Annotated in this window: 35 protein-coding genes and 5 pseudogenes (1 of these 40 running past the window's edge); 26 read left to right on the top strand and 14 right to left on the bottom strand. The window is 57.8% G+C overall.

The window, feature by feature from the left end; all coding sequences use genetic code 11:
* The 3 genes from darG to socB form a co-directional block, all read left to right on the top strand.
* Nucleotides 1–42, top strand: part of the annotated coding region (darG, locus tag J6525_RS35210) for a type II toxin-antitoxin system antitoxin DNA ADP-ribosyl glycohydrolase DarG (protein ID WP_225648089.1) (this coding region is incomplete at its 5' end). The annotated region extends 1067 nt beyond the left edge of the window; 42 of its 1109 annotated nt are in view.
* Nucleotides 43–77: 35 nt separating this feature from the next.
* Entirely contained in the window at nt 78–626 is a 549-nt protein-coding gene (gene socA / locus J6525_RS35205; RefSeq protein ID WP_225648088.1) for a type VI toxin-antitoxin system SocA family antitoxin, read from the top strand.
* Nucleotides 604–1320 carry a type VI toxin-antitoxin system SocB family DNA replication inhibitor toxin gene (gene socB / locus J6525_RS35200; RefSeq protein ID WP_225648087.1) on the top strand — a complete coding sequence of 239 codons (717 nt, stop codon included), beginning with the start codon at nt 604–606 and terminating at the stop codon, nt 1318–1320. Before socA ends, socB begins: the two co-directional genes overlap by 23 nt.
* A gap of 143 nt (nt 1321–1463) precedes the next feature.
* Here the strand turns inward: socB and J6525_RS35195 are convergent, their stop codons facing one another.
* Nucleotides 1464–1916, bottom strand: coding sequence for a hypothetical protein (locus tag J6525_RS35195; protein ID WP_069276406.1), 453 nt, complete (start codon nt 1914–1916; stop codon nt 1464–1466).
* 402 nt (nt 1917–2318) lie between these two features.
* Here J6525_RS35195 and J6525_RS35190 point away from each other — a divergent pair, with 402 nt between their 5' ends.
* Entirely contained in the window at nt 2319–3434 is a 1116-nt protein-coding gene (locus tag J6525_RS35190) for a hypothetical protein (RefSeq protein WP_225648086.1), read from the top strand.
* A 170-nt stretch (nt 3435–3604) separates the two neighbouring features.
* Here the strand turns inward: J6525_RS35190 and J6525_RS35185 are convergent, their stop codons facing one another.
* Nucleotides 3605–3772: a YlcI/YnfO family protein gene (locus J6525_RS35185; RefSeq protein WP_512699762.1), complete on the bottom strand. Its 168-nt coding sequence runs from the start codon at nt 3770–3772 to the stop codon at nt 3605–3607.
* 45 nt (nt 3773–3817) lie between these two features.
* On the opposite strand from J6525_RS35185, the gene J6525_RS35180 reads away from it, so the two are divergent.
* Together J6525_RS35180 and J6525_RS35175 are read left to right on the top strand one after the other, a co-directional pair.
* Entirely contained in the window at nt 3818–4078 is a 261-nt protein-coding gene (locus J6525_RS35180) for a hypothetical protein (protein WP_225648085.1), read from the top strand.
* Between the two features lie 74 nt (nt 4079–4152).
* Nucleotides 4153–4419, top strand: a complete 267-nt coding sequence (locus J6525_RS35175) for a pyocin activator PrtN family protein (RefSeq protein WP_069276410.1) — start codon at nt 4153–4155, stop codon at nt 4417–4419.
* Between the two features lie 563 nt (nt 4420–4982).
* On the opposite strand, the gene J6525_RS35170 is transcribed toward J6525_RS35175, so the two are convergent.
* The 4 genes from J6525_RS35170 to J6525_RS35155 form a co-directional block, all read right to left on the bottom strand.
* A complete protein-coding gene (locus J6525_RS35170; RefSeq protein ID WP_069276411.1) occupies nt 4983–5306 on the bottom strand; it encodes a hypothetical protein in 324 nt (107 codons plus the stop codon).
* 1167 nt (nt 5307–6473) lie between these two features.
* On the bottom strand, nt 6474–7058 hold the full coding sequence (locus J6525_RS35165; protein ID WP_225648084.1) for an anthranilate synthase component II: 585 nt from the start codon (nt 7056–7058) through the stop codon (nt 6474–6476).
* Nucleotides 7055–8449, bottom strand: a complete 1395-nt coding sequence (gene pabB, locus J6525_RS35160; RefSeq protein ID WP_225648083.1) for an aminodeoxychorismate synthase component I — start codon at nt 8447–8449, stop codon at nt 7055–7057. The genes J6525_RS35165 and pabB overlap by 4 nt, the downstream gene beginning before the upstream one ends.
* A 109-nt stretch (nt 8450–8558) precedes the next feature.
* Nucleotides 8559–8918 carry a Dabb family protein gene (locus J6525_RS35155; protein WP_225648092.1) on the bottom strand — a complete coding sequence of 120 codons (360 nt, stop codon included), beginning with the start codon at nt 8916–8918 and terminating at the stop codon, nt 8559–8561.
* Between the two features lie 932 nt (nt 8919–9850).
* On the opposite strand from J6525_RS35155, the gene J6525_RS35150 reads away from it, so the two are divergent.
* The 7 genes and pseudogenes from J6525_RS35150 to J6525_RS35120 all read left to right on the top strand — a co-directional run bounded on the left by J6525_RS35150 (nt 9851) and on the right by J6525_RS35120 (nt 25705).
* Complete coding sequence (locus J6525_RS35150) at nt 9851–10519, top strand: dethiobiotin synthase (protein WP_225648082.1); 669 nt, start codon at nt 9851–9853, stop codon at nt 10517–10519.
* 612 nt (nt 10520–11131) lie between these two features.
* Nucleotides 11132–11722 carry a hypothetical protein gene (locus J6525_RS35145; RefSeq protein ID WP_092090635.1) on the top strand — a complete coding sequence of 197 codons (591 nt, stop codon included), beginning with the start codon at nt 11132–11134 and terminating at the stop codon, nt 11720–11722.
* 1538 nt (nt 11723–13260) lie between these two features.
* A pseudogene (locus tag J6525_RS47585) lies at nt 13261–13416 on the top strand (IS3 family transposase); the annotation flags it as partial.
* Between the two features lie 1295 nt (nt 13417–14711).
* Nucleotides 14712–17909, top strand: a complete 3198-nt coding sequence (locus J6525_RS35140) for a hypothetical protein (RefSeq protein ID WP_225648081.1) — start codon at nt 14712–14714, stop codon at nt 17907–17909.
* A 106-nt stretch (nt 17910–18015) separates the two neighbouring features.
* On the top strand, nt 18016–19386 hold the full coding sequence (locus J6525_RS35135) for a hypothetical protein (protein WP_225648080.1): 1371 nt from the start codon (nt 18016–18018) through the stop codon (nt 19384–19386).
* Nucleotides 19387–19513: 127 nt separating this feature from the next.
* On the top strand, nt 19514–21718 hold the full coding sequence (locus J6525_RS35130; protein WP_225648079.1) for a di-heme-cytochrome C peroxidase: 2205 nt from the start codon (nt 19514–19516) through the stop codon (nt 21716–21718).
* A 3126-nt stretch (nt 21719–24844) separates the two neighbouring features.
* Complete coding sequence (locus J6525_RS35120; protein WP_225648078.1) at nt 24845–25705, top strand: TauD/TfdA dioxygenase family protein; 861 nt, start codon at nt 24845–24847, stop codon at nt 25703–25705.
* A 190-nt stretch (nt 25706–25895) separates the two neighbouring features.
* Here the strand turns inward: J6525_RS35120 and tnpC are convergent.
* Both tnpC and J6525_RS35110 read right to left on the bottom strand, forming a co-directional pair.
* Nucleotides 25896–27080: pseudogene (gene tnpC, locus J6525_RS47055) on the bottom strand (IS66 family transposase); the annotation flags it as partial.
* Nucleotides 27081–27085: 5 nt separating this feature from the next.
* Nucleotides 27086–27742, bottom strand: a pseudogene (locus J6525_RS35110) (transposase domain-containing protein); the annotation flags it as partial.
* A 1825-nt stretch (nt 27743–29567) separates the two neighbouring features.
* On the opposite strand from J6525_RS35110, the pseudogene J6525_RS35105 reads away from it, so the two are divergent.
* Nucleotides 29568–29770 (top strand): annotated as a pseudogene (locus J6525_RS35105) (cold-shock protein).
* 795 nt (nt 29771–30565) lie between these two features.
* Here J6525_RS35105 and J6525_RS35100 read toward each other — a convergent pair.
* Together J6525_RS35100 and J6525_RS35095 are read right to left on the bottom strand one after the other, a co-directional pair.
* On the bottom strand, nt 30566–31405 hold the full coding sequence (locus J6525_RS35100; RefSeq protein ID WP_225648077.1) for a Crp/Fnr family transcriptional regulator: 840 nt from the start codon (nt 31403–31405) through the stop codon (nt 30566–30568).
* A 642-nt stretch (nt 31406–32047) separates the two neighbouring features.
* A complete protein-coding gene (locus J6525_RS35095; protein ID WP_225648076.1) occupies nt 32048–32524 on the bottom strand; it encodes an Lrp/AsnC family transcriptional regulator in 477 nt (158 codons plus the stop codon).
* A 1914-nt stretch (nt 32525–34438) separates the two neighbouring features.
* On the opposite strand from J6525_RS35095, the gene J6525_RS35090 reads away from it, so the two are divergent.
* The 3 genes from J6525_RS35090 to J6525_RS35080 all read left to right on the top strand — a co-directional run bounded on the left by J6525_RS35090 (nt 34439) and on the right by J6525_RS35080 (nt 40484).
* Complete coding sequence (locus tag J6525_RS35090; protein ID WP_225648075.1) at nt 34439–36307, top strand: alpha,alpha-trehalose-phosphate synthase (UDP-forming); 1869 nt, start codon at nt 34439–34441, stop codon at nt 36305–36307.
* A gap of 594 nt (nt 36308–36901) precedes the next feature.
* Nucleotides 36902–39067, top strand: a complete 2166-nt coding sequence (locus J6525_RS35085) for a prolyl oligopeptidase family serine peptidase (protein ID WP_225648074.1) — start codon at nt 36902–36904, stop codon at nt 39065–39067.
* Between the two features lie 445 nt (nt 39068–39512).
* Nucleotides 39513–40484, top strand: a complete 972-nt coding sequence (locus J6525_RS35080) for a LysR substrate-binding domain-containing protein (RefSeq protein ID WP_225648073.1) — start codon at nt 39513–39515, stop codon at nt 40482–40484.
* A gap of 14 nt (nt 40485–40498) precedes the next feature.
* On the opposite strand, the gene J6525_RS35075 is transcribed toward J6525_RS35080, so the two are convergent.
* The 3 genes from J6525_RS35075 to J6525_RS35065 form a co-directional block, all read right to left on the bottom strand.
* Nucleotides 40499–40864 (bottom strand): DUF3088 domain-containing protein, encoded by a 366-nt coding sequence (locus tag J6525_RS35075; RefSeq protein ID WP_225648072.1) that lies wholly within the window; start codon nt 40862–40864, stop codon nt 40499–40501.
* Between the two features lie 16 nt (nt 40865–40880).
* Nucleotides 40881–42059, bottom strand: coding sequence for an MFS transporter (locus J6525_RS35070; protein WP_225648071.1), 1179 nt, complete (start codon nt 42057–42059; stop codon nt 40881–40883).
* A gap of 365 nt (nt 42060–42424) precedes the next feature.
* The gene (locus J6525_RS35065; protein WP_225648070.1) at nt 42425–44662 is read right to left on the bottom strand and encodes a tetratricopeptide repeat protein; all 2238 of its coding nucleotides are present in this window, start codon (nt 44660–44662) and stop codon (nt 42425–42427) included.
* 979 nt (nt 44663–45641) lie between these two features.
* Between J6525_RS35065 and J6525_RS35060 the strand changes: the two genes are divergently transcribed.
* The 3 genes from J6525_RS35060 to J6525_RS35050 all read left to right on the top strand — a co-directional run bounded on the left by J6525_RS35060 (nt 45642) and on the right by J6525_RS35050 (nt 48697).
* A complete protein-coding gene (locus J6525_RS35060) occupies nt 45642–47075 on the top strand; it encodes an acyltransferase family protein (RefSeq protein ID WP_225648069.1) in 1434 nt (477 codons plus the stop codon).
* Between the two features lie 430 nt (nt 47076–47505).
* A complete protein-coding gene (locus tag J6525_RS35055) occupies nt 47506–47712 on the top strand; it encodes a cold-shock protein (RefSeq protein WP_057016816.1) in 207 nt (68 codons plus the stop codon).
* Between the two features lie 571 nt (nt 47713–48283).
* Nucleotides 48284–48697 carry a hypothetical protein gene (locus J6525_RS35050; protein ID WP_225648068.1) on the top strand — a complete coding sequence of 138 codons (414 nt, stop codon included), beginning with the start codon at nt 48284–48286 and terminating at the stop codon, nt 48695–48697.
* A gap of 423 nt (nt 48698–49120) precedes the next feature.
* Here J6525_RS35050 and J6525_RS35045 read toward each other — a convergent pair whose 3' ends face one another.
* A complete protein-coding gene (locus tag J6525_RS35045; protein WP_225648067.1) occupies nt 49121–49579 on the bottom strand; it encodes a hypothetical protein in 459 nt (152 codons plus the stop codon).
* A 176-nt stretch (nt 49580–49755) separates the two neighbouring features.
* Between J6525_RS35045 and J6525_RS35040 the strand changes: the two genes are divergently transcribed.
* From J6525_RS35040 to J6525_RS47580, 6 genes and pseudogenes are all read left to right on the top strand, one after another.
* Complete coding sequence (locus J6525_RS35040) at nt 49756–50034, top strand: type II toxin-antitoxin system ParD family antitoxin (protein ID WP_225648066.1); 279 nt, start codon at nt 49756–49758, stop codon at nt 50032–50034.
* Nucleotides 50035–50064: 30 nt separating this feature from the next.
* The gene (locus tag J6525_RS35035; RefSeq protein WP_225648091.1) at nt 50065–50370 is read left to right on the top strand and encodes a type II toxin-antitoxin system RelE/ParE family toxin; all 306 of its coding nucleotides are present in this window, start codon (nt 50065–50067) and stop codon (nt 50368–50370) included.
* Nucleotides 50371–51299: 929 nt separating this feature from the next.
* The gene (locus tag J6525_RS35030) at nt 51300–53366 is read left to right on the top strand and encodes a PQQ-dependent sugar dehydrogenase (RefSeq protein ID WP_225648065.1); all 2067 of its coding nucleotides are present in this window, start codon (nt 51300–51302) and stop codon (nt 53364–53366) included.
* Nucleotides 53323–54261 carry an SMP-30/gluconolactonase/LRE family protein gene (locus J6525_RS35025; protein ID WP_225648064.1) on the top strand — a complete coding sequence of 313 codons (939 nt, stop codon included), beginning with the start codon at nt 53323–53325 and terminating at the stop codon, nt 54259–54261. The genes J6525_RS35030 and J6525_RS35025 overlap by 44 nt, the downstream gene beginning before the upstream one ends.
* A 1463-nt stretch (nt 54262–55724) precedes the next feature.
* A complete protein-coding gene (locus tag J6525_RS35020) occupies nt 55725–56111 on the top strand; it encodes an ectoine synthase (RefSeq protein WP_225648090.1) in 387 nt (128 codons plus the stop codon).
* Nucleotides 56112–56132: 21 nt separating this feature from the next.
* Nucleotides 56133–57671: pseudogene (locus J6525_RS47580) on the top strand (non-ribosomal peptide synthetase); the annotation flags it as partial.

The following is a 57671-nucleotide window of genomic DNA, read 5'->3' as shown; positions in this document are numbered from 1 at the left end:
TCGTCACTTGCGGACGCTGGACTGGCAACCGCCCCCAAATAGCTGGGTGCGTCTTACTCTCGATTGAAGTGCCTTCGATGACTGAGGTCTACGACCCCCGCTGCATCGCGAATCTGATGCTGGACGAAAGCGAACGAATTGGTCAGCCTCTGACGAATTTGGCGCTTCAGAAGCTGTTGTACTTTGCGCATGCGATTTATCTGATTGAGCATGGGCAGCCTTTGGTGTCCGGCTATTTCGAGGCCTGGGAATACGGCCCCGTCCATCCGTCTGCCTATCAAGCTTTCAAAAGTGCCGGAGCTGCGCCAATCAGCTTCAAGGCTGCGCGGCTGAATGTCGTAAAGGGCACCCGGGAGCCAATTGCGGCTCCGACTGATCCCAATGTCATTCGGCATGTTGGGCGCGTCATTCAGGCGTACGGGCGAATGACGCCTGGACGACTAGTGGATGTATCCCACGCAAAGGGCGCACCTTGGCATTTTGTAGTAGACAAAGGCAGAACATCTTTGGCATTTGGAATGCGTATTCCCGACGAGGTGATTCGGGAGCGCTTCAAGCACCACAAGGTATCAGTCGGTAGCCAGCCTTCGGCCGGAGAGCCAAGTGAAGATACGCCCTTTGCCTGAAACCGATCTCGCACGCATTGCGCCGCTATCAAGGGATGAGAAGCGACGCGCGCTGCAGCAAATGCAACTAGGGCGCCCGCCATATTCCTACGCCCCTATTCGAGCCACGATCTCAGACGTGCTGAACATTCAATCGGACCTCATTGGGCCGATGCCAGCCACTCCGTGGGAGAAGATCGAAGGTACCATCCGCAAGAAGTCGAAGAGCGACGCGGAAGAGCGGGCAAATCTTCAGGTGGCGGCGGGGCTGTTCGATTTCGTGCAAGCCCGCGAGATCGTTGGTCGACGACTCGACATTTTTCCTCTTCAGTTGGGAATTGGCACGAAGGTCATTTTTTGGCAGCCCGTTGTGCTGACTCTGAATGAGCGCGCGATCATTCCGTTCTTAGACCCGCGACGCGCGAAGGGGTTGACCGCGAATGGACGGAAGTTTGTCTTCTCCGTCATGCACGAGCGGATCAGGGCTGCCGATCCGGACTTCGCAGACGTAACGCTCGCGATTGTGCAGTTCGCTCGCTCGAAAGAAGGACCGCGCACGCCGGTTATTTTCACCGACGAGAAAGGCGAACTGTTCACGTTCGATGAACTGGATCAGATGGTCCGGGAAACATACGAACTGTGGACGGAGATTCTTGAAGAGCGGACGGCTGAGACTCGGCGACGCGCTGGCGGAGGCGGAGGCCTCTTCTCCTGAGGCCTCCCACTTTTGCGGTCAGAGCCGTGTCGCGAGACGTGGCACGCGAATGGTTGCCACGAAAACAACCTACTGCATTTTCCTACATCAAACCGGCGCTGTTACAGGTGAAGCGGTCCTGCGATGGATGAAGGAGAGTTTCGCTAAGGTACTCTCACGCTCAGCCCGCTATCGATCTGCTTTGCCGTGCCCGCCCTTGATCGCGGCACCGAAACGACGCGACCTAAGTTTTGACGTGAGATAGCGAATTTCTTGACGCCAGCCGCAATCGCGATCTGGTCGAGAACGTCCAGCAAATTGTCGTCAGATTTATTGACCACAAACCTGTCATACGCGGCGGTGACGTTCGGATTGTCGGAAAATACATAAGGGATAAGAGACAGCGCTCGATTTACATCACGGACATCGGAATCAGAGGCAATGTAACCGTCAACGAGAACATATCGCGCTGCCATGACCTCTTGAACCAGCGCGATTTTTTGCTTTCGCCGCTCGACCCGCTCAATATTCAAGAAGCCGTGCGTATAGGCGAGGATTGTGGTCGCGCTCCCGATAGAGGCGCTAAGCAAACTAGCAACGATCGTTACGACGTCCATTGGTGATTCCCCCGACCACTCTCAAAGGAAACGTAAAGTTGCGCTCGTAGCAAGTGAGGTTTCGGAGGTTTTTGAGGTTTGTTTCAGCCCATCCTAGGAATTGTCATGTATGCACGAGTATATAACCGGCTCTACTGACAGTTTCCGCGTTAGGGTTGGGAGAAACCTCAGAACTCAAGGGGGCGGAAATGAGCGACACTTACAGAGTGATAGTCCACGGAAAGCCGGAAATTCGAGAACTAGCGTTTGCCTTCGAACCGCGCGTTGGTGATCTTGTTCGGCTTCCAGATGTGGACGGCGACCTTCACTACCAAGTGGACCAAGTTGTGCACTCTGCTCGGCTTCTCCATAGTAATTGGGTACCGAGCGTCTACGTTGTGATCGTTCCCGAACGATCGAGGAATGCCCCAGCGATCTAATGCGAAAATTCCGCCCAGGTCCCGACCTGGGCTGATCACCACTGCCGGCCAGATTGGCCGCGAACTTGCCAAACAAACCGTGACGCCTCCCATGAAGCCGAACTGTCATTCGCCCAGCGGTAGCGGTGCTTGGGCGCGCATCAATAGCAACACCAATGAGGCGGTTGTTCTCGATGTTGCTCACGCTCCACTGATCCAGGGTGGGCTTGAAAACATCAAGTTCGTGAACGCGTCAGCTGCGAATGCAAGCGCTGTTGGGATGAGGCTCAATGCCTGCCAGCGATGCACATTCAAGAACCTTGAATTTCATAATTTCGATTCCGTCGTCGGTATCTTCATTCGACCGACCGTTGTTTTCGACAACGCGGCTGCCGGTATCTACGGCCGTGATTATCATAATTGCGTGTTCAATGAACTGTCGAACATCTTAGTGTTCCGATGCAGTATAGGCATGGTGTTGCGAGGTGGACCTAGCTCTGCAATAACGACGAATGTCGTCACACTGAACAATTACTACAATCTCTGCTTTAGAGAGGTGACGGTAGAAGGCGTGCGCTCAGACTGGTTCCACGATAACGACCACTTCTTTAATCTATTCGTTAACCTCGTGACGAACGGCGCGGTCGCGGTGCACCTTTCTCCGATTGACCCGACGAATTACATCGGCGTTTCGGCCCATCACTTTTACAGTCTGACCATCGTCCGCGACAACAGCATCAATCCGATTGGCTTGTATGGCGTCGCGATGAACAACGCCCCTGGCTGCATCTTCGTTGGTTTAGCGTCAGACAATCAATGGGACGGAAATTATTTCTATAACCCGTTGAATGTGGAAGTGTACGTTTGGGCCTCGTGGATGCACTTCCTGACGTCTGATGCGTCTGCCGGTACGCTGCAAAACCGCCTTGCGAGCATCACGCAACACACGATGTCGAGGCAGTCGGGTGCCGCGACCGTCGGGTCTGGCGTGACATCCTTGGCCGTGGTGTTCCCGAACCGAATGTACGTTGCTCCAGTGAACGGCAAAGGCGAAATACGGCTAACCCCGTATAGCGAACCCTGGCGTGCGCTATTGGGTGGATTTTTCAACGATCACTGATGCTGGCTTCACGATCAGGTTTTCAGCAGCAACGCCGGGGTCCTTCCCGATGCATTGGACCGCTGAAGTGTTTACGATTTCCTAGCTGCGTTGCTAGCGCGAAGATCGTAACATGTTGCCATCACGACAACATGTAGTTGCGATTTTGCCTGCAGTCAGTGACCATCGACTCAGGCAGGCTTCTTCCGGGTTGGCGGCTTTTTCCGTGTCAGCTGTTCGCGGCGATTAACTTCGCTGACTACAGCCTCCCGAATAAATTGGGCGCGCTGCTTGTCGCCAACAAGCGCGTCCACGCGCTCCAGCACGTCGCTGGGAAAGCGCACAAGCGTCAGCGTCATGTTCAAGCGGTCTACCCATAAATGGCGAAATAAACGATATCGTTTATGTGGCGACATCTTCACGCGATAGGAGCGCAGACTATGATAGCTTCAACTAACTCGATCATCCGCGGCGACGATTATCTGATGTCTAAATTTGGCAAGCTCCGGGAAGCGGCGCTGTTTGCGCAAGCGGAAATTAGCGCCATTCCCGAAACCGCTCGGGGCGAGGAAGAGCGCGACATGATCGAATTTGCGCTTGCGCCGTCGAGCGCCTCGCAACATCGCTGCGCCTGGTTGAGGCCGACACCAGCGCTGGCGCAATGATGAAGAAGCGGGGCGGCTTGGCTGGCCGGCGGCGGCTGGGATAGCCTGCTAAAGGCGACGCGGATCGCGGCGTGATGAACACCGCCTTCTTGCTCATGGCGCAGTACAACGGCGCGGCAGTGATCCCACTGGAAGCCGTGTGCCGTGACTACTTCAGTCACCTGACGCCGATTGAGTTCGCGCGGAAGGCTACCAACGGCCAGATCGATTTGCCGGTTGTCCGGATCGAGGCGAGCCAGAAGGCGGCCAAGGGCGTCCACCTGATGGACCTCGCCAAATGGATCGACGATCGGCGTGCGGCGGCGCAGAAGGAGTTAGATCAGTTACAAGGGCGACGCTGAAAATCTCAGCGATCTGGAATGAAAGAGGCCGCCCAATAAGGCGGCCTTCCTTTTTGGCTGACTGCTTGGTGGGCCGGCCGCAAACGCAGCGAAACCCGGCATAGGCCGGGCTTCGCCTTCGCATACGGAGGGCACTCCGTACTCCTACTACAGTGAATTGGCCGATTTTGCCGATCGGCCTCAAAAGCCAAAGTCAAGTTGACATGGCCAGGAACGCCAGTGCTCACAAACGTGCTCACGGCGTCCAAGGCGCTGTCGCGTGTACGCATTCACATGCACGCGCTTCGGCCCCGAGCTGGGATCATCTCCCATTTCGGTTCTCCATGGCTTGGCGGGAAGAAGCCCGCCGCTCCAACTGCCCAATGCAGTTCCGGTTGCGCGGAGCCCGGCGTTAGCCGGTCATGGAGATGTCACCCACCGCAGCGGAAGTCCGAAGGATATCCGATTCGTTGAATCGGGCAGGGAGGTGCTACCGATCGTAGGTGTGGAAAAGTCCACCGGTACATAGTGTCGTCATCGACACACGCCGAGAGGTTACGATGCGTGGTATTGGGACGGACCCGCTATATCTTTTTCAGGCGATCGGACAGCAGTGACATTTGGTGGTTCAAAGCCTCGTCGGCGGTTTTCCCGTGGGACCACGGAGCAGCTGGAAAGTCGACCCACACATCGTGCTCACCCTTCGCCTGAACCTGCACACCGTTCTCGATCGTCAGTGCATCCGACATCTCAAACCGGCGCTTGATGTAGACGCGGCAAAAGCAGCTGCCACCTTCTTCGCGCAGGGCCTCAATTCGGAAGAAGCTAGTGGAGCCGCCCCAGGCGGCTGCGAATTCGACTGTTTTTTCGACGGTCGCGAACTCAGAAGCGTAGCTGGGTACTTTCATAGATTGCCTATTCCTCTTGATGCCACGGCGGCAATGATGCCGCAGAAGTTCGACCACGCTCATTCCGAGCGCGGGGCGTTACAGTTGATGAGACACCGTCCTTGGTAAACCCACGTCGAATCGGTGAAGCTTGGCGATTATTCAATGGGAGCAACCATGTCACCAATCGAGCAGCGCACAAAGCTCACTGCCCAGCTTGAAAAGTTCGCAACCGGCCAGTGGAGGATGCATGCCGGTGGTCGCGAGATGTACGATGATACAGAGAACTGGGTCGCTGACCTCAGGCGTCGCGTTAGGGATATCGATCGGGGATACCCATTCAGAACTTCTATCGGCCGGGCCGTTGACTACGTGTCAAAATGCTGATGCATCTTGTGGCAATCAGGCGCATTCGCGATGGCGGGATTTATGGCGGATAAGCCAGACGAAACTAAAATTATCAAGCAGTTTCAATATCGTGTGGCGGAGGTGATGGGATTCGAACCCACGGTACCTTGCGCTAATCGGCGCCGCATCTCGTCAATGGCAGTTAGGAGAGGAGGCCACTCCTACATCAACCCTCATGTTCCGTGCTGCGATTCAGTTCACGATTAATGCGATCCTTGATCCGACGGACCGCAAGGAGTTGCAACCTCGTTCGGGTCTTGCCACTGATCGCCTTGCCATCGACCTCAAAACTGTAGCGCCACTCGCCCGGTACCGCTTCTCGTATGCTGAATTGCACGCCTCTATGCTGCATACTTTTCAACCCCGATGACATTGCCCCTCCAGCGCGACCGTCGTCGAGCTGCAGATTGACCTATGATTCCTCAATCATGAGAGCGTTGATCGGATAGCGAAGGGAACCGCCGATCCGTAGGACCGGCGGCCAAGTCAAGGGAGGAAACGCCCGTTAGGGCAGCGGTACCGAGAGTACCGCCTAGGCACCGCCAATCTCTTGGCGGATCTCGAATAAACGTTGCTAAGAAGCCAAAAGAGCTTGAGCGAATGAAGGTGATGCGGAGAGGCCGACGCGGCTTCAAGTAATTCAATTGAGGCTGCACCAAAAGAGAAAGTTGCGTACGTATCGTACCAACTGAGCTGTTTCCGCTTTCTCGTTACATCTTGTCCGACCTCTGCCGAGCGTTTCACGAAGATGCAGCTTGCCATTCGACGAAATCTCCGATCTCACGCTTCGAAATTGGCCGCCAATCGCAAGAAATTCATAAGCAACACGTGCCCCTGTTGAGTAAGTACTGACTCCGGGTGGAATTGCACGCCATAGGTTGGGTGATGCCGATGTGCCAAAGCCATAATCTCACCTTCATCTGAGCGGGCTGTCACTATGAGGTCCGGTGTTTCTGATAGATCGAGTTCAACCGCTAGAGAATGGTACCGCCCAACACAAAGTGGAGACGGGAGTTTCTTGAACAACCCACGACCACCGTGGGTTATGGGTGAGGCTTGGCCGTGCATGGGACGACGTGCACGCACCACGCGTCCCCCGAAAACGCTCCCGATACACTGGTGACCGAGACAGATGCCAAGGACTGGGATACAACCCGAAAATTCCCGGACGACCGCGGTGGATATACCGGCCTCCATGGGAGTGCAGGGACCGGGAGATATGACGATTGCGCGTGGCTGGAGCGCAGCGAGTTCAGTGACGCTGATCGCATCACTTCGGATGACTTGGGTCTGTGCACCAAGGTTGCGAAAATAGCGCGCAATGTTGAACACGAAGGAATCGTAATTATCGAGAATAAATATCAAAACGCACCAGATGGATCGGCGTCAAAGGCCTCGAACAGTCGTTGTGCCTTGGCAAGTGTCTCCTCATATTCGGCTTCCGGATGCGACATCGCCGTTATTCCGCCGCCTGCATGAAACACGGCCAGGTCATCCTCGATCACGACCGTGCGGATTGCAATGTTCGTGTCCATGTGTCCATTGAATCCGATGAAGCCGATCGCCCCGCAATAGACTTCTCGCGCCATTTTCTCGATGTCCGCAATGATCTCCATTGCTCGCACCTTTGGAACTCCAGTGATGGAGCCGCCGGGAAAACAGGCGCGAAGTAGACTGACAGCGTCTTGGCCTGCAGCAAGCGCGCCTCTCACGGCCGACACAAGATGGTGCACTGAGGCATAGGTTTCGAGGTTGCACAGTGCTGAAACTTCGACCGAATCGTCTGTGCAAACGCGTGACAGATCGTTGCGCAGCAGGTCGACGATCATAATGTTCTCGGCTCGATCCTTCTCGGATGCGAGAAGGATCTCGGCACGGTGCAGATCTTCCGCGGAATCAGCGGAGCGCGCGATTGTGCCCTTGATCGGTCGTGTTTCGACCTGCCGTCCATCAAGTCTCAGAAATCGCTCAGGAGAGCTCGACGCTATCGTCAGCGTGTCATAGCGCAGGAGAGCTGCAAACGGGGCCGGGTTCAAAGACCGAAGCTGGCAATAAAAGGTAAGCGGATCGAACAAGGGCGACACTTTGGCACTGAAGCGTTGAGCGATGTTCGCCTGGAATATATCTCCGGCCAGGATCAAATCGACGACGCGCTGAACGGCCGCTATGAAGCCTTCACGGCTAAAATTCGAACGCCATCGCCGTGCGGTGCTGGGTATTATGATCCGCGGCGGCTTTGGCCTGGCAAGCAGTGCTGCAAACTCGTCGGCGCGACGACGCGCGTGCTCGGCTCGTCGAGTGGGGTCCTGCTCCGGCCATCCGGTCGAGACGATCCAGCACTTCTGGTCCCGGTGATCGAAGCTGACGACCACGTCATAAAAGTGCAATATTGATTGCGGCAACCGTAGACCCGCAATTGACGGTGCCGGCAGCCGCTCCAGTGTTCGGTTTAGATCGTAGGCAAGGAAGCCGGCTACGCCGCCTTGGAATGGGGGGAGATCGGGGCGATACGCTTCTTTGTATCTGGCAAGAAGGTCGCGGAGAACCTCCCATGGATCCCCTATAATTGCCTCTCCGTTCCAACTTGCCTGTCCATCCGCGACTAAGTAGGTGCCGAACGGCTCGCAGGCCAGATATGAGTAACGGCCGAGCAGCTCATGCCTTGCGGCGCTGTCGAGAAAGGTAAGCTGCGGCCGCTGCGCAAGACATCGCAGCGCCTTGACGGGCTCAATCCACTGCAACTCGCGGACGTGCATGGCTGTCTGCTACGACAACCGGCAGGTTGTGAGGCCTGCGCCGCGTGATGCCCTCCGAAGGAGGGTTATTTCCGTGCCGCCCGTACAAGACATGCGGCTGATCATCAAGCTACTCACGGCCGGCTGGTCCACTACGCCGAGCGACTTGCGTTAGCCCTGCCGTTCCAGCGAAATGCACGTCTTTCGACAGCTCATAGTCAGCGGCAAAGCGCAACTCCCGGAGCGGCCGTACGCATCGGATCGCTTCTCGATACAAATCGTGCGTCTTGTACGCAGCGAGATCCGTCTCGCTGTCGAATTCACCATACACAACGACATCAATATCATTGCCGAGCTGGTCGCTCTTGCGGTTGCGGGCAATCTCGAGCCGGCGTGCATATGGGATTGAGGTGAGAACCGATAGACCTTCGACGACTTGGTCGATATCGGCTTTTTCCTTGGCTGTGAAGAAGACGATGTGACGGATCATGATGGCCGTAAACGTGAGCCGCGACTTGACCACTTGTTATATCGGGATCTAGCTCAAGGCAATGCCGAACGCATCGACAGCCGGAGCAGTTTTTGACGCTGTACGATGCCGCGACTGTGCAGCAGACCTTCCTGATATATGTCAGCGGGACCTGACAATTGCCGTGCGCAATGCTCTGGATACGGCTTACGTAGGTGAGGCGTGATCGACGTGCGCGCTCTAAGCCCTTGTAAAGGCGGTGCAGGCCCTCAAAGTCGGACATTGCCGGGACCGGTGCCGTTCAAAAAGAAGCCTCGGTGCATACGAAGCCGCCAGCGAGGCGTCGACGTCTTGTTTGGCAGGATCATCCTGATCGATTATGCGACATCGGCCGAGCCCGCTCGCGCTTTGGCGGAAGCTCGCGCGCAACGTCGAAAATGCAAAAAAATCACCCTCGTCGCAGCTAATATGCCTCGATCGCTTTTCCTGGCCGGACGAATCCACGCTCATTCGATCGACCACAGCACGTGAAGTCCGTTATCAATCGTACAGCTTCGCTCGAAGCGTACCGTTCTGCGTCTATTAGGATACATCCGACGGCACCTTAATGCCTCCGTCCGATCTGGACAGTGTTTGCGCGCCGATAACAATCTTAACCTGCCACAACGCATCAAACGCAACTCTGGGAAGGCGCAATGGCGCGCGCCACAGCCGTCGAGGGTTCAACCTAACAGTCGGTATCCAGAAGTCTTTCAGTGCGGGTGCAGCGGACACTTATCGCGACGGCTATCTTACGTGCTGCCGTTAACTTTGAGGGGACGTGCCCGCAGCAGGGTCGCTGAGCAGCCGTTTGCTGGATGCGGGAGGTGAGGGCACCTGCGTTCAACCTCTTACGAAGAGTAAGCGGTCTTGCGACGGGCGTCCGCTTTGGTCGCTGTAAAATGGAGAATGAGGTGCGTACGACGCTGGACAAGAGGTCAAGCTCGACGAGCCAGCAGCGGATAGTGGTCACGGGTACCGGCGCCGGCGTTGGAAAGACGGTGTTCTGCGCAGGGCTCGTCAATCTACTCGGCGCGAAGTTTTGGAAGCCGATTCAAGCCGGCCTTGAGGGAGAAACGGACACTGAGCGCATCGCCCGGCTTGCAAGTCTTTCGCCAGATCGCATCGTGCCTGAGCGGTACCGACTGCAAACGGCCGGTTGGCCCCACTGTTCCGCGGAAGTTGACGAGGTTCGCATCGACGCGGATTCGCTGGACGTGCCCGACACTGAAGGGCAGCCGCTCGTGATCGAGGGGACCGGCGGGCTAATGGAGCCGCTCAATTGCGGCTCGCTTTACATTGACGTCTTGGAGAAATGGCGGCTTCCAGTCGTGTTCTGCGCGAGCACAACCGTGGGGAGCATCAATTGTTCGCTGCTCTCTATAGAGGCGCTCCGCAGGCGCCAGATCGACATTCTTGGAATCGCTTTCGTTGGGGAAAAGAATTCGGATGCGGTGAGAGCCATTTGCGAGATTGGACGGGTGCGGTGGCTAGGGCGGCTGCCCTGGATTGCGCCTCTGGCGGCAGATACGCTGCAAGCTGCGTTCAAAGCATCCTTCTGGCGGGATGATTTCAAGTCATGACACGCGGTGCGCATGGTGAGGCGCCTTCTCGCGTGCAGCGCCCAAACGAGCGGTTCGCCTGAACGCGAGGCTTGGCCCCCAGCAGGCAGGAAAGGTCCGGTTGCCTTCGCATAATCGTCGAGAGGAGCGGCAAGCCGAGATCGTGTCTTGCTGTATTCTTTGCAAACCCAGCAACTGAGTTTGTTGAAGTTGGTGGTCCTCGATAGTCACACCGGTTCGTGGTTGCTGCCCTGGTAACGGCATCGTTTCAGGTCGTACTCGGCGGCGTCACGGTGATTGGCATTCTAGCGGGCATAGGACTGAAGCGCTGTATGTCGGCGGATCAAGGTTGCAACGGCAAATGTCCGCGGCCGCCTTTTGGGAAGATGTAGCTCCGCAGATGTTCTGGGAAAGCTAGAGAGAGCGTCAAGTCGCAGACTGCCGGGCTTCAGAGTGGAGAAAGCGGGCGCATCTGCTGTGATTTCCCGAAGACGGTCAGCTTCTCGAAAGCAAAGGTTGCGACCATGCGAACGTGATCTCTCGAGTCACAATGCTGCCAGTGACCAGACTGGTTATGAACCGAGCGAAGAAATTGGCGGGATGCAGCCTATATTCTCATAGGAGGAGGACTATATGGATATGAATCCGATCAACGGTGCCGGAGCGCATGGGTCCCCAGACCTCGAGGAATTGAATGAAGCGGATCAGGATATGCTCAGGCAATTCTTCAGTGAAGCCGGCTCATCGTCGTCTGCAGCCCCAGAGGAGACGGTCTATGATGTATCGCACGCTGCTCCGCGGGAATTCCGGCACCGCACCGAAGCACGACCTATGCCAGAGCGAATGGCTGATCGATTGAGCCATTTGGGTCTTGTTCCGGATGCAGACCAGCCGACCATGACCTACGATATTCGGGGACACCGGTACACAGCTGCCTTGGACCCGTCTGGCCATGTTCGCCTCATTCACAACCCGCCGGAGGCCCAAGTGCTTGGAGCCGGCCGAGCGGGAGCGCCAGATTTCGGAGCGTTCTTCATTGAGGCTCGGGACCATGGTGCTGTTGTCCCGGAGCAATGGGCCCCATTGGCCTTAATTGAAAAGCTGCGCGACGAAGGACTCATGCCTAGCCCAAACCACCCGACAACCATTTCTCTCAATGGCAAGCTCTACAATGCCGAGTTGGCGGAAGGAGGGTTCGTTAGGCTTACGCGGCGGCAAGTGTGAAACTGTTGGGCGATAGCTGAGCAAAGTCGGTGAGCTAGGGCTCGTCTGCATGAACTACGTGGACAGTTCACCGCTTGTCGGTGAATTGTCCGCGTTTCAGAGGGGCTCGCAATCTTCCGGCCGCTGGCACATTCGAAGCATCAAAACTGCCTGACTTGAGGACACGACTGCAGAGCCTCCATGGCGGTCTGGCGGATGTCCCGGACCCAGCAGCGCCGCATAGCGATGCTGCTCTCGCGATCTGACATTCGCAACCGTGTTGAGCCGGCCCCGGCCCCGGGCCACGGCCACGGCACAGGCCCGATATTCATTCTCAAAATTCATCTTTGAACGAGGTGATGTTCTCGAGCCTTCGTCCGGTCCGGCGCCGCAAGCGCACATCTAGCGGTCATTCGACTCATGGCGAACCGCCGCTCGACGGGTGGCCGCGGCAAGCGCGCCGTACGGAGCTTTAGCTCCGGGAACTTGACATCAAAGACATCAACGATACCGACGAGGCGCCGCTGCGAGTAGATCTGGCTTCATCAAGGCCTCTGTCAAACGCGGTCCGGAACTGGCCCCTTTGCCTCACGAACTATCCCCACCCGCGGTTCATGATGTCGCTTGAAGCTTCGTCGGCGGCCGACGGGAAGGTCGGAGGCGAGCCGCCGAAGGGCCGTCAGCGGCCGGCGGCTGATGAGGCAGCTGTTTCGCTCGGCTCGGAGCCGGTAATTGTCGCCGCGGATAGTCAGCACGTGACTTTAGTGCAAGAGCCGGTCGAAGATCGCAGGTGGCGGCCACCGGATCGGCGAACACGGTGCCCCATTCGGTAACGCTCGGTTCGGCGTGATTAGCATAGCGGCGGTTGATCAGCTAAAGGTGTTGCGCTGCGACGGAGCTTCGTTCTGTCTATTTGATTCCAGCTTTCGCCTTGGCCTGGCTGGTGGCGAACGCCGGAACTGCCGTGGCCCAGCCGGACGGCGGCCCAGCATACTGCTATAGTGGTTGTGCTTTGTAGGATGCTGCCTGTCGGGCAACTTGCCTCTAGCGCAGCCGAACGGCTCCCCGTCGAGCGCCTCCCCGCGGAGCGCCGACGACGCCACCACTTATTCCCGTCTTTCGATGGGGCCGGCGCGCTGGAAAAGACTTCAATAGGGCGGGCACGCGGAGCGACATTGACCAGGGGAGGCCGGCAAGTGATGACATGCTGTGCGCATCGTGTGAGGCGCCTTAATCGTATGCAGCGCCAAACGAGAGGTTCGGCGAGGCCGCTGCCCAGCACTACGCCTCACAGGAAAGTCGCGCTTGGCTAGAGAAACTTTCTGCGAAGGGCCACGACCGGGCTTCGCCCTGGACTGATAGACGAGCCAGACCCATCGACATCGGCCTTGCGGCCAGCTCGGTCAGCCGGGGTATCAATGGGGCGCAGAGCAGCCCCTTTATTCTGAGGATGTTTTCCTTATATCAACGCTTGATGAGGACCTCATCAAGAGCAATGCTGTTAAACGTACGGTCAAGAACACCTAGGTGTTCTTCGTACCTTTGCGCGGTAATGCGACTACCGTGAGTCGGGCCAGCGATTTCAGAACAAGACTCCGAAGCGTCGGTTCAGGGCCAAGCTGCGCGATGATCGAAGCCCGGCCATACGGTCGAACTGCGATAGTCCATGAACAGTTGGCGACAGGTACAAGCTTCGCGAGCTCGCGATCATCGACAGCACTTTCCTCGCTCGCGGCTCGCACCCTTGTGTTGTGTACGTCGAGACTTGTGTTCTGTACGTCGAGAGGGGTGCCGGCGCAAATTGCGTCGCCGGAAATGCTGTCATTATAGCCAAATTAGAGGGGCGGAGCCGTCGGCGTGGCGATCGCGGATGCCGCTGCAAGCCATCGATTGGGCCGGCGAAAGTGCCAAGCCCCGGTGCGCGGTCGTCATGTTTAAGTGCGTGGGATCGTCAAGAGGCTGCGCAATTGCGCTGCAAAGAGCCTCGCCGTTCATGTAGCTGAGGCTCCGGTCTTGCTCGCCGCCGATGAACCATTCGGTTTCAGCGCATAGCTGTTTCAGAGCTCCGGAATTGGGGAAAAAGAGGTCAGCATGACTGATTGCTCCGCAACGCTGGACGAGACACCTAGCTAGCCTTGCTCTTTGAGCGAAGCGACACCCCACGCAGGTGGATGACAGGACTTCCGCGTCCGATATCTGGCTGCTTTTCTGACTTCGAATGATACTGCCGGTGAGCGCGTCGCATTGCGGCGTCCGCACCTTCTTCGGAGCAACGGTCAAGCGCGCGTGAGCGCAGGGGTCAGGTTACTTTTTTATCAAGAGCGAGGTGACCGCGACCAGCGCCAGGTCCTCACTCATATGCATTCATGCAACCGACACAAATCGCAAGTATCGGGAACTGATCGATCGAGACCAGTGCATGGTCCCGCCGCTACCCGTTCCCCGTCATTGACGCTCGGATCGCGATTGAGCACTTCCGGCCGGCGCGCCGCGCGACGGGTTTCACTTATCGCACCTCGAAGGACAGCTTCAAGAAGCTGCTGGTCTCGAGCGAATCGTCAATCGCCGTGAGCGTTCGAGGAACACATCTTATGGCCAGAGGCTGCGCGACGCACTCATATGCGTCTCGTCTGATCAATAACGCACCAATGTCGGTCGACAACAACTTGGAGGGGGAGTGGTCGATGGTGTGGATTTTTGCGTTCTGCGCGAACGAGCGAAGAAAAAATGCGCCAAGTCAACAGATTGAAGCGGGAAACATCGATGTCGTGTTCTTGGCTGTCTGCAACGAAAATCTCTTGACCGTTCAACAGAATATTCGATAAATCGCGCCACTACTGTAGGTTAAGTTCTCAATTTCTAGCGCGGTGCTCGATAGGTGTTGCTCGTCGGTTTGACGGCAAGCCTCTCGCAATCCGCGGCGCAATGCCTTCGACGAGCGAGTTCGTAAAATCCTGGGCTACTTCACTCGCTCGGGACGATCTCCGATAGACAGTAGGAAATTGACGCGATGACTGTGCGCGAGCAGCTGTTTACCTTGTTGCGCAACCTCCGGTGGATTGCCGTTTTCTCGGTGGTCATTTCAATTTTGCTGTACCTGCCAGATCAGATTCAGGAGCTCTACCGGATAGCAGCTGACGACATCGGATTGATTACGCTCAAGGAATTTGTCGCCCTTGGGGTGATTGCGCTAACGATTTGGGCAGCCGCTTTTCAGCTTACCGCGGCAACCCTGCCTCACATCCCCCCGGCCACGGGTCGCCTAGCCTTCTATATAAAAGCTGCTCCCGTTGTGCTCGGAGCGCTGCCGATAGCCGCCGCGATGGCAGGTCAACTCGCCTCACGGCCAGCTGAAAAGATCGGTGAGGTCGAGGAAGTCGGAAGCATCTTCCGCATTCAGGACCAGGCGCTCGCCTTCGAGCGGAACATGCTTGTTATCCTCGCGTTCGCTATGTTGATCCTGCTCGCCTCCTTTGTCGTCTTCGCTTGGCGGATGGGATCGAAAGGTCGTTCGACTGCGCTCGCGAGTCGAGCGAACATTGCTTATTTCACACGATACAGATTTCTCGCGCTCACGATCGCCGTCATCGCCCTGTTGACGATCGGGTTCGTCGTACTTCCGGATCGGCTTGCGCAATTCGTCGGATCGTTCGGCGTGATCGCGCTGTTTACGATGTGCGTGGTTGCTCTCACCACCCACTTTGCGCTACTGACGATCAGGTTCAGTTTCCCATTCATACCGGTTGTATTTGGAGGCTTATTCCTGGTTGCCTCCTTGCTCGGAGGCGATGGCCACGGCCTGCGCACCTCGGCGGAATCAATCGGCCAACCGGAAGAAAAGCGCGCTGCTGCAGTTGAAGCATTTCGTGAGTGGCTTCTGCAAAAACCGCGCGTGGCCGAGGCCAAGAGACTCGGAGAATATCCCGTATTCATTGTGGCCGCCCAGGGCGGCGGCATCTACGCAGCCAACAATGCGGCGCGCTTTTTGGCCAGGATGCAGGATCTCTGTCCGTCATTTCGGCAGCATCTGTTTGCGATAAGTGGCGTTTCCGGAGGGAGTGTCGGTTCGGCAGTTTTCGCAGCTGCGCTTCATGCCGACAATGCGCCACTTGATACAATCGTTCCCGACGCAAAGACATGCCCGAAGATCGCGGACTTCCTGGCAGGCGTCGGCCGGGCCGAGGATATCGATGCCTCTGGGCCGGTCGAACAACGCGTTGCAAGCGTGTTGGAGACGGATTTTCTTTCGCCCTTGGTTGCCGGGTTTCTGTTTACCGATTTCACCCAGCTGTTTTCCCCGGTCGCCATCCCAAGTTTTGATCGCGCGCGTTTTCTGGAATACACGCTGGAGAATGCTGCAGACAGAATGCTCAAGGCCCAAAAGGGCGCCGGCGACCGATCCAATCTGCTAAAAGCCGACTTCCAGTCACATTGGGCAGCTTCCAACAACATGCCGGCGCTGTTGCTGAACACGACAGATGCCGGGAGCGGCAAACGTGTTGTCATCTCGCCCTTCGATATCGACCCGCTGCACGCAAAGGACAAGGACCTTTGTATTCTCTCGAGCCTTGATCGCACGGGCAGCGGAGCCAATCAAACCGTCAAGAGCCGCTCGCTGCGGATTCCGCTCAGCACTGCGGCCTTTACGAGCGCGCGGTTTCCGTGGGTGACGCCGGCCGCGACGGTCTCCTTGAAGAATGATTGCATGACCGCCAATTCGCAGGCCCGCCTGGTGGACGGCGGATATGTCGAAAATTCCGGAATAGAGACCGCGCTCGATCTGATTGAGCGGCTTAACAGTATCAGGGGAACCTCCGATGCGCCGAAGTTTAGGATCTATCTGCTGTCGCTGGTGAGCGGTCAATTCGGAGACCACGGCTCCTTCATGTTCGGTGAGCTCATGGAGCCGGTGCGGGCGCTCTTGAGCACGCGAAGCTCTCGAACCTATGTTGCGCTCAATCATGCGACCAATATCGATCGCCGCCCGGAGAACGACCTCACTCCTAGCGTGCAGCGCTTTCCAACGTTCGGACGGATCGACATAACAGGCAGGTTTTACAACCTGCCGCTTGGCTGGACGCTATCTCAGAAAACCGAAGATATCATCTCGCTAAGCAGTGGCCGCTTCTGGGATTGTGTGCCGAAGGACGATTTCGATCAATCCCGCAACAAGCAAAGCAACGCTGATTGCCTGCAAGTGAAGTTGTTCCATCTCTTGAACGGATCTGTCGCGTCGGCCTTTGAAACGCTCAGGGATGCCAAGCTTGCCCAGGCTGCTTACGCCGACGAATTGGCCAGGGAATACAGGCCTGCTCCTAAGATCAAGCCGCAGCCGCTGCTTGCCTGTTATGAGACGAAGTGGTTGCAGGAGCGCGGCTATCAGAAATACCAGGATAAAGTTGCTGCGTACGAGCACGAGTTGGCGCAATCGATCAAGGACCATTCGCCTGCGCCTGCACCCGTGCCGCCATATCGAAAGAGCTATATGGCGTATTTCCAGGCCGAGCAGGTCAAAGCCTTGCTCCAGGAATGGGACCGTATTGAGGAGACCGATCCACGGATCCTGGCCTATATCCTTGGGGCAATTTCCTACGACAGCGCCGATTTTACGCGTAGCAGTGAAGACTTCTCTTATAGCGTGGTCTCACAGCTGCCGGCCAAATGGCAGAAGCGAATAGCCAAGAACAACGCGGACCTCGCGGCCGCGAACAAAGCGCCCGTCGGCCTGGACGCATTGCTTAATCATCCCAAGGATTTGGCCAACTTCGTTCTTGGTTATGAAGGCAACCCATTCGGAAACCAGGTCGGAACGGATGACGGTTGGCTGTTTCGTCCACGAGGAATGTATCAACTGGTCGGGCGCGAGCAATATCAGGAAGCGCAAAATCAAATGCAACAGATCGAAGAGCTGGCGGGACTTGATCTTTTGGCACTTCCCGACGCCCTGCGTGACGCGAAGATTTCAGCCAAGGTGGCTTTCGCTCACTTTCGGCTTCATCCCTATCAGAACCGAACGCTGCTCGAGCTTCTTAAGGATCGTTCGATGGACTGGATCGCCGTGCGCGCGTTGCAAACGGACATGGAGCACGGCCCGGCCGCAAGGGAGCGTGTTAATGCAAGAAGCCAGATGTTTCTCGGCTGCATTGAAGAGGCGTTACATCCGACGCAACTCAAAGCATTGCAGAGCAAACTCTACGGCAGCGAGTGAACTCCCCGATCCCCGAGGCCGCACACCGCGTGCGGAGATAATGTGGCTGAAGGCGGCTTTTCTACATAGGTTTTCGTTTCTCCAATCTGACATGGGAATTGCCGACATGGCAAACAGTCAAATCCGCCGGTCGAAGCTTGGTCGGCTGTTTACAAATCTGTCCGCAGCGGGACTGATATTCGCTGTTGCTTCTGGATCAGGAACGGCCTCAGCTCAGACGCCATTAAAGCCGCTTTCGGCCAACGACGTGTCTATCCTGTTTCCCCCACCCAAGGCACCAGCAGACCTGGCTGGGCTGATTGCGGTGTCCGATCTCGCCGGTCCTACTGGAGCTCCGCAGCGGCTGTTGTCCGACGAGGATTTCGCACGCTTCATCGCTAACGCCGAACATCCAGAACGCGAAGGCGTGCCGGACTCGGGCGCGCGCCGCATTCAGCTGCCTGACGCCGTGAAGAAGATCGATGCCTGGTTCGTTGCAGGCATCCGGATCGACCCGGGAGCACCGGGATTATCTGCTGATGTCATCGCCCAGTTCGGCCGGCAGCCGCAGATCCGCCTGATCATTCAGCCGGTGACCAATGGACCTCAAGGATTCAAGGTCCATGACACTGCCGGTCACCTTATCTTCAGTTTCAACTTGGTACCCGATCCACCTCTTGATGGTTGTGCGCCGTTCCCGCGCTTCAAACCTGATGACGAAGCCTTCAAGGCAATCGTGCGGGACGTTGCGTCCTTGCGTGATCAACTCGCGGCGGGAAAGTTCGGCAATGTCAAAGTCTCGACCGCCGGTGACATGAACGTGCACCCGGGGCTGGTCGGTGCCTCCGCAAAGCCATTTCGTGATGCGGTTAAAGCTTTGCTGGAAAAGCATCTCTCGCCGCAGCGTCTCAATACCATGGCTGTGATGGGGATTTCACCGCCCGAACCCTGGGTGTTCGTCTCGATGCTGAGGGTCCCCAAGGCCGGCCTAATACCGGTGCCTGGCCCGACGCTCGATGGTGCCCATGCCGCACAGATGTTCAGCATTGTCGGCGAGACGCACGTCGTCCCGCGGCCTGTCACGAATAATGAAAATCCAGTGACTTGTCGCCACGCTGCGCTGCAGAATCCTCCTCTGCCGTCCGGGGATCGTAAGGGCGTTTCAACAGCCGATTTTATCGATGCCAACGTCCCCAATAGCCGCGTCCTCGAGATCGTCAATGTCATTGCGGATCCGAAGAAGAGCCATTTCTTCAACACGGACTGCGTGAGCTGTCACACCGAAACGGCGCAGCCACTCAAAAGGAAGATGCAAGGCTTCGTGGTGCCGGGCGTGAACCGAGCCGTTCTACCGAAGGAAGACTGGAATGTTCGCAATTTCGGCTGGTTCCCCTCGTTCCTGCATGGTGGCCCCGCGGCCGCGACCATCACGCGACGCGCGGCGGCTGAAACCGCTGACGTGGTCAGTTTCATCAATAGTCAGTTGCTGAACAAGTAGTACGCGCCATCGTCGGCCAGCGCGATCGCGCAGCAGAGGGCGCCATTTGAGATCGAGGAGGGTTGCTATGGGGGCACGTTCGTTCAGCTCTTGGGTCGGTGGCCGCTTAAGGCGGTGGCCTCATATCGTGGGTCTCTTGTTTGCAATCGCGTTGATAATCGTGTTTGTCACGGCGGCGTCAGTGGGCATCACGGCGTATTTCGCGCCGCAGAAGCTTCGCGATACAGCGCTCAAGATCAAGAATGGCGCAAATCTGGTTGCCCAACTGCTGCCGGCGACGCTGCCGGCGCCATCGAAGATCGATAGCGCATACTGGCTGCCCCAGAACTGGAGTGCGCGGCAGCGTTACTGGTTCCACCACACGTCTCAAGGGACGGCGACCATTCCTGTCCCCTATCGATGGTTCCTGGCTCTCGAACGTCCTGAGTGGTCCATTCATTACACGAGCTTGACGGACAACGAGTATCTGAGACGCCTCGGTTTCATTCCAAGTCCGAGCTCGAAGGACTTTGCCGCTAACGCACCTGCATACGGCTACCACGAGGACGCGTCGAAGGACGTGAGCTCCACTTGGACACCAAGCACGCCAGATAATCCAAATGGCTTGCCTGTAGGCTTCGCAATCCTGAAGGGAGGCATCGACCCGACGACGGGAGCATTGTTCGAAGATCAGATCGGACTAACCTGCGCCGCCTGTCATACCGGTCACCTCGAGTACAAGAATGTTAGCATCCGCTACGATGGTGGGCCGGCAATGGTCAATCTCGGTGAAGTTGAACGGCTCATTGGGCTGTCGATCGGCTATACGCTAAAATTGCCATGGCGTTTCGAACGTTTCGCCGACCGCCTGGAAAACATTGAAGGTCGAAGCATCGATCGCAAAAGACTTCGAAGTGATCTGGAGCTCGCACTTCGAAAGATCGAGAAGCAGAAGATCGTAAGCGATAATCTTCTGACGGGGCAGGGCTTGACGAATCTCGACGAGGGATTCGGTCGGCTTGATGCCTTGAACCGGATTGGCAACCAGGTCTTCTATACCAATTTTCTTGATCCTGTGACCGGAGAACTCCCAGATCCGCTTCTGAAGGGCAACTTCGCGCGGAATGACGCGCCTGTGAGCTTTCCGCCAATCTGGGACACGCCGTACTTCCTTTGGGCGCAGTATGACGCCTCTGTTCTCAACGAGCTTGTTCGCAATTCCGGCGAGGCGCTCGGCGTCAGTGCGAAAATCAACATGAAGGCGCCGGCGACCGGACGGCCGCTTTTCAAATCATCCATCCATCTATCGGACATTGCACGTTTCGAGGAGCTTTTGCGCGGTACCGATCCCTTTTCGTCGACGGAGGCAAGCGGCAGGAAATTCAGCGGGCTTGTCGCGCCACGTTGGAAGGACGCGCAGGACAGGTTCCAAGGCGACCCGGCCTGGGCCATAGACGAAAAACTCGTTGAGAAAGGTCGCGATCTTTATCGCTCGCACTGCTTTGAATGCCACCGAGGACCGGTCAATGACCCCGCGTTTGACGCCAAGTGGCCGGAAGATTCATTCTGGAAGCCGGAGAACCCGGATCGATCGGCCAAGGGCGAGAAGAATTGGGCGGAGATCGGCGGACGCCATTATTTCAACGTGGTTCAGCTGCCGGTAAATGTGATCGGCACCGATCGTCAACAATCCAATGTCCTGACAACGCGGCGAGTTCACTTACCCGACTCGCTCGGTCTCAATCCGATCGAGGATCTGAACAAAGTTTGGGGCTGCGGTCTTCCAGCCGACGGGGCTGCAGATCCCTTGTTTGTGCTCGCGCTGATGGACGTGGTGGGCAAGACGATTGATCAATGGAACATTGCGAACGATTCCTCCGAACAAGCCAAGCAGCAGATGTGGGGGCCGAGGAAAAACTGTCAGAACCCGCGAGTCTATGTTGGAGCGCGGGCGAGCCGTAACGGCAAGGACGAAGATGTCCTCGCTCTTGAACCTCAGTACCGGGCGCGCCCGTTGGATGGTGTCTGGGCAACAGCTCCGTATCTGCACAACGGGTCCGTGCCGACCCTCAAGGACATATTATTGCCGCAGGGCCGGCGGCCGAGTTCTTTCTGCGTTGGCAGCCGCAAGTTCGATCCCGTCAACGTCGGACTTGTTACGAAATTGCGAGCGAGCGACGCCTGCGCGGCCGGCCTGACGGACTTCAACGTATCGCTGCTTGGCAACAGCAATCGCGGCCATTCGTTCGAGGGCAAAGAAACCGACATAACGAAGCTGCCGCCGGGGGTCATTGGTCCAGAATTGACTGATGCCGAACGACGGGCCCTTCTTGAGTATCTGAAGACGCTGTGACGGAGCTGTTAGCACCTCGAAGCTGAGCGCTCGCCATCAGAGTGTCGACCAAGCCGATCTTTGGGAGGGATACCGTCAACGTACACTCGCCCCGTGCTGCGAACACGTGATTTTGCGCCTGGGGTGGGAGTTGCTGGACTTCATTACGCGGATCCGGGTGATGGCGCCGGTCCGATGTCCTTTGGTGATGATAACTCGACAGGTGCTCCCGAGCGCGAGCTGGGCGTGCTGATTGCGCAGACATCTACTCGGTCTGTGAACCAGATCGCACGCGGGCCATCTGCGTGATCGACGGACCTACGTCGGGCTCCCGACGTCGAACAACTCGCCGATCATTGAAGAGGGGCCGCAAGCGGATATCTGAGCGCATTTCTTCAGTCTCAAGGTTCTGCTTGGCACCGAGAAGACCAATCAAACGGTCGAACGAGTTGTCCGAATGTATCGGCAAATCTCGCCAAAGACATCAGAGTTGATGACACCCGACATCGTTTATTGTATGATCGCACAACCTTAAGTAAAGCAGGTCAGGAAGCAAATTCGACCCTGTAACACCGGCTATTGATGATATTTATGTCGTGAAACTCGCGTTCGCAGTGTAGTCATTGCGCCGCTTCATTGGAGGAGACCTTCTATGCTCGACTCCGAAACGACTGCTCGTCTCCGTCGAGTTCTAGATGAGGTTTGCAAGGGGTTGCCCCCTCACGAGACCGGCTCCCGAACGCATGTCGCTTCCAAAATTCTAGAAGCCGCCGCTCGAGGCGAGACATCCGCTGAAGTCCTTCGGCAAGTCGGACAGAACGCTTTGACCACCGCTCCGTCGATGTGGCTTCAGCAACGTCGTCGTCGGTATTCAACCGAAAACAGCGGTGCCGGCGAACGCAATAGCTCAACCAAACAGGATTAAGCACGCCGATCCAGAGTCGATACCAAGCTCACGCGGAGCTGGGAGCATTGGTGCGACATTCTGGAAGCCGGAACGGCTAGGCGCGAGAGATGACAAGGATCGCCGTAACGGATCCACTTTATGGACTGGCCAGCGGGTCTCGCGAAGTGGGAGCGCAGTGGCATCCGCGACTGACCAAGCCTACCGCAAGCAACGTGGGGCATCCAGAAGGCCACCGGCGCAGCTAGGGTAGACTATTCCGGATGAATAAGATGGCGCGGAAGGGCCGGGGGTGCCGCAAAGGCGAAAAGGTTGGGCCTGATGATGTCGCGTCGATGGATTAATTCGCGAACTGCCACTCCGGCAGGAGCGCAGACATCGAAGCACTCCGGGCAGCGCTGCGGTGACTTCGAATCAGATCGCTTGGAGTGCTGGAGAGTGCCGGATTTCCGGAACGAGCCAACAAGGCTCGCGGTAATTGAGTGCGGAAGGGCTGACTTGATTAATGCGCTGCAGCTGACCTATCAGCTATCGGATCCGGAGCAGGGCGAAGGACGAAACGGCCTCGACCGGTCGCCTCGCACAGCCTGAGCGGCGGCGCCGATCGAGGTGTGGCTTCGCTCTCGCCCTTTTATCGTGTATAGCCTCGGCATGCTGCAGCTTTGACGAGCTCGTGCGTCAAGAGCGGTCGCGGCGTACGTCGCTACATGCGGTCAGCAACTCTGCGAGGCGCGCAACCAACGAGCGATCAGCATTCGGCTCGCGCGTATGCACCGGGCGGGCGGTTTCCCTCGGCCGCATGGTTACCGGTGAACCATACTTGGCCGACCGGGGCAGATTATTCTGATCAAACCTTCCGACCAGTCTTCTGCGACATCGTCCACTCCATCGAGCTCCGTAAGGAGCTAATCATCTGCCCATAAGCAGCGTTGTTCAAATTTATGAGAGCGCCCAAATTGAACGCCGCGCGAATTGGTGCTTTGGGTCTTGCTAGTCTGCTTGGCTGAGCGTTCTCATTCTACCGTCTAAGATTAGTGATTCATCGCGCACCTTTTAGCGGCTTGGCATCTGCGCGATGAGTGGAACGCGGAGCAAGAAGAGCAAGCGACTTACAGGCAGGTTTGTCGGCGCATGCATGTAAGCTTTAAAGGATTTCACTGCGGCTTGTGGCGAACCTCAGGCTTTTGAAGGGCTCTGTTGCATGGTGCGCATTTTGCACGATGGCTCGGCCGCGTTGTTGTGATTTGCTGGTGCATACTTTCATCGTCTTCTCTGAAATCGTGCATTTTTTTGGTGCGTGTGTGATCATATGCGCCCTATAGTTGTTGGAGTGAGGAAGACGGGGCGATCATTAGGAATATCGGGTCCCGGCTTATGACCTCAGATCCGACGTTGCCTTCAGCGTCATGCAGCCAATAGCAGTGTGGGTGACGAAAATAGACCACCAGAATTCGCGGCTTGCAAATGTAGGACACTGCGCAGTCGCTTGCATTCCGTGACGAGCGCAGACTTCGCAAATAGAGGGATTGAGTCCGTTGTTAAGCTGCAATGCAAATTGCAGCGTTTGAATTTTGCGCGGCTCTCCTGCTCGGTCAAAAGCGGCTCTCCTGCTCGGTCAAAATCAGATGAGCAGTCCGATTCGCAACCAAAGATGCTCGCATTGAACAACTCGAAGTCGCGAAGAAATGATTGCGCACGCGTCATGGTAGATGTATATGTATGATGTGCGCTAAGGTGGTATTAGAAATCCGATGCGTTCGTGAGCGCGGGCGGCAATCCAGTTCGGTTCTTCGTCGTGTGGATAAGGCCACGTGGGGCGCGTGAGATAACGACACAATCGTTATTTGAGAATTTTCCAACATGAGTTCGGAGACGACAAGAACGTTACTCAAGATCGAAAACAAAGCTGGTTTCGTTTCATAGACTGAACATGAATTGACTCTATGATCTGCGATGTCAGGCTTGGACTGTTGATCATGCTGCAAAGCGATCGGGTGGCATTGCTCGCGAGTGCGCTTTGTCGGATCGTAACCGATAGTGAAATGTGTCACTATACTGACAGAGTCAGATCATAAGATAATGACAGCACCCGGACGTCTGGAATGGCATCGTGTCGCGAAGGCAGCGGGCCGGAGATTGGCGCGCTTCTGGCCAAGATGGCTTGGTTGGATTCGCCGCCAGTATCGCCGCCGCGGAGCTTTGTTTAGACATCAATAGGCAGAGGTACCGTCATGAGTAACGCAATGACCGTTGGCAACATCGTTCCGCGCGTCGTCAAGCGCGCGCTTCGGCTCGGCGCCGAAGTAGAGAACATCAGGCTATCGGATGATTTGTCGGACGAGGTCGTCGCAGCCATTAAGCAGCTGCTGCTCGAGCATAAAGTCATCTTCTTCCGTGATCAGGGACACCTTGATGACGCCCAGCAGCAGCGGTTTGCTATCCGGCTCAGCTCGCTGGTATCAAATCCCACAATGGTCGACATAAGCGGAGACTTGAGGACCCGGAAAATGCTCGCAGATCGCGCCAGCCGTATAGATACAATGAGCATTGACGGCTGCTTTAGTGCCGCGCGTCCAAAAATTTCGATGCTTCGCGGTGCGGCGATCCCGCTTTATGAGGAGCACATGGCTTGGTCGAGCACTGCGGCCGCTTATCTGGACCTCCCCGAGTCCCTACGGATGCTTGCAGATGCGCTCTGGGCAGTGCGCTGCGCCGCGTTCGATTGCGCAGTGACGGAGGGCGCCACGGAAGCCGACAAGAAGTGCTTGGACGATGTATCCACCGGAACAATCTACCAAACGACGCATCCGGTCGTTCGCATTCACCCCGAAACCGGCGAGCGTCTTCTCTTGCTCGGTCAATCCGTGCAGAACTTTGTCGGCCTACAGCGGTATCCCAGCCAAAAGCTGTTCGAGCGGCTGCAATCCTATCTCACTGCACCGGCAAACGTAGTCTGCTGGACCTGGAAATCCGGCGACGTCGCAATCTGGGACAATCGCGCGACAGAGCGCTACTCCATGAAAGTCGGAGGTCGTCAGGTCGCGAGTGACGCAGACGTACCCGTCCTCACGAAGCTGAGATCACGAGCAGCTGAAGCGGCCTAATTCGGGCAGCTGCTCCGGATTATTGCGGCGTAGCAAAACGAGGTAGTTGAGAAGCCTCTTGGCACGTGTTGGTTCGTGGAAGTCGAGCGAGCGACGTCCGTTTGCCGTTGAAATTCTGTCGGGGCGGGCAATCTGTAGCTGAGCTATCCCCTTCTCCTTAGTCTCGCGGCCACATGAGGATGATCTTACGCTACGGATTCTGCTCAAGCGCCGCTCGTCGCCAGCAATTGTGGCCGATGAAGCCGCGTGGCGTGGCATGGAACGGCGCGGGTGGCTGGCTGATCTTCTCGGTGAACTTCTCGCGTACCGTCTCGATCAGCTTGAAGCGGCGCGGGATCTCCTCCATGGTCTTTGTCACATCCTCACCGATCTTCGCCAGCCGCGATCCACCGCACCAGGCACAGGTCGTCGGAGCCTGAACGACGACGCGCTCGCGTTCGATGTCATCCGGCCATGGTTTGCGCACCGGCCGCTTGCGCGTGAAGGGGCGGACGCTCTGCGTCTTCGCCGCTGCGCCTGCGCGGCAAGCTCATCTTCGCTCGCCATGGCCAGATCGTGACCACGAGACAGTTTAGCGAGCTGTTCGCGTATGTAGACCTGAAGATCCTCGACCAGAGGCCGGCTCAGCGTCTGTCGCACCAGACGCCCTTCGGGGCTCCTGCCATTGATGGAGCGTTCGATCTCGAACAGCGCATCGATCCGCCGCACCACCTCGATCGCGATCCGAGAGAGCGGGATTTCCTTCTTTCCGGTGCCCTTGCGCCGCGCATTCTCTTCGATGTCGGCCATGGCAAAAAACGGGTGCCTTCCATGCGACCAGCAGGCGCCTCACGGATCGGTCCGGGCTCGCGTCCGGCCAGATAGAGCTGGCCTTACCCGTCATAGGCGTCGTCTGCAGGATGCCGGCATGCCGAGCCAGATGCCCCTGCGGATGCTCCGCCCTTGCGGTCGCGTGAGTAGTAGTACATCGCTGCTGGTGGGCCCGCGCCCCCAAACGGTCGGTCGTCCCGAACGTAGATCCAGCACCGGCCCGTGTCGGTCTTGCCCTTGGCCAGGGCCGGCACCGTCCTATCGTAAGCATGAAGGCGCTCGGCTGGCATGACATGGGCTTCCACCAGGCGCAGCAAGGGATCCAGCGATGCACATACCGTCCCCATGGCATCGGCCACGGTCGACAGCGCGATCGGCAACCCCTCCACGGCATAGCGCTCGGCCTGGCGGTTTAGCGGCTGATGCTGGTCGAACTCTCAAACATGATCATGGCCAGGAGGCTCGGGCCAGCCCATCCCCGAGCGATGGCATGGAACGGCGCCGGCGCCTGGCTAATCTTCTCGCAGTCGCGGCAGGAGAACTTCTCCCGGACCGTCTCGATCACCGCAAGGCTCCGGGGCCTATCTGGTCCGCCAGCGTCAAGACCAACAGGTCGATTCGCTCGCATTTGAAGTCTGGCTCATCAGCTCAGCGGCTGATGCCTGACCAGATTTGTCGTACAGAATCGTCGCCAGAAGCTGCGGTCCCATATGGCCCCGTGGCGTGACGTGGAACTGCACTGGCGGCTGCGTGATCGCCTCGCAGTCCCGGCAACTAAACTTCTCCCGCACCGTATCGATCACCTTGAATCGGCGTGGGATCCAGCGTCGAGGTCACGTTTTTCGCCGACCTTCTACAGCCGGGCCCATCGCAGCAGGGACATTGCCTCGGGCCGGCAGGTCCGCGCGTATCTCGCTCGACGTCATCGGGAAAGGGCTGGCGCAGAGGCCGCTTGCGCTCAAACGAACGTGCCGTCTGGGGGTTTCTCGGCAGCCAGTTCATCTTCAGACGCGCCCGCCTCGAGCTCTTCAAGCTCAAGTTCTAACTGATCGAGCAGCCGCGCCGAGCACTCTGAGCGCGTGCAATATATTGTCCGTCGTAGCTTCTCGATCTCGAGCTTGAAATGGGCAATCAGCGCTTCGTGCTCGATTGCTTCGTTTGGGCGTGGGCCGCTTCAGCAAGCCTCGTTTCCGCCGCGAGCCTGGCCGCGCGCTCGGCCAGGATCATTGCACGGGCGGCGGCAAGTTCGCGCGGCAGGTCGGGCGCTGCAGTCCATAGCCAGATGGAATCATATCGTTGCCAAACTCAAATAACAAAGTGTCAACCCACGCTCGTAGGCGCCGGGACTCCTGGGATTGCATCAGTCGATGCCGGACGACAGATAGCTGATTTGCGCCTGCGATATTGACACCACGCCATCGGCCAGCCAGACAAAACGACCTCTCTCGAGTTTCGTTGATTAAGCTAAGAACCCGCTTGTTTACTAGCGTGGTGAGCTGAGACACGGAAGTGATTCCAGCAAGAGCGTCATCAATAAGGATCTCGAATGACAAGCCTCCCATCGATATAATCGTCCCCTAAAAAAACATACACATAGTCCATTTTGAGATCGGTTCCTACCGCACATTCTTAGGTAGAGGTTAGAGCTGCACATATTCCCCGCCGTTTTTTGTCCTGGCCGAAAGTAATGGCTCGAGCTGGAGCAGTAGACGCGGAGGCCTCCGTAACGGTGCTGCCTGTAACGCGCTCCCGCTAAGGAACGAGGCAGCAAAACCGATCTCGGCCAAAGCCGAGGAAGATCGGGCGGCCGGTGCATCTATTGTGAGCGGGGAATTGAATTGTCAGGAGGCCCCCAGAGAGCGACGTTGCGCCGGCCCGCCTCGGAGCCAGTGGCCTTGTCCTCGCGCAACGATCGTGAATGAACTCAAGATGCCGTCGAACCATGAAGAGCTGCTGATGCGGAGCCTGCTAGTCGGACTCCACATTTGTGGTGCGACGCTTGAATATGCTGATTTTGGGCCCGAGTTGAGACGTGACAGAAAACGGTGCCTGTCGTCCCGACTGAGCTCAGCTTGCGTGTTCGCGCGGCGATCCAGGTCGGCCTGCAAATCCCCTGATGATTTGTCCGCAAGCAAAACTCTGCCTTTCGTTTCTTCGAGGAGGCGTGCAAGCAGCAACGGAAAGGCATGTTCCAGTACTTAGCCTTCCGAGCGAAGTCCTCTTTGAGAGGAATCATAGCCACAAGCTCCGGATGGGTAATCGCCATTGGTCACATTCGAAAAAGTAAGTCTCACGCTCCACGATCCTTGCAGCGGGCTTCCATCCCATCAAGCGAAATGGCATCGTTCTCAAGTTAAACGGCGGCCGCTAGATAGGATCCCGAGCTCGGCGCTTTCGTCGGTCAGGTAAACCTCTCCCTTCTAGGGTTGCTACGGAGCGGAGTTCGTGTGCTTCGGGGCGTCGAGACGCACGCTTGAGCCGCAACGCCGGAGGGTAACTGAATAGGATCGGCGCCTGGCGTGAAATATCCCTTTAGCATCGTCAGAATGGCACCAGTATCTATCCTCGATGCGGCCCCGCGGCTGGGATTTACCCGTAAACGCGAGCAGTTCTCTCACTTCGTCGCGTTGGCGGCGGCGAGTCAAACGGGCGCGAGTAAACGCACGTTAAAGGCAATATGCTCCGCCGCTTTCGGACTTCGAATCCAATAGGTTCGGAAAGTGTCGCTACCGCAGAGCAAATGGTGCTCAAATAAGTTGTTACGTCACGATAAATGATTCCGGTGCCGCAATGCTGCTCATAAGGGCGATGCTCGCAGAGAATCTGCAGTTGTGGGCCGCTTTGTGCAATTTTCGGTTTATCATGGAAGGAACGGAGACAGCCGAACGGCAACTCGGCCGATACTTCAAGAGGTCGCGATTGAGTGAGCGGTTGATGGCGGCGCTGCTCTTTAGGCTCGACTCAAACACGATTGCCACTCTTGCCACATAGCTTGATGCCTGCGAGACTCTTCGTTAGATCGCAGTCCGCCGTTCAAAGTGGAGGCCGTGCCGTGGCAATGGGCATCGTGAAGTGGTTCAACCTGACGAAGGGATATGGCTTCGTCAGACCGCAAGATGGAGGATCTGATGTCCTCGTGCATATCAGCGCAGTTGAAAAGGACTACAGCGGATTGAAAGAGGGCGCTCGGTCAGTTACGAGCCGAAGGCTGGTCGCTCGGGCAGAACGTCTGCCGAAAACAGCCAGGTCAGCTAGTCCCAGCAGTTGCTAACGAACGTGCAAGCGAGGAGCCTGTCTCAAACTTACCAGATCCGTATCGTTCAGGCCGCCTAGCACCGTTTACGCAGGCCTCGGACAGAAGGTTCATGCTGCTTCGCCAACGCGCTCCTTAGCGCGTGTGCACTGACGTCGCTTTGGTTTAGCAAGGGACTGCAAGCGCAATCCTGTCAGGGCGTGTCGCAATCAGGCAAGGAACCGAATGGCTGACGCGCAATTTGTCGGACTTTGCGAGCAGCGCGTGAATTCGGCAAAGTTTTGCATGAAAATTCGGAGGTTCTCATGCTCACAGTCCTTATCGTTCTCGCGATCTGGCTGCTAATTAACGTGTTGTTCTTTGTCGCGATGACTCCGGTTTCCAAGTCTGCCCGTACTGCTCGGCGGACAAGGGAGCGAACGTGGAATTTTTTTCGAAGGTAGACGTTGAGCCGGCCAGCGACCTGCTTCGCTATATCCCTTCCGTGCCGCTCTGGCGATCGAAGTCGCTGGCGTTGTACGAAAAAGCGGGATACCCGAATCGACGCTCTCTTTGTCGGCTTCGAATCCAACGCCGTGCTGACATCCATACGGACGCTCCAGAGTGAAATCACGCATCTTCTGCGCGATATCCAAGTCGCTCTTTGCCGCCATGGTCGCTCCGCAATCAGACGGATGAGGCCGCGTTGGGCGTGCGAGAGCCTTGTTGCGTCCAAAGAATTTGATTTGGTAAATTGAAGGGCTGGGGTATCACTCTACGGTCTCAAGTCAGGTGACGCAAAGCGCCTTCGCGAGCTGCTAGCTCGGCTGATCTTCGTTGAGAGTACGGACTGATGAAGAGGCATAGGCGGCCGAGACGAGCTTGTAGCAGCAGCATGCCTTTTCTTCGAGCGGTTTATGTTCATCGATCTGCAGCACCCCGCGCATCTTTCGAATTAGCCCTTGCTCCTCGAATCGGATCAATGTTTCTGTTACCCCAGCGCGGCGCAGTCCCAGCACCGAGGCAAGGTAATCGTGGGTGACTGGCAGCACGCGGGCGTCAACAGCTTCACTCGCAAGGCACAGCCAGCTGGCGAGCCGCTGTTCACGATGATGCCGAACTCCACATAATCCTGTCTGGACGCACTGGAATGTCAGTGCTTGGACGTACTCAAACAAATGGTCTCTGATCTCGGGATGCGCCTTCATCACGCGACGCAAATCCTCGACCCGAATTCTGTGTGCACTTCCGGGGAAGATGACTACAGATTGGTGGGTTGAAAGATGTCCTCCCCACAAAAACGAAGTGCCAACCGCGCCGCGATAGCCTATGACTGCCGTTTCAAGCATGCTGCCCGCAGCAACAACTCTCAGCGAGACGAGACCGCTTTCTACAAAATAAACGTGTTCGACCGGCCTTCTTGGCTCCTGCAGAACCATGCGCTCTTTCAAGACAACCGGCTCAAGGCGTTCTCCTATTGCCGCAAGCTGTGGGAGTGAAAGACGCGCTAAGATTACGTTCTTCACAAACGGGCGCTTCGAAGGGCGCACCGGAAGAGAAGGCTGAAGCTCCGGTCGTGTGCCGCCGGGCAGCGGCTTGAGACCTCTATCTTGTGAGCAGCCAAGCACTTCGAGGACGGCGGGCACGCGGTCGGTCATGGTTCCTCTCCTGGCAGGAGGCTTTGCTAGCCTGCGCGCTGACCGTAACGAGAACGTGATTACGACTGTAGCAACATCCTCATCTTGATTGATGCAACCAAGAACGCATCGACGCCCAAATCCCGCGTTGAGGGGCCTGTCTTCGACGAATTTCAACTAGCCAAAGGGAGGCGTGCGCGCCTCGGCAGGAAGGCGCCACAATCTTCCTTTTTGCACCTTGGCGTTACAGCTCCGACGATTGCATCCGCGTATAAGCGGATCGAGACAGGCGAGTAGACCGGCGTCCACCAAACGCGGACCTCGCCCTTCTATACAGCTTTGCGCAGGCTAACTGGAATGGCGCAAGCTGGCATCTTGGCGAAAGTCGCCTCGACAAGAACGCGCAGAACCAATCTGGCTCGAGCGGAGGGCGCCGAATAGAGCACGTTGCTGTCCGGCGACAGAGACAGCCCGTGCGGCACGGCAGGTCTGCGGCCGCCCCGTACTGTACGTTTTTTGGTGGCTCACGCAGAACGACGCATCGCTCAAAACAATCCGTCGTTCTCAATGGGGCCCTGCTTGAGGCCTTCAGGAAGCCACGGGAAGTTGGAGCTGTGGTAACACCGCGATTTCGGGGCAAGACGCTCGCTCGCATCTCTGCGATCATTCGCCTGAAGGAATCTCAACGGGAACAGCAAATCCGACCTTTACGCGGTCCAATATCACCATCGTCTTGAAGCCCTTGATGTCGCGATTTTCGTAGAAGAAGCGCCGCGTGAACTCCTCGTATTCCTCCATGGTCCGCGCGGTGATGTACAGCACGAAGTCGGCGTCGCCCGTGACGTAAAAGCCGTTGACGACGTCGACTGACGATTTGATAGCCTTCTTGAACCGATCGATGATGTCGGCGCTTTCTCGCTCCAACGTCACCAGTGCGAGCACTTGAATAGGTCGTCCAACGGCCTTCGGCGATATAACCGACACATCCGCCTGGATGATGCCCTCCGAACGGAGTCTCTTCAACCGTCGTTGACACGCGGTAGCAGAAAGCCCCGCCATCTCGCCGATGACATCAGAAGTCAGACGGTTATTCTTTTGAACGATCTCGAGAATGCGGGCATCTATCCGATCATATTGCATGACCACCTCCAGCCTGAGATGAATTTCGCCGCGAGATGACGGATCAGCGCAGGAAATCCTCGAAGGTGAAAAATACGAGAAAATCTACCGTGGCAAAGTCCCAACTTTGATCGGTATTGTCGCATGGCCACATCCAAACCGCGATCAGGGACGGTGGCGGCCGGAACTTGCGGCGCGACGGAGAGCGGACGAGAGCTGGCTTTCCGCGCGGTTTGGCGTTCGTTCTCGGCAAAGATCCGAACCAAAGCGAAGCAGAACTGCAACCGAGCGCGCCGCGTGGTAGATTCAGGAGCGAGCATCTTGATTGAGCTCAGCCGGCTATTCGGTTGCTGACGAGTGCGCGCAGAAGCGCCTGGGTTGCCACTGAGAGCCGAACGGTCGAGCTTTCCTTAGCGGCCGTCCTGCTAGTTCTTGACGCAAGCTCATGAGGTGAAGATCGGCGCTGGTCAGCCGTTGTTCCTTCGGGGGTGTCATGGGACGATCGATACGATGCTTGCAGTGCATTTCGTTCTCTGCCGCTTGCGACTCGCAGCTTTTTTGCCCTTGGTCGCCGGCGGGAACTGCGCGTGCCCTGTCGCCCCTGTCCCCGAAGCTGGTCTCAACTCCAAAACATAGCATGCGTTCCCCGCGCGCGTTGCCGCAAAGCTGGATTCGGTTTGCAAGATGACGCGCATCTTGCGCGTCGACGTTTGTTTATTGGATGGCGATGCCTGATGCAGCTCAATCGCAGGAGCTAAAGGTGAGGCCCTCTGGCGCTATGCCAGTTCTCCGGCCTCACTTGCGCAGCTGAATCGCCCTGATGAAGGCCAGCTCGTGCTCAGATCGTCTGGACTGCTCGATTGTGTGCCGTGCCGCTCAACGTTCCCTGAATGATCGTACTTGCTGTGTCTGTGTCCATCGACGGTGAACTTTGCGGTGGCCGGCTTCGGAGCCGAAGCAAGCAAAATGAACCACACCAACTGCTGCCGCCACGGAGCAACCCGGATCGCCGAGTGCCGCCGTGCGCGGCTCGCCTTGCGCGACGAAGGATGTACCCTGCTCGTAGCCTATTTTGCTGAAGAGGCGAAGCGATGTCCCCGGCGGTTCGACTTCTGTCCAGTGATGTTGCTGTGGACGCACAGATTGGTACGTAACGCACAAGCCCATGTGCCTCCGCGCAGATTGGTTCGTTTCGTACCAAGTCATTACGGGCGCATGCCCATGCAGATCGGTCAAGATTCGACCGCAATTCAACTCTTTGAGCCTCGCTGGGAGGCGCCCGCAATGTTAGTACCTCGCGGCAGAGGCGTTAAGTTGATGACGCCGGAGGTCTCCTCAGCACGAAGGGGGGCATGGTGGAAGTCATGGTGCTTTCGCTCGGCGCGGGCCGCAATCTGGCAGAGTCAACGTTGTGCGCCGCGGCAGTTGATAGAGGTATTTGTCGGCGGTCGGACTTTATGCCTCGTATTCAGATGCTTGGTGATGCGCCAGAAGACGCACTAGGAGCCCCGTGATGGCCGGCTATACCGTACCGTCGGACGGCCCAGGCGGGCCATTCGATGCCGGCGACCAAACTCTGCGCTAACCGGGGGCCGATTGAACCCACCATCCGCTTGCTGCGCATGCGCCGCCTCATGAGGGTGACCCGATCAGCAGACGACGTGACTAGAGCGCCCGAGTCCTCAACGCGTTCAATGCGTCCTCGACACCGATGATGGCAATGCTCTGCGTGCACTCATTAAGGCGATGAAGCCGAGCTCGTCTTGGTTCAAATCCGAAATGACGGTGCCTCTTCCGTCACGATCGCGTCGAAGTCCTGGATGGCTGACTGGTCAGCTTCCCGAAAGCTAAGCCTGCCATCCTGGCGAAGCGCAGATATCTCGGAGCTGATCTACGACTGTATCAAACGTAAACATCGCCAAACGGAGTTCTGAGATGGTTCGAATCCAAGGCATGCTCGATACGGCAACGTTAGATTCCGGAAGTACATCAGGGGCCACTCAGCAAGATGAAACGATAAACCAAGCAGCCTTTGGTCAGCGCCTGGACGAGATCCCGCAGGAGCCGCGGCAACAAGGAGGTGCACGTCCTTCCGATCCTAGTGTCTCGGACGAAGTGGAGGATCGCCTTGATGCCGCACGCCAGCAACCCGATCTTAAGCTTGTCATCATTTCGAACCGCATTGCACCGTTCGACCCCAATAAACCTCAGACCGGCGGGCTTGCCGCGGCGCTCGAGCCGGTCGTCCAACGCTCCGGCGCGGTCTGGATCGGGTCCTCTGAAAACCGCGGCGACGGGAACGAGCACCCCCTGCCACTGGTGAGGACCGGTGCAGGCGAGGTGGCCAGACTCGAGCTACCGGCCGAGGATTATCCTGGCTACTATCGCGGTTTTTCCAATTCGACGCTGTGGCCGGCATTGCACTCCCTTCCGGGCCAGATGTCGGGCTCGGACGAAGATTATGACAGCTATCGAAACATCAACGATTTTATTGCGCGTGCGGCCTTCGACGTCCGAGACCGGGATGCATTCTGGGTGCATGATTATCATTTGCTTCCGCTTGGGGCCGCCTTGCATGACCTTGGTATCGAGCGGCCAACCGGCTTTTTCCTCCATACGCCGTGGCCGGCGCCAGACATGATCGAGCGCGTACCCAATCATCACGAACTGATGAAGTCGATGCTGAAGTACGATCTGCTCGGCTTTCAGACAAACCGGGACCTGAACAATTTCGTGGCCGGCCTGCGGACCCATTTCGGACTGGAGAGCAAGGATGGCGTCGTGACCACGGAGCGCGGCCAGACGAGACTGCAAAAGTTCCCGATCGGCATCGATCCCAAGCAGTTCGCAGAGTATCTTGCGGCAGATCTCTCTCCGGCGGAGCAAGAAAAAGTCTCGTCACTCTTGCAAGGCTTCGAGGGCGCCAAGTTCGCGATCGGCGTAGACCGACTCGACTACACCAAGGGAATCGACAAACGGGTCGAAGGTTTCAATCAGCTTCTAAGGACCGAGCCGCATAGCATCTCACTGTTGCAGATCGCGCCATCCTCACGCGCCGACGTCGAAGAATACCAAAAATATAAAGACGTCGTGGAGAGCGCGATCAATCACGTCAATAACGAGCATGGCACGGACGAGTGGAGGCCAATCCACTACACGAACGACTCGTTCAGCCAGGCTGCACTGGCGCGTCTTTATCGGGCTGCCAAGATCGGTGTGGTGACACCGTTGCGCGACGGCATGAACCTGGTCGCAAAAGAATATGTTGCTGCACAAGATCCGCAGGATCCCGGCGTGCTGGTTCTATCCAAGTTTACCGGTGCGGCCGAAGATTTTAATGAGAACGAGGCGCTGTTGGTGGATCCGAACCACCCTGAAGAGATCGCAACCGCTATTTCGAAGGCCGCCAACATGCCGCTTGAGGAGCGTGTCGCGCGCTGGCGGTCGATGATGGATAAAATCGAATCTTTTACTATTCACGACTGGTCTGCGGACAACGTTCGAGCGCTCGACAAAAGCCGGGTCACCGTTCCGGCTGATCAGTTCCACCGCCTCGGTCTCGGCTGGACCAACGAGGCTCAAATGCCGCTGTTCCGAAGGCATGCAGAGGCGCTGGCCACCTATAACGAGATCGATCCCGCGGATGCCGCCTTGAAAGAGGCCGCCTTTGAAGACGAGAAAAAGGCCTATGAGGCGTTAGAGGCCCCGCTGATACATACCCATGACAGACTCTGGGATTTACCGGCGGACACAGCTCCGGTTAGTGGTCGTCGCCAACAAGAGCCTGGTGCCGGGGAGGCTTGAGCGGGCAGCGGAACAGCACGGCGGATGACTGCTTTTAGCAGGATAGAGGCACAATATTGACTTGGCGGCTGAGACGTTTCTTGCGGGCCGGGGCCGTCCGCAAGATGAAGCGGAACGTCTCGGCAGACGATCCGCAGTCAGCAATTGGAGATTGCCCGTGCACACCGCCCTTAGCTTGATCGCGATCTGGCTGCTGATCAACGCGCTGTTCTTTGTCGCAATGAACCCCGTCGACAAATCTGCCCGCCAACCAGTCGGAAGAACGAACCTCATATTTGGAGGTAAGCGTTACGATTGCGGGCGGGGGGAACGGTCCCGGTGTTCCGTTCCTGGCTGGTGAAGATCCGCCTGACCGCTCAGGACCGACCCTGTCGACAATGCGTCGTCTGCTTTTAACCAATGTCGGCAAGCGGACATGGTCGTGCAGCCCTGAACGGCTGAAACTTGCGGCTCTTGAGCCGGCACGCAGCTTGCAATGGATGCTCCACGAAGCGGTAGCGTCAGCCGAGCCATGTCACGCGTTACGTACTTTCCACAGTTCCTGCTTGACGCGCCGGGCCAGCGTGGCCCTCGACCTCGGCCGGAGCAAAGTCCATGAACACATCAGTCCTCTCCGCAGCGCTGCTTTCGATTGCCTGCTTCACCTCCGCCGCGCTTTCACAAGAGCGAACGGCGATGGCGGCGCCTGATGATCCATTCCTTTGGCTTGAGGAGATCGAAGGGTCAGACGCATTGGCTTGGGCCCATGCCGAGAACGAGAAGACACTCGGCGTGCTCCAATCAGATCCCCGCTATCAACGTTTCTACGAGCAGGCGCTCACCATCTTGCAAGCCAAGAATCGAATTCCATACGTCTCGCTCGGACGGCGCGGGTTGGAGAATTTTTGGAAAGACGAGAAGCAGGTGCGCGGCATCTGGCGGCGCACCACGCTGGAGAGCTATCGTAGCCAAGATCCACAGTGGGAAACTATCCTCGACGTGGACGCCTTGGCTGTCGCCGAGAACAAGAATTGGGTCTTTCAAGGTGGCAACTGCCTTCCGCCTGAAGAGCGGCTCTGCCTGATTAGTCTTTCCGATGGCGGCAAGGATGCCGCGACCATACGCGAGTTCGACCGCGAGGCCAAGGCCTTCGTTGCGGACGGCTTTTATCTTTCAGAGGGCAAGCAGAACGTCAGCTGGATCGATCGTGACACCCTGCTTGTTGCACGGGACTGGGGCGAGGGCTCTTTGACGCAGGCCGGCTATCCCTTTGTGGTGAAGGAGCTCAAACGCGGACAGCCGCTCAGCGAGGCGCGTGAGATCTTTCGGGGCGCGCCCACCGATGTTCGGGCGGGGCCCTTGGTACTTCGTGACAGCGAAGGCCATGTCCATGCGACCGGAGCCATCCGCGCGATCGGGTTTTTCGAGCATGAGTACGTGCTCCTCCGCCCCGATGGGCCCGTCAAGCTCAATCTGCCGAAGAAAGCGGAGATCGCAGGCCTCGTGAGCAATCGCCTGCTTGTGAAACTTAAAGAGGCGTGGACGCCATCCGGTGATGTCAGCTTCAGTGCCGGCTCGCTGATTTCCTGTGACCTGAGCGAATGGAAACAGGATCCGCTGCGCGCCAAAGCCTCGCTTGTCTTCCAGCCTGGGCCGCGCCAGGCCCTGAGCGGGCTAAGCTTCACAAAGAACCTGTTGATCCTGACGATCCTGGATAACGTTCAAAGCAAAGCGTTCGTTTACAAGTACGATCAGGGAGCCTGGTCGGCGACGCCGATCCAGCTGCCGGAACATACCAATGTCAGCGTGACAGCCGCTTCCGACGAGGCGGACCAGGCCATGTTCGCCGTCTCAAGCTATCTCAGGCCAACGTCAGTCTGGTATTTTGATGCCGAAATTAAAAAACTCGAGGAATTGAAGACGACCCCTCCTGCGTTTGATGCGTCCAAGCATGTCGTAGAGCAGTTCGAAGCGACTTCGCGTGATGGCACGTCAATTCCCTATTCCTTGGTGCGACCGAAGAACGCAAGGTTTGACGGCGCCACTCCGACCCTTCTTTATGGCTATGGCGGGTTCCAGGCTTCGCTTCTGCCCTCCTATCTCGGACCCGTCGGACGGCTCTGGCTCGAACAAGGTAATGCCTATGTCGTTGCAAATCTGCGAGGGGGCGGCGAGTTTGGCCCGCAATGGCATCAAGCGGCCCAAGGCGCAACGAAGCAGACGACGTGGGATGATTTCATCGCCATTGCCGAGGACCTGATTCGCCGCAAGATCACAAGTCCGCGGAGGCTAGGAGTAATAGGCGGCAGCCAGGGCGGGCTGCTCGTTGGCGCCGCAATCACCCAACGCCCCGAGCTCTTCAACGCGGCGATCATCCAGGTGCCGCTGTTTGACATGCTTCGATATACCAAATTGGGCGCAGGCGCCTCCTGGATCGGCGAGTACGGCGATCCCGCTTTTCCCGAGCAGCGCGCGTGGATCGAGGCCTACTCACCCTATCAGAACCTGGTACCGGGCAAGACCTATCCCGCTCCTTTGATTCTCACCTCCACCAAGGACGATCGCGTGCATCCCGCGCACGGCCGCAAGGCTGCAGCAAAGCTCGCCGCGCTGGGCCAGCCCTACTTCTACTACGAGAACATCGATGGGGGACACAGCGCAGCGGCCAATTTCATCGAAGTGGCGCGTCGACTGGCCCTTGAATACACCTATGCATCGAGGCGGCTTTGTTCTGAAAAACCGACTGAATTCATCAAGCTGGAATGGGACGCAATACACTGAATGGCCGATCGGCGGGCAAGACGCTACGGATTTGAGGGGCAACCGAAGCAGTTCCCACGCGGCCATAGGTCTTCGATCTGCCTCAACTTTCAGCTCGTCGTACAATAAGGCTAGCCAGGCGCCTCGCCCGGCGAGTGACGAAGTATTGCTGAGGCAGACTGGCTCATGAATTGCGATACTTCGAGCTCCGTTCCGGCTTCTGGACACATCGTGCCGCAATGAACGCTGTATCCGAATGGATATCGAAGCGAGCTGTGCATCGGGACGCGGATCCGACCGCGCAGGGGAGGGGGTCGTTGAGTTCTCCGACACAGGCCAATCTCGAAAGAGGTCTCAGTCGTCCGCCGCCCCAAGCAGTCAGTGATGGCGGTTGTCGTGCTGGAGGAAATCGGAGCACGCTGCACGGCTGCACGACAGCTATCCAAGCTAGAGGCAGGAAAGAAAGATGCGAAAGTTACCCATCCTGAAAAGCCTCCATCTGTTTGAGGCGGTCAGCGAGTTTCCAAGCTTCTCAAAGGCGGCCGAGCGGCTAAACATGACGACCGGCGCGGTAAGCTACCAGATGCGCCTTCTTGAGGATTGGTTCGGCAGAAGACTATTCGTTCGCCATAGTTCGGGCGTGCGGCTGACATCCGACGGCGAACAGCTCAAGCGCAGCTGTGCGAGCGCGTTCACCATGCTCGAGAAAGGATGCTACGAGCTACGAAGGCGCCATCCAGGACGTTCCGTGGTGATCGGGGGCTCAACCACGTTTCTGTCGCACGGCTTGTTGCCCCGTATCGGTCGGTTCCTCCAACTCTATCAGGACGTTGACCTTCTCTTTGAAACCGAAGTTGATCTTGACGCGCTCGCTGTTGGCACGTTGGACGTATTGTTTCTCGGCGGCCGGCTGAAGTGGCCGCTTCCTATCCGCGAGGTGCACGCTTCAAATGAGATGATTGGCCCAGTCTGCGCGCCTGCCACGCTCGAGGGGATCAAGAACCCGAAAGATATTCGCTCTATCTCTCTGTTGCACGAGGCCGACAGGCTGGACGCCTGGAGCGAATGGGCCAGCGCAGCTGCAATATGCTTGCAGGGATCTCGCAAGGTCGTGTTCGATTCATTTTCCTTGGCTATGGAGGCGGCAAAAAGTGGGCTCGGAGCTGCGATATCCTCGCAAATCCTGGTCAGAAGCAACCTTGAGAAAGGAGAGCTTGTCGCTCCATTTGGCTTCGTGCCGGTTAATCGCTCAATCTACATGTTCGTCAATGGGCACGCGCGAAATAACGCGGCTGTCAAACAGTTTGAGCGCTGGGCGCTGTCAGAAATAATGAGCCGGGACGATCAGCCATCGCCCTTCGAAGTCCCAACTCGGCAGATCGAGCAAGCCGCTCACTCGAAGCGTCCGGATAGGCCCGTACTGGCATCAAGTCGTTGACGGCCATCATGGGCCTACAAGGTGCGGACGGTTCCAGGGTAGGGCGCCGGAAATCCGTGGCGCGCGGCCAGAAGATGAAGGATTGCAAATGGTTCGTCGACATAGGCGCGGCCGTTCGCGACCTTCGCATTCTCTGGTAAAGAGCTTCGCTGCTCTAAAATGAGAACTGGCGCGGACTGATGATCCTGCCCAAGCCTCTCGATGAGCGCGGCTCGTGGCCTCGCCCAGGAAATCCGACGAACGTCGAGCCTCGCAGCGCAGCCTGGAAATGCGGACAGCAACCCGTCCAGCAGCAAGCAGTGCCAGCAATAGAATTGCTGTCCTGGCAGGGTCGGATCTGAAAACGGGCGCTCTAGAAGGAACAGCTGATCCCATGGCATGATGTAGACCCCTGATCTAGCGATCGCCAGGCCATGAAGACTGAGAGCCCCTTGATGTGACCACGGCAAAGGCCGCAACCGCAAACGCAACAAATGCGCTCGCCGCGCATAGGAGGACGACCATGGCGAAGGAAAGACGAACACCCAAAAGCGACAACGCAATGCCATTTCCCGCAACGCCGCTATAGGTGCAACATTGAAATAGCCCTGAAAGGCGACCGGCCCGGTCGGGAGCCACCGAAGAGACCATGTGCGCGTGAGCGGCAGCCGCAAATATTTGGCCAAAGCCAAGCATCGCGCTGCTGGACACGATTGTCATCGGCAGACCTGCATCGAGTGACATCATTGCAAGGCACGCCGCAAGCAGCACTGCGGCCCCGGCGATGGTTGGCAAGGCGCCCAACAGCTCGAAGATCGGCTTGACGGCTAGCGCGCCCAGCAACGCAAAAACGCCGTTGCTCATGACGATCGTCAGTAGCACGCTCTTATCGAGAACCCCGTCAGCTGTGGCACGTATCGCGGGATAGACATTGATGATGCCGGCGCCGAGATTGAGCAGAAAGACAGCAAGGAATGCGGGATAGAGTGGTGCCAAGTCTAGGATGGTACCCGAAGGCCGCGCCTCAAGGACTGCCGGTGTCCTTCTGAACTGCTGCTTGATGCCAAGAAGCATGATAAAGGAGAGGATGATCGCCGATATGTTGAACGCCAAAATGCCAAGCAAGTGCAATTGATCGGAGAGCATGGCACCTGCAAACATTCCCAAGAGATAGGTGAGCCAGTCGATATTGGCGATGTTGCGCAGCACCGAGATCATGCCGTCTTCCGACGTAATACGACGGAAGAAGGAAACTTCTGCAGATAGATAGACGGGCTGAACCAGGCTGAGGACGGCCATCGCGGCATAGCTCAAAAATGAATCGGCTTCGTCGGTGCCGAAGATGGCGAGCAGCGCGCATACGCGAACCGCATTGACGATCATCATGGCTGAGATCGGATCGCCTCTGTCGACCAGCGGCGACAGGAAGAGGCTCCCGAGCATGATAGGCGCAAAAGTGACCGCAATGCCTATACCCGCGGCGCTCATGCCGGATTGCAGAAGGCCGATCAGGATGCCGATTCGGAACGCCCAGCCGCCAATCTGGATGACCAAATGCGAGAGATAGACGAACTGCCGTGTGCTCGCCCCACTCATTGTTGACCCAGCTCATCGAGCATCGTCGAGTGGATATCCCTTGACGCAAAGCCGAAGATGAATGGCATTGGTCTAGTTCGGCGACATCGGTGCGATGAGACCACAAGGGGACGACGAACCCCCTCGCAATAGGGCGGCTTGGCAAAAGACATCTCACCCACCTATCAACCTCCTCGCGGAGTTCGGTCATCGCTAGAAAATGCCGGCCGACGCGTTCCCCTTGCCGGTGAGCCTGACCTTTAGCGCTTGCCGCAACAACATTCGCTAGACCCCGCCGAATCTTTGAGGTGCAGCACCCATGTCCTTAGCGATCCTGTCGCGCGCCGCTCGGCTTTGACGGCAAGGAATGCACATGAGCGGCAAGCTCATGACTGGGCGGAAGACGCAGAAGCTTGGTCCCGCCGCGAAGCCAGATCAGCTTGCAGATTTGTCCGGATGTGCTCACGAGTGAGGAGGTAATCCGGATCTCCCCCAATCTCGACGGCGACCGTGGCGTGGTTCAGCGATAGATCTGGCCGGCCCTCGTTGAAGTACTCGATGGCGAGATTGTTGTGCGTGGGCGCATGCCGAGGATTGAGTCCAAGGGCCCGAAGATAGTGCTCGATGCTCTCCTTCGCCTTACCAAGCTCGGAATTGGCAAGGCCGAGATTGCTCTGCAAATCGGGATTGTTGGGATTGATTTCGGCTGCCGCCAGATAGGACTCCAGAGCAGCGTTCGGCCGATCTTGCCGTAGCAAGATGTTGCCCTTCTCGAAGTGAGCCCGCCATTCATTCGGCTTGATCACGAGTGCTCTGTCGAGATCGGCCAGTGCGCCAGCGGCATCTCCCATTCTACTGCGAAGGGTAGCTCTGTTCAGGTGAGCCTCATAATAGGGTGGGCAAAGTTCAATGGCGCGCGCATAGGCCTCAAGAGCCTCAGCTTCCCTTCCAGCTACTTTCGAAAGCAGGTTCCCCAGGTCATTGTGATACTCTCCATAGTAGGGATCATACGCAATGGCCTCACGCAACTGCTTCTCAGCCCGAGAAAGTTCGTCGATGAGTTCATAGACCTGGCTGGTGTTGTAGACCAGAATCGATTGGTGAAGCTTGAATCGCTCGTCGCCATACGCCTTGAGCATCTTGCCGAGGCCTTCTGCGCAAAGGGCGAGGGCTTCTTGATACTTTTCCTGCTTGGCCTTGATGTAGGCATAGGCGTTCTCTGCAAACACCTTGATGTAATCGTACTTGTCGTGGTTCTTGAAATCACGCTCGATGACTTCCAGATTTCGTACGGCGTACTCCTCGGCCACCGTGAGGTTGACCGGCTGCTGATAGCGTCCATACGTCATTGATTGGGCGTAGAGAACCGTTGGCGTGTATCGGCTCTTGGGGAAGGTCTTGTAGAATTCATCCAGATAGGGAACCGACACCCGCCCGCAGCCAAGCGAATACAGCACAAAAGCCGCGTTGATGAAGGCGGCGTTCACCGGAGCATCGCCCGAGCCGTAGGTGCGAAGCGCAGGATCGGCGACAAGTTCCCCGAAGTAGCTAAACCAGAGATCATACAGGCCGATGCTTTGAAGGATCTGGCTCGGCTCTGCAAGTAGTTCCGTACGCTTGAATTTGTCCCGTATTGACAGCGCATGAAGCATCACGAGCGGCGCCTCGCCGGCCAAATAGCGGTCCAGGCAAGCGCGGTGCGCCTGCTCGTGCAGATGATCTGCGGTCGCCTGTTGGAAGATTGCATAGTTTCGCTGCGCGATCAGATCGGGCGTGGTGCAATCGGATTCAATGTACGATTTGAGAAGACTGTGCCGCTCCCCGGTATTGAGGCTGGCCAGATAGAGATCCACGGTCGCGGTCGGGTCGAGATAGCCGACGACTGGTAATCCTGCTGCCGCGCATTTGCTCAAAGCCTCCGCAATCAACGGATTGCCGCCGCTTGCCTCATAGATCTGCCTTCGTTTCTCGGCGGGTAGGTCTCGATCAAGGATCGTGCCTAGCTCTTGCGAGCTATATCTGCCGAAATGAACTTCGCTGGCCTCCGGAAAATAGAGGCGTTGTTCGTAATCGATCAGGACAAACCGAAACAGCCGCGCATTGTCGTCCAGCCTGACGAGTAGTTTGATCAGATTCTTGGCCGAGCCGGACAGGGCCGCCGCCCGGTCGATGACGATGATGTGACGTTCGTGGAGCTGTTGGGCGCACTTGATCAGGAATTCGGCTAGTCCGACCAGGAGCTTATTTTGATATTCATGATGATAAAACCGGGTACGCTCCTCCTTGCTCGAGGTATTGGTGAGATCCTTCGGCACGGTAAAGGCGTCGCTGTTGAGAAGAGGGAATAGCCGCTTCAAGGATTGTTGTGCCGCCTCAACCAGTTTGGGCTTATTCTCTTTGGCCCACCTCAGTTCGGCGTCGATGAGCGCTTGCAGCCCGGCAAGATAGCCGCCGGTCCGCCAATCGCCGTCAGTGATAGAGAAGTTAGAATTAGAGCTCGCGAGTGCCGATTTGATCGTCGGCACCGGGGCCATGCCCGCTTCTGCCTTCAAAATCGTGATCGGACCGAGCTCGACAGATGATGATATGGCTGGAAGCACGCGCTGCTGGATCAAATCGGCCATTGTACTCTCCCGAACTGTCACAAAGGAGGGTGGTCGAAAGGACCACCCTCCAATGCCGCTATGCTCTGATCAGGTAGATGCATTCAAGGCATCCGTCGCCCCAAACCTAGAGCGTACCCGTGTACGGAGTGGTGGTGCGGATCGTGGTCTTGATCTCTGCGATCTTCTTTCTCATCACGTGTTCCTTTCCTTCTCTGGCACGCCAGACCCAAGCGAAAGCGCGGCCAGTCGTGCAGGGAAAGAATAGTGAATTGCTGCACCAATCCGCAGCGAGATTCCTTGTCAGTCGCTGTCAAAAAGATTGAACGTCTGGCTCGGACCGGCTGGGCTTGCCGACGCCAAGTTGCGCCCTTATTTTCGAGATGCGTCCAGGTATCGCGATCGCACCAGCAGCCTTTGGCCAGCTGGTGGCGGGATCTAAAATGACCCTCGCCGCAAGGAGTCAAGAGGATGGGCAGCTTGTGCGCTCCACTGCTGCACAGGACCTCCTAGCGGCTGTTGATGATAGCCTTCGCGCTCTTCCCAAAGGACGTGACCTGGCGCATCGACCCGTTGTGAGGCTGCCAGTCACGAATGACAGCGCGTTGCTTTGAGCTGGAGTTTCATCGGATACCTTGCGCCCGCCTTCTTGGCAGAGGGAGCAAATTGGCTTGCCACGCCCATTCAGGAAGCATTCGGATGAGACAATGGCGCGATATGGCAGTCATTGGTCAGGGCGGTAGCTTGGGCCGGAGCCGGCCGGAATAGAGGCCTTGATCCGAGCAGCCCTACCAGAATGCAGAGTTTCAGCGCTGCCGGATTCTCACTAAGCTGCACGGGCGCTCTGATAACCGAATTGACCTTCCGAAGGAATTTGGCTGACCGCATGGCTCGCTCGCTCGATGCGATCAGTTGCCTTTAGCGTTCTGTCCAGCTGCGTGCCTTTGGTGCCATCGATCGCCAGGATTTGTACCCACCTCGCAAATGACGAGCGCCATCGATGGTTAAGCAGATACCCGCGCTGACCGGTATCCGGTTTGTCGCGGCAGCAGCTGTGGCATTGTCTCATGGTGGCAGCCTGTTCCTGCAGGGACCCAGTCTCGGACTTGATATCAGCGTCGGGACACTCGGCCTGCTCGGGATGTCTATCTTCTTCACCCTGAGTGGTTTTGTCATTCAGTATAACTATGGCAGTTCGATTGTGGGCAGCCCGCGGAAAGCGATCCCGGACTTTCTCCTGGCGCGTATAGCGCGAATCTATCCCCTGTTCGTTGTTCTCTTTCTGATCGAATTACTGACCGGACCGACGGTCTGGCCGTGGCTTCTCGGAACCAAGGCGCCGGCCGAAGGATTCTCAACACAACTTGTACCGTTTCAACTCGGGATGGTTCAAACCTGGTTTTTCGCAAATGTCGCCGGTGTAGCGCCCATCTGGCAGTACGAAGAGGTGGGCATCGTCTCCTGGTCAGTGAGCACCGAATGGTTCTTCTATCTAATTTTTCCGCTCGTTTGCCCTCTCCTTGCGCGGATCAGAACTGTGCCCGCCGCGGTTGTTTGCGCCATTGGAGCCGTCGCAATCGAGCTTGGCATCGACCTTACCGTGCTCATGCTGCAGGGCCGCATCAATCTGTTTGCGCTTCATGCCTATGGAACGGAGGCGGCTCTGCCGAACTGGAAGAACACGCTCATCCTCTGGATCGTCTACTTTTCGCCGTTTTGCAGGGTGTGGGAGTTCATTCTTGGCTGTTGCTTGGCAAGGCTTCATGAAGTGTGGTCGGCGCAGGATTTCAGGCCGTCTCGCGCTCTGCTCGACATCGCGGCAGTTGTTGGCGTCTGTGCGATTGCTTGGGTGTTCTGGTTTACCGCCCACAAGCCGCCATTTGGCGCTTCCATGAGCCTGTTCGATACTGCACGCAACAATATCGCCCTGGCGGCCCCGGTTGCGCTCATCCTTGTCGCGGCGGCTCAGCCCAGCAGCACTGCGGGATGGCTGTTGTCGGCAAGGTGGCTTGTCTTTCTGGGCGAGGCCAGCTTTGCCCTTTATCTTATACACATCATCATCTTCCGGCGTTTTCCGGTGGTGCGTTGGGAAACGGCAAGTCAACTGGTTGGCCATCTCTGTGCACTCGCTCTTGCTTTCGCCCTAGCGACGTGTGCCGCGATCCTGCTGCATTTCGGCTTTGAGGTACCGGCCCGCAGGCGAATTCGCGGTGCCTATCAGGCAGCCTCGGCGGAACAGCGCAGGCTCCTGGTGCGATTGGGAACCGTCGGCTTTGCCGCACTTGTCGGTGCGGCCGCCGCGTATGCACTGCGGGATGCGACCGGGAATGCCATCACGCAATCTGGTATTTCTGTTATCTCCGGCACGTATGGCGGCAATTGCCGCTGGATGTCGGCGCGGCAACACCACGGATGCGCTTGCAGAAGCCTGTAATGGCAAGAGCGAGTGTACGTTTCGTACAGAGGCGACACGGATTGCCGATCCTGCGCCGGGCTGCGCAAAGGAGTTTTCCGTCGCCTGGTTCTGCAAGGGAGATCGCAGCATTCGCTCCAGCTCGGCTCCGGAAGCGCATCCTACTTCGTCGGCTCTGCAACTATCATGTAACAAGGTGGCGCGCGATGATTAAGCCGCGGGCTGAACGCCCATCCGGATCCCGCTTCCCTGAAGCGAGGTTCTGCGACGTCAGGGTCTTGCTGTCGGCCGCCGTACAAAAGAGGTGTGTGTGTGCGTGTCGGCACTTTGGTCATCAGGCAAAAGGCTGAGGGCGTGACTTCCGCAGCGGACGAGCGTCTTTTTGCCGCCCATCTTGATGGCCGCGAGACTCTTCGCTAGATCACGAAGGTTCACTGATGGAGATGCCGCCGTGGCAATGGGTATTGTGAAGTGGTTCAATTCCAACAAAGGGTATGGCTTTATTCGGCCGGAGGACGGAAGTGCCGATGTCTTCGTGCACATCAGTGCCGTGGAAAAGGCCGGTTACACCACCCTCGAAGAGGGGGCTCGGGTCAGTTACGAGCTCAAGGCTGGGCGCTCGGGCAAGGCGTCAGCTGAGGATCTTCGGGTTGGCTGATTGACGTGCGCCTCCGGGCTGCCTTCTGCAACCTGTGATCTTGCCCCTGTCCGGCGATGCCTCGTGTCTGGTGCGCCGGGCGGTCCTTTACGACCGTCGCTTCCAACTGAGGCTTTGCCGCAAGCCCCGTGGCAGGTTCAATCAAGGCACTGCTCGCCGGTGCCAAGCAGTTCCGGATTCTGCTCGCCTTGGTGCAGAGTGGACCTGACACAATATCCTCGGTGCCATGAATGGTCCGAACCGTACACTCCTGCCCAGCGGGCCAGGAGGTGTACGCCGCGCATGTCTCACAGCAACTTACTGCACCCGCCGACGCAAAGCTTGTGCTGTCGATTCTGAAGGAGCTCACCGAGGGGAATTTGTCCGTTATGGACGATACGAGCCTGCGGCGCTGACATCTTTGCCCGCGCGAGGACCGCTCGCGCATGAGCCGGCGAGCGATTTCAGGACGCCGGCGCGCCGGGTTAGCCAATATAGTTGAGGTTAACGGCGCCATGCTGTTGACGATGCGCCTCAAGCCTTGATCCATTGTAGGGGAACTGCACCACACAGCCCATCGGAGACACGGCAAGTGTCCTTCCAGCTGACCGTCCTGAAAGTGCTGGCCGGTCAGTCCACCGGGCGGGCCTCTGTTGCCGAAGTCCGACGGGCCGTGGAGATCCTGATGAACAGCGGCCGCGACTGGACCGATCGCATGAAGCGGTTGGCCGAACAGGCGCCGGATCTGAATATCTTTTCGGCGAGGTTTGTCGTTCGTGACGCTCTCGGCTGGGAAATCACGCAGGAGGGCCGGCAATTCCTCTCTGCGCTCGAAAAAGCGGTCGCCGATCAAAGAAAGCGGCTCCAATCAACCATCGATCCCTTGTCCAACGAACTTCATGCGCATGCGTTGGATGCCGCTAAGCCACATGGTGCTCTCTGCGATCGCCGTCGCTGGCCGCGGCGGCGCCGCAGGAAGGCCCGGTCTGATCGGCGTACAGCATGACTGGCTTGACGCCAACTGTTTCCCGTCCCTTACGCAAGATGGGCGCGGCATTCGACCTGTTGGACTGAGGAGATGCGACAAACAAGTTTGATGCTGCGTAACATGCGTCGTATGCAACCATGCCATCGACGGGCATGATCCCGTGCTGTGTCGTCGAGCCAGGCTCCACCCCGCTGATAACGGCAGCAGCGCCGCACCATCGCCGAACAAACTGTTCATTACACAGACGCGACGGCTTTGAGCGTTAGTTCGATCTAATGCTTATCAAGATGATAAAGCACGAGATTGTAGTGCAGCCGTGGCTTGGCGTTCTCAAGGCTCGCAGAATGCACCGCTGCGCGGCAGAAATCCTCGGCAAGGTGATAGAAGCCCAGCGGGCATAGCGATTGATTTCGTCGGTCCTATGGTTGAGTCCCAACACTTCTATCTTAACGGCGATTCGGATTCCGCCTCTGGGGGCGCCGGCGCGATGCTGCCTTCGAAGAATTTGCCGTTCTCATCAAACAAGAAGGTCAGACAGCCCGCCATCATCTGCGCCTCCATCTCGGCCGAACTGAATTTGTGCGACCGCATCATGGGCAGGTTGCCGCGCAACAAATAATGCATGAACTGTCCGCGCACCGCATAGTCGAGCGGGTTTAGTTCAGCCCATGCCGTCTTTCCTTCGATGCCGTGCAGCTCCTGTTGCAGATTGAAGGACGACTGCAATTCCGTGTGCTCCTCAAGGTGGACATTGAGGAAGCCGAGTTCCCCCGCAAGTTCGCGCAACTGAACGCCGGAGACCGGACCCGTGATGCGGTCGAGCTTTTGCTTCAGGAATAGTGCCGCGCCGCCGCCATCGTTGTAGGCGGCGAGGAAGGCGAATTCGCCCATGCGCAGCATCAACGATTGCACCTGATAGAGATCGCCAAAATCGAAAGCATCCTCAGCCGGGATCGGTGATTTGCCACGCACAATGCCGACCCCGCTCGCCCCGAAACGTACTTAGTGAAGCGGTATTTAGGAACCTCTCGTGCTGGTAGCATAAAATAATACATTATAAGGCAAGGAGGTGCCCTATGGCCACGAGCTACACCGTCGGCAAACACTATGAGAGTTTCATCAAGGATCTCGTGGACAGCGGACGCTACGCAACCGCTAGCGAGGTCATGCGGGAAGGATTGCGCCTTGTTGAAGAACGCGAGGAGCGTCGCAAGGCGAAGCTCGAGGCATTGCGAGCCGCCATACGGGAAGGCCTTGAAAGCGGTCCGGCAGAACCATTTGAGCCCGGCGCACTGGTTGAACAAATTAAGGCGCGGGGACGGGAACGGCTGAAAGCAGGGAAGCATGGCGGGTAGTCTCGCCGAGCGGCCCAGGCCGAGACTGACCTGGAGGAGATCTGGCTCTTCATCGCATCAGACAACGTCACCGCTGCAGACCGCTTGCTCGATCGCATCGGTAATGCCTTTCAGACACTTGCTGAGAATCCACAGGCGGGCCGCCAGCGGTCCGAGCTGGGGAGGAGCATTCGGAGCTTTCCGGTCGGCAACTACGTACTGTTTTACGAAGCATTTCCCAATGGTGTTGAGATCGTGCGGGTCCTGCATGGTGCTCGCGGTATCACGCCGGAGGATCTCGACCGAGCACTTTGCTTGATCAGCCATCGCACAATCGCATTTGCGATTTTACGATGACGGGCTGCCTTGCACGGCATCACTGGATGCATCGCTCTAGCCGAAAGTCTTGGTTGGACCGATCACAGGCCGCTGGTGGAGCAATTGGTACGACTACCCACCGAACCCGTTATTGGCCTTCGCCGACACAAAGCGCGTTGGCGGGCGAAGAAAGTGCGGCATGCGATTGCTGATCACATTTGACCATGCGAACGCGCCGTTGGCTTGCCGCAAACGAATTGTCGGGGATAGCTAAAACCATCCACCACGCCTCAATCTCATCTCGTTAGCTCGATCTGTCGCCGATTGTCCGCTGTCATCGGTCAAGCCGATATCGTTTCGCAACCAGGGGCGTGAGGGAAATTGCTCGAATCTGCGACGTCGGAACAAGGCCGAACGGCGAAGCCAGGCGACGATCGTCCCGCCGAGCCTGCTGCCGTTTCGTGCGCGCGGCTTATCCACGCAAACGCCGTCTCTTGCGGCTGACAAACTGTCCAGGGATTCTGTGCCGTCTCCGGGGAGAATGCCTTCTCGTTGCCTAAAACCCCCTTCAGTCATCAATGAACCTTATGCGTTGATCTCGCTATGGATCGAAAACAATCAACCTAACGAATGTACTGGTGCCGATTCATGCAATGAGCGGCCTAGCGTGAGTTGAATCCTGCATCGAGGTGCGGTTCTTCGACGGATATTGTCAATCGAGCTCGCAGGTAGTGGTCCATGTCTCGGGACTCTCAACGAACAAGCTCATCGCGATATCAGAGACTTTGTCTTAGGCCAGTCTCATCGAGCGGTGTGATCGCAGCCCGGCCGCTCCTGTTCAGCTCCATGCGAACGTTTCGGATCAGAACGTCGAGAGTTAAGCGCCAGGCTCTTGACTAGCGCAAAAGTTGTGAGACTCTGTCCGCGCTTCTCTGCAGCGCAGAACGATCCTCCCAATCGAGACAAACATGCGACTCGGCCCTGCTCACCATGCCTGTCTGGTCCTCACGCGCGTGCTGATAGCGGCCGCGCCACTCTGGATTACTGCGGCGCTTTCCGAGCCGATCAGGAAGGGCGGGTATGCCGTTGCTTCGCAGCAGTGTGGAAGCGGGTCACTATCCTTCCCGCGTATCCAGATCGAAATGAAGCGGGGATTCTGCGCCGGGCTTGTGGCAAGCGAAGAGGACGGGCTGCAGTTTCCGCGATCAATCGTGCAAATTCCCGGCCACGAGCAATTTGTCATCGCCGATATGGGAGGCTGGGGCCATGCCGATGGCAGGCTGCTGCTGCTCGATCCACGCGCCGCAGAGGGCAAACGCATCAAGGAAGCGATCACCGGCCTCGAATATCCCTTTGGACTGGCAATCGGACCTGACAAGAAAGTCTACGCCTCGACGGCCGAGATGATCTTTCGCTTTGATCCCCTGGCGAGTAGCCCTCGCGATACCATGGAGATCATCATACAAGACCTGCCTGGCCGACGCGTGACGCTGTCCGATGGCGCCAAGGTCACCGATAGCAGTCATCCGCTGAAGCACTTCATCTTCGACCGGCTCGGCCGGATCTTCGTCAATGTCGGCTCGCACAGCGACGATTGCATCACAAGGCCACCGATCACCAAGCCCTGTCCGGCGGGAGAGGGTGCGTCGCCACTTGCTTCGATCTGGATGTTTACGCCGACGGCAGCTGGCATTTTTCCAGCACTCAAGCCGGGCGATCCCAACCCGCCGCGCGAGATCTATGCGCGGGGCTTGCGCAATTCGATGGCGCTCGCCGTCCATCCGCGCTTTCCGGATCCAGGTTATGCTTTCCTCCAAGGCGAAAACGGCCGCGACCTGCAGGACGTCTTCAAGCCGAACGAGGAGATCAATGCGCTTGAGAAGGGCAAGCATTACGGCTGGCCGTATTGTTTTGACCTCTCGACAGCTAGCCAGGAGTTCAAGGCCGTCCTGCAATTCGGCCCCTACAAGAATCTCTGCAACAATACCGCCCTCTACAGGCAGCCCTATTCGCTCTTGCCACCGCACGGAGCGCCGCTCGGCATGCTCTATTATCACGGCAGCAAGTTCCCAGAGCTCGAGGGCAAGCTGCTGATCGACCTTCATGGCTATCGTCCGACCGGCAATCGTCTCCTTGTCTACGATGTTGACGACCATGGCTTCCCCAAGCTCAGCCCGCCGCCCGTTCGCTACCAGGTCAGCTGCGCCTCGGAGTCGACCCGCGCTTTTCAGACCGACGACGGCCCCGTCAAGGCGGCGCCCTTTGAGGAGCTGATCTCAGGCTGGCACCGCGTCAACGGCGCCCGCCCGCGCGGTGCGCCTGTCGGAATGGCAGTCGCCAGCGACGGCGCGATCTGGCTGGTTGAGGACAAGAACCAGACCGTCATCCGGATTGATCGCGCGAAGGGCGATTCGCCGGCGCCACTGCCTTGCGACATGCGCTCCCAGGCCCAGATCGATGATCTGGTTCGATTTGTCAAAGAGGATACGCAGAAGTCCGGCTATCTGACCTCCGTCCGCGCCAACCTGGTTGAAAAGCATTGTGTCGGCTGTCACGCCGACTTCGGCATCAGGCCCAGCCAGTCCGATGCCGAGAAGGACGAAGCCGTGCTGCGCTTCATGCTTGGCCAGGACGGATGGATGTATCCTGGCGACCCTGACTCTGGGAAATTGCGGATCCGGCTGCGGGGCATCGGCGCCGAGAAACTGATGCCGCCTGGCGGTGAGAATTTGCCAAAGACTCAGCCCGGTTATACCCGGGTCCTCAATTTTGCGGATTATCTGGTCGGCAAAATGGTTCCCGGGACCCGCATGCGTATCAAGCAAGGCCGGCCCGAACGCCAGTTCTTCAGCAGGGATGGCAAAGTCTGCGGCGAAATCCCGACCAGCAAAGTCGTCGTCATGACACAAAAGGAAGCCACCGATAAGCCCGGCTTCAGCCGCTTCTACCGGCCGGCTGATCCCTTCCTGAATGGCGAGTGCTCCGATCCCGATGGCTATTACATCCAGAGCAATCTCCTGGTGCCTCTGCTGTGAACTGCTGCTGGCGATCAGCGCTGCCCCGGCCAGAGAGCTGGAGCTCTTCCAAAGTAGCCAGGCGACGCCCACAGGCGAGTACACATTCGGCATCGAGGGGCCGGCCGTCGACCGCGACGGCAATTTGTTCGTCGTCAATATCGGCAAGCCCGGCACGATTGGCCAGTTCGCTCCGGGCGCGAGGCGATCGGAGAAATTCATCGATCTGCCTGAGGGAAGCGTCGGCAACGCGCTCCGCTTCGACCGCGAGGGCACGATGTTCATCGCCGACTACAAGCGGCACAACATCTTCGCGCTAGGGAAGGACAGCCGCGAACCGCAGGTCTGGTTTCACTCGGATCAGATGAGCCAGCCCAACGACATCACGGTCTCAAGCAATGGCACGATCTACGCCAGCGACCCGAACTGGAAGGGGCGCAGCGGCCGGATCTGGCGTGTCGCGCAAGCCGCCGACGGAACAGTGCAAGGCGAAGTGATGGCCGCACCGCGCGCCATGGGCACCACCAACGGCATCGACCTCAGTCCTGATGGAAAGCGGCTCTATGTCAGTGAATCCAATTCCGGTCAGATCTGGTCCTACGCTGTTGGCGTGGGCGAATTGACCGATGCGAAATTGATCAGGACGTTTGAGCCAGATACGGTCGACGGCCTGCGCACGGATGTCGCCGGCAGGATCTACGTTGCCCGCATCCTGAGAGGGGTGATCGCCATCATGCAGCCGAGCGGCGCTCTCGAGAGAGAGGTCACGCTCAGTGGCAAGGAGCCGACCAACCTCGCGTTCGGCGGCAGTGACGGCAAGACCGTCTTCGTCACCCAGCGGCAAGGCGGTTTTGTCGAGACGTTCCGTACCGACCGGGAAGGGCGCGAGCATTGCCTGCAGGGTAGTCGTTGCTAGAGCCGAAGGGGTGGGGGCCATGCCAAAGAATTCTGAGACACGCGTCGTCTGATTAACCACCCAGAGCGCGTCGGAAGGGTGGACCGGGCTCTACAAGCTTGCCGAGTCTGTGCCTCGGCCCATCCAGGTCACGATCCCATCGCGCGAGAGCTGATGTGCTCCTCGCCGGGAGCTCTCGAGAATGAGGCTCGCCTTCGGCGACCGCTATCGCTGCCGCCCCGGGTGCCGCTTCTTGGGTCGCTATGCTCATGCGGCCCTGCACCGCAGCCGTTCGACGAACACTTGTCGCGCCAGGCGAGCTGGCCGTCCATACTGATGACGATGCCATGACTGGCGAGCACGCCACTGTCCTTTCGATTACGGGCTTGATGGCCCGGAGCGAGCAGCGAAAAGTCCGAGCTTTCTCGAAATCGGCGCGGCGATCCGCGGCTTAAGCGGCAGAGCAGCCCGGCCAGAAAGTGGCCGATAGAATGAGACCCGACTAAGTATCAATGAGCGCCACGTCCAGCTGCCTGACCTTGCAGCAAGGTGATGCCCACCCTCGGCACCGCCGTTGGGCACATGCGATCATGGCTTCCAACATGGCGGCCTGACGCTCCAGCGCAACGACGTTGCGCTCCTGAAGCTTGAGGGCGGCGTCGGACGCTTCGCTAGAGCGGTACTACGGAGGCTGAACGGCTGATCACTCACGAATGTTCCGGAAAGCTCGCGGCGGGCAGCGACCCAAACAGCGCCGACGACGGCAGCCCACTTCCATCCATGTCGGAGGCGTAAGCGATAGGTCCGCTTGCACTGTCGACAACTACGAAGGACAACCTCAACTTGAAGCCGCTATGGATTGGGCTGAATGCGTGCACCGAAATCCAAGTAAGTCGTAAGTCTGGAAGCCGACAAAGCCAACACAAACATGTTGCGAACTGTTGACCATTGGCTGGCACGAAGAATGCAGACCCTTAACCCGCCTTGAGGGTCTGGCTGCCGTCGCAAGTTGAGGCCGGCTTCACTGCCCAGCCAAATCCGTTCCGTTCTAGCCAGCTGAAACAGCCACAAATTCATCTCTTATCTCTATGCGACCATGGCATGAGGTTTGCTCAGTTAGCTGAGAGGCTGCGATGCTGTATTCGCGCCGCGAGGAACAGCGAAGGAAGGAAGCAACTTGTCAAATCTGCGACCGGAACCGCTTTGTCTGGCCGGCAACATCACCAGCAGCATTCTCGACCATACCAACACAGGCGGCCGCCCCGCGAAGAAGGGGGAACATCAAGGCGGTACGTGCACGCCTTCGACCCGGCTGCGGAATACCCTCACGCCGATATTTTTGTCTGGACGCCGACGAGCGCCCGGTAGGCCTTTTGGGTGTAGCCGATGCTTCGGCAGTGCGCGGAAGCCGCGCTTGCAGGTCAGAACAACGACCTCCAGCTGCCGCAGCAATGAATTTGACGTGTATCCGGCAATTGAACGCCATGATTGTGCGTAGCCTGCACGACGTTGAAGCGACCGGCCACTTCGTCGATTGGGGCAATGGTACGAGCCACCGCCTTCTGACGGATAAGGACGGCATGGGTTTTAGCGTCTGCCACACTGTGGTCCGCGCTAACACCGTTTCGCTTCTGCAATACCGCAATCATCTCGAAGCCTGCTACTGCATCGCCGGAGAGGGCGAGGTCGAGGACATGGACGGCAATGTCTTCTCCATTCGTAAGGGCGACATCTATGTGCTTGACAAGCATGACAAGCATCTTCTGCGCGGGGGGCGGGACAAGGACCTGATCCTCGTCAGCATCTTCAACCCACCCCTTAACGGAACCGAGCGCCACAAGCTGAACGACCCGGCAGGCTCGGCATATTGAGCAAGGCGAAGCTCGACTGCCATGACGCAGCATTTGCAAACTTTGTTACATGGCGAGAGGGCCGATGCGGGGCAGCCGGTCGGCCGCATCGACATTCTGTCGACCGACGAACGCAAATATCTACTGGAGGAGTTGAATCGGACGGCGGCGCCTTATCCGTCGGAGCTGTGCATCCATGAGCTGTTCGAGGCGCAGGTGCAGAAGGCGCCGGAGGCGGTGGCGGTGGTCCACGAGAAGGAGAGATTGAGCTATGGCGAACTCAATGCGCGGGCCAACCGGCTGGCGCATCATCTGATCGAGCTCGGGGTCAAGCCGGACCAGCCGGTGGCGATCTGCCTGGAACGCAGCGTGGCGATGGTGGTTGGTGTCTTGGCGATCCTGAAGGCGAGCGGCGCCTATCTGCCGCTGGATCCAGCTTATCCACCAGCGCGGCTGCGGCAGATTGTCGGCGATGCAGAACCGCAACTGCTGCTTTGTGATGCCGCCGGTCGAACCGCATTGGGCGAGGCACTCGCCGATGTCAGCGTGGTCGATCTGGATACCGGCACCCGGGCCTGGTGCGAGCGGCCGCCCTCGGACCCCGACCCGCGCACGCTTGGCCTCACATCGCGCCATCTCGCCTATGTGATCTACACCTCAGGATCCACGGGAATCCCCAAGGGCGTCGAAATGTCCCACGGCTCGCTTGTGAATTCGCTGGTAGGGATTGGCACGTCAAAACTGCGTACACTTCAGTTCGCGAGCCTCAACTTCGATGTGTCCTGCCAGGAACTGTTCATTTGTTGGAAGGACGGCGGAGTACTTGTGCTCCTGCGGGAAGAGACCGGAGGCGCTTTTCCGACCTCCTGGAGTTTGTAGAGCGGGAGGCGATCGAGCGGCTTTTCCTCCCATTCGTGGCATTGAATCATCTTGCAGAAGTCTGGAGCACGCAGCGCGTGCAGCTGCCCTCTTTAAGAGAGCTTTATACAGCCGGTGAACGATTGCAGGCTACTGCACTGCTTAAGGCTTTCTTCGAGGCACACCCGAACGCGAGATTGATCAATCAATATGGATCCACAGAAATCAGCGTCATTTCCGAGCACCGCCTTGCACCTGATCCGTCATGTTGGCCCGAGATGCCTCACATTGGCCGCCCGATTGCCAACACGCGGGTGTACCTGCTGGACGGTCATGGCGCGCCCGTGCCGTTTGGTGCGGTGGGCGAGCTTTACATTGGCGGGGCGGGGGTTGCGCGCGGCTATTTGAACCAACCGGAGCTGACAGCCGAGCGGTTCATCGCCAGTCCCTTTGTCGAGGGCGATCGGCTGTACCGGACCGGCGACCTCGGGCGTTATCTGCCGGACGGCAATCTGGAGTTCCTGGGCCGCAACGACGACCAGGTCAAGATCCGCGGCTACCGCATCGAGCCGGGCGAGATCGTAGCAAAGCTTTGCGAGCACGCCTTTGTGCGCGAGGCGGTGGTGGTGGCGCGCCAGAGCCGCGCCGGCGACAAGCATCTGATCGCCTATGTGGTCTGCGCGCCCGAGGCCGGTGAGGGCGAGGGCGATGGAGGCGGGCTTG

Origin of the sequence: Bradyrhizobium australafricanum, from assembly GCF_020329495.1 — a bacterium.
Taxonomy (GTDB): Bacteria; Pseudomonadota; Alphaproteobacteria; order Rhizobiales; family Xanthobacteraceae; genus Bradyrhizobium; species Bradyrhizobium australafricanum.
Note: the sequence above shows the minus strand (reverse complement) of the source record. Positions and strands in the feature narration are given on the sequence as shown.

Excerpts from the sequence above, each read along its gene's own strand:
- J6525_RS35190 (WP_225648086.1), top strand. The coding sequence starts at position 2,319 with ATGCCCCAGCGATCTAATGCGAAAATTCCGCCCAGGTCCCGACCTGGG.
- pabB (WP_225648083.1), bottom strand. The coding sequence starts at position 8,449 with ATGCACGTCCGCGAGTTGCAGTGGATTGAGCCCGTCAAGGCGCTGCGA.
- J6525_RS35155 (WP_225648092.1), bottom strand. The coding sequence starts at position 8,918 with ATGATCCGTCACATCGTCTTCTTCACAGCCAAGGAAAAAGCCGATATC.
- J6525_RS35070 (WP_225648071.1), bottom strand. The coding sequence starts at position 42,059 with ATGAGTGGGGCGAGCACACGGCAGTTCGTCTATCTCTCGCATTTGGTC.
- J6525_RS35135 (WP_225648080.1), top strand. The coding sequence starts at position 18,016 with ATGGCAAACAGTCAAATCCGCCGGTCGAAGCTTGGTCGGCTGTTTACA.
- J6525_RS35170 (WP_069276411.1), bottom strand. The coding sequence starts at position 5,306 with ATGAAAGTACCCAGCTACGCTTCTGAGTTCGCGACCGTCGAAAAAACA.
- J6525_RS35145 (WP_092090635.1), top strand. The coding sequence starts at position 11,132 with ATGGATATGAATCCGATCAACGGTGCCGGAGCGCATGGGTCCCCAGAC.
- J6525_RS35175 (WP_069276410.1), top strand. The coding sequence starts at position 4,153 with ATGAACACCGCCTTCTTGCTCATGGCGCAGTACAACGGCGCGGCAGTG.
- J6525_RS35100 (WP_225648077.1), bottom strand. The coding sequence starts at position 31,405 with ATGACCGACCGCGTGCCCGCCGTCCTCGAAGTGCTTGGCTGCTCACAA.
- socA (WP_225648088.1), top strand. The coding sequence starts at position 78 with ATGACTGAGGTCTACGACCCCCGCTGCATCGCGAATCTGATGCTGGAC.
- J6525_RS35090 (WP_225648075.1), top strand. The coding sequence starts at position 34,439 with ATGGTTCGAATCCAAGGCATGCTCGATACGGCAACGTTAGATTCCGGA.
- J6525_RS35075 (WP_225648072.1), bottom strand. The coding sequence starts at position 40,864 with ATGCCATGGGATCAGCTGTTCCTTCTAGAGCGCCCGTTTTCAGATCCG.
- J6525_RS35030 (WP_225648065.1), top strand. The coding sequence starts at position 51,300 with ATGCGACTCGGCCCTGCTCACCATGCCTGTCTGGTCCTCACGCGCGTG.
- J6525_RS35195 (WP_069276406.1), bottom strand. The coding sequence starts at position 1,916 with ATGGACGTCGTAACGATCGTTGCTAGTTTGCTTAGCGCCTCTATCGGG.
- J6525_RS35080 (WP_225648073.1), top strand. The coding sequence starts at position 39,513 with ATGCGAAAGTTACCCATCCTGAAAAGCCTCCATCTGTTTGAGGCGGTC.
- J6525_RS35060 (WP_225648069.1), top strand. The coding sequence starts at position 45,642 with ATGGTTAAGCAGATACCCGCGCTGACCGGTATCCGGTTTGTCGCGGCA.
- J6525_RS35020 (WP_225648090.1), top strand. The coding sequence starts at position 55,725 with ATGATTGTGCGTAGCCTGCACGACGTTGAAGCGACCGGCCACTTCGTC.
- J6525_RS35140 (WP_225648081.1), top strand. The coding sequence starts at position 14,712 with ATGACTGTGCGCGAGCAGCTGTTTACCTTGTTGCGCAACCTCCGGTGG.
- J6525_RS35025 (WP_225648064.1), top strand. The coding sequence starts at position 53,323 with ATGGCTATTACATCCAGAGCAATCTCCTGGTGCCTCTGCTGTGAACTG.
- J6525_RS35095 (WP_225648076.1), bottom strand. The coding sequence starts at position 32,524 with ATGCAATATGATCGGATAGATGCCCGCATTCTCGAGATCGTTCAAAAG.
- J6525_RS35045 (WP_225648067.1), bottom strand. The coding sequence starts at position 49,579 with ATGCTGCGCATGGGCGAATTCGCCTTCCTCGCCGCCTACAACGATGGC.
- J6525_RS35040 (WP_225648066.1), top strand. The coding sequence starts at position 49,756 with ATGGCCACGAGCTACACCGTCGGCAAACACTATGAGAGTTTCATCAAG.
- J6525_RS35185 (WP_512699762.1), bottom strand. The coding sequence starts at position 3,772 with ATGACGCTGACGCTTGTGCGCTTTCCCAGCGACGTGCTGGAGCGCGTG.
- J6525_RS35180 (WP_225648085.1), top strand. The coding sequence starts at position 3,818 with ATGTGGCGACATCTTCACGCGATAGGAGCGCAGACTATGATAGCTTCA.
- J6525_RS35120 (WP_225648078.1), top strand. The coding sequence starts at position 24,845 with ATGACCGTTGGCAACATCGTTCCGCGCGTCGTCAAGCGCGCGCTTCGG.
- J6525_RS35085 (WP_225648074.1), top strand. The coding sequence starts at position 36,902 with ATGAACACATCAGTCCTCTCCGCAGCGCTGCTTTCGATTGCCTGCTTC.
- J6525_RS35065 (WP_225648070.1), bottom strand. The coding sequence starts at position 44,662 with ATGGCCGATTTGATCCAGCAGCGCGTGCTTCCAGCCATATCATCATCT.